The 47,586-nt window shown below is 34.6% G+C and carries 40 protein-coding genes and 1 pseudogene (1 of these 41 running past the window's edge); 22 read left to right on the top strand and 19 right to left on the bottom strand.

What is annotated here, in order from left to right:
- Positions 1–110: 110 nt before the first annotated feature.
- From CW751_RS05460 to CW751_RS05435, 6 genes and pseudogenes are all read right to left on the bottom strand, one after another.
- A complete protein-coding gene (locus tag CW751_RS05460; protein WP_101333979.1) occupies positions 111–599 on the bottom strand; it encodes a hypothetical protein in 489 nt (162 codons plus the stop codon).
- A gap of 151 nt (positions 600–750) precedes the next feature.
- Positions 751–1,353 carry a hypothetical protein gene (locus tag CW751_RS05455; RefSeq protein ID WP_101333978.1) on the bottom strand — a complete coding sequence of 201 codons (603 nt, stop codon included), beginning with the start codon at positions 1,351–1,353 and terminating at the stop codon, positions 751–753.
- Positions 1,354–1,712: 359 nt separating this feature from the next.
- Positions 1,713–2,863 (bottom strand): annotated as a pseudogene (locus CW751_RS15970) (IS91 family transposase).
- A 10-nt stretch (positions 2,864–2,873) separates the two neighbouring features.
- Complete coding sequence (locus CW751_RS05445; RefSeq protein ID WP_101333977.1) at positions 2,874–3,725, bottom strand: tyrosine-type recombinase/integrase; 852 nt, start codon at positions 3,723–3,725, stop codon at positions 2,874–2,876.
- A gap of 170 nt (positions 3,726–3,895) precedes the next feature.
- Entirely contained in the window at positions 3,896–4,561 is a 666-nt protein-coding gene (locus tag CW751_RS05440) for a hypothetical protein (RefSeq protein ID WP_101333976.1), read from the bottom strand.
- A gap of 112 nt (positions 4,562–4,673) precedes the next feature.
- Entirely contained in the window at positions 4,674–5,720 is a 1,047-nt protein-coding gene (locus CW751_RS05435; protein WP_101333975.1) for a tyrosine-type recombinase/integrase, read from the bottom strand.
- A 368-nt stretch (positions 5,721–6,088) separates the two neighbouring features.
- Here CW751_RS05435 and CW751_RS05430 point away from each other — a divergent pair, with 368 nt between their 5' ends.
- Genes CW751_RS05430 through nadD form a run of 3 tightly spaced genes read left to right on the top strand, consistent with a single transcriptional unit; the run spans position 6,089 to position 8,161 of the window.
- Positions 6,089–6,955: a YicC/YloC family endoribonuclease gene (locus tag CW751_RS05430; protein WP_101333974.1), complete on the top strand. Its 867-nt coding sequence runs from the start codon at positions 6,089–6,091 to the stop codon at positions 6,953–6,955.
- Positions 6,956–6,962: 7 nt separating this feature from the next.
- Positions 6,963–7,544, top strand: a complete 582-nt coding sequence (gene gmk / locus CW751_RS05425) for a guanylate kinase (protein ID WP_101333973.1) — start codon at positions 6,963–6,965, stop codon at positions 7,542–7,544.
- Positions 7,544–8,161: a nicotinate (nicotinamide) nucleotide adenylyltransferase gene (gene nadD / locus CW751_RS05420; RefSeq protein WP_101333972.1), complete on the top strand. Its 618-nt coding sequence runs from the start codon at positions 7,544–7,546 to the stop codon at positions 8,159–8,161. The genes gmk and nadD overlap by 1 nt, the downstream gene beginning before the upstream one ends.
- A gap of 182 nt (positions 8,162–8,343) precedes the next feature.
- On the opposite strand, the gene CW751_RS05415 is transcribed toward nadD, so the two are convergent.
- The 3 genes from CW751_RS05415 to nirK form a co-directional block, all read right to left on the bottom strand.
- Positions 8,344–8,982 carry an SCO family protein gene (locus CW751_RS05415; RefSeq protein ID WP_101333971.1) on the bottom strand — a complete coding sequence of 213 codons (639 nt, stop codon included), beginning with the start codon at positions 8,980–8,982 and terminating at the stop codon, positions 8,344–8,346.
- Between the two features lie 8 nt (positions 8,983–8,990).
- Positions 8,991–9,698, bottom strand: coding sequence for a formylglycine-generating enzyme family protein (locus CW751_RS05410; protein ID WP_101333995.1), 708 nt, complete (start codon positions 9,696–9,698; stop codon positions 8,991–8,993).
- 112 nt (positions 9,699–9,810) lie between these two features.
- Positions 9,811–11,178 (bottom strand): copper-containing nitrite reductase, encoded by a 1,368-nt coding sequence (gene nirK, locus CW751_RS05405; RefSeq protein ID WP_101333970.1) that lies wholly within the window; start codon positions 11,176–11,178, stop codon positions 9,811–9,813.
- Between the two features lie 436 nt (positions 11,179–11,614).
- On the opposite strand from nirK, the gene ahcY reads away from it, so the two are divergent.
- Positions 11,615–12,925 (top strand): adenosylhomocysteinase, encoded by a 1,311-nt coding sequence (gene ahcY / locus CW751_RS05400; protein WP_101333969.1) that lies wholly within the window; start codon positions 11,615–11,617, stop codon positions 12,923–12,925.
- A gap of 705 nt (positions 12,926–13,630) precedes the next feature.
- On the opposite strand, the gene CW751_RS05395 is transcribed toward ahcY, so the two are convergent.
- Both CW751_RS05395 and CW751_RS05390 read right to left on the bottom strand, forming a co-directional pair.
- Positions 13,631–14,251 (bottom strand): 50S ribosomal protein L25, encoded by a 621-nt coding sequence (locus tag CW751_RS05395; protein ID WP_101333968.1) that lies wholly within the window; start codon positions 14,249–14,251, stop codon positions 13,631–13,633.
- Between the two features lie 12 nt (positions 14,252–14,263).
- The gene (locus tag CW751_RS05390) at positions 14,264–15,202 is read right to left on the bottom strand and encodes a ribose-phosphate pyrophosphokinase (protein ID WP_101333967.1); all 939 of its coding nucleotides are present in this window, start codon (positions 15,200–15,202) and stop codon (positions 14,264–14,266) included.
- A 379-nt stretch (positions 15,203–15,581) separates the two neighbouring features.
- Here CW751_RS05390 and hutI point away from each other — a divergent pair, with 379 nt between their 5' ends.
- On the top strand, positions 15,582–16,841 hold the full coding sequence (hutI, locus tag CW751_RS05385; RefSeq protein ID WP_101333966.1) for an imidazolonepropionase: 1,260 nt from the start codon (positions 15,582–15,584) through the stop codon (positions 16,839–16,841).
- Between the two features lie 6 nt (positions 16,842–16,847).
- Entirely contained in the window at positions 16,848–20,147 is a 3,300-nt protein-coding gene (locus CW751_RS05380; protein WP_101333965.1) for a TraB/GumN family protein, read from the top strand.
- A gap of 122 nt (positions 20,148–20,269) precedes the next feature.
- On the opposite strand, the gene CW751_RS05375 is transcribed toward CW751_RS05380, so the two are convergent.
- Complete coding sequence (locus CW751_RS05375; protein WP_101333994.1) at positions 20,270–21,940, bottom strand: DUF6909 family protein; 1,671 nt, start codon at positions 21,938–21,940, stop codon at positions 20,270–20,272.
- Between the two features lie 303 nt (positions 21,941–22,243).
- On the opposite strand from CW751_RS05375, the gene asnS reads away from it, so the two are divergent.
- Positions 22,244–23,683 carry an asparagine--tRNA ligase gene (gene asnS, locus CW751_RS05370; protein WP_101333964.1) on the top strand — a complete coding sequence of 480 codons (1,440 nt, stop codon included), beginning with the start codon at positions 22,244–22,246 and terminating at the stop codon, positions 23,681–23,683.
- Positions 23,684–23,880: 197 nt separating this feature from the next.
- Here asnS and CW751_RS05365 read toward each other — a convergent pair whose 3' ends face one another.
- Complete coding sequence (locus CW751_RS05365; RefSeq protein WP_101333963.1) at positions 23,881–24,906, bottom strand: COX15/CtaA family protein; 1,026 nt, start codon at positions 24,904–24,906, stop codon at positions 23,881–23,883.
- Positions 24,907–25,234: 328 nt separating this feature from the next.
- On the opposite strand from CW751_RS05365, the gene CW751_RS05360 reads away from it, so the two are divergent.
- Together CW751_RS05360 and CW751_RS05355 are read left to right on the top strand one after the other, a co-directional pair.
- Positions 25,235–26,323: a tetratricopeptide repeat protein gene (locus CW751_RS05360; protein ID WP_101333962.1), complete on the top strand. Its 1,089-nt coding sequence runs from the start codon at positions 25,235–25,237 to the stop codon at positions 26,321–26,323.
- A 12-nt stretch (positions 26,324–26,335) separates the two neighbouring features.
- Positions 26,336–28,441, top strand: a complete 2,106-nt coding sequence (locus CW751_RS05355) for an OmpA family protein (RefSeq protein ID WP_101333961.1) — start codon at positions 26,336–26,338, stop codon at positions 28,439–28,441.
- 93 nt (positions 28,442–28,534) lie between these two features.
- Here the strand turns inward: CW751_RS05355 and CW751_RS05350 are convergent, their stop codons facing one another.
- Positions 28,535–28,900 (bottom strand): methionine-R-sulfoxide reductase, encoded by a 366-nt coding sequence (locus CW751_RS05350; RefSeq protein ID WP_101333960.1) that lies wholly within the window; start codon positions 28,898–28,900, stop codon positions 28,535–28,537.
- Between the two features lie 165 nt (positions 28,901–29,065).
- On the opposite strand from CW751_RS05350, the gene CW751_RS05345 reads away from it, so the two are divergent.
- Genes CW751_RS05345 through CW751_RS05330 form a run of 4 tightly spaced genes read left to right on the top strand, consistent with a single transcriptional unit; the run spans position 29,066 to position 35,121 of the window.
- Positions 29,066–30,214, top strand: a complete 1,149-nt coding sequence (locus CW751_RS05345) for a DUF4856 domain-containing protein (protein ID WP_101333959.1) — start codon at positions 29,066–29,068, stop codon at positions 30,212–30,214.
- Positions 30,215–30,232: 18 nt separating this feature from the next.
- Positions 30,233–31,315, top strand: a complete 1,083-nt coding sequence (locus CW751_RS05340) for an imelysin family protein (RefSeq protein ID WP_101333958.1) — start codon at positions 30,233–30,235, stop codon at positions 31,313–31,315.
- A gap of 9 nt (positions 31,316–31,324) precedes the next feature.
- The gene (locus CW751_RS05335; RefSeq protein WP_205677787.1) at positions 31,325–32,698 is read left to right on the top strand and encodes an HTTM domain-containing protein; all 1,374 of its coding nucleotides are present in this window, start codon (positions 31,325–31,327) and stop codon (positions 32,696–32,698) included.
- The gene (locus CW751_RS05330) at positions 32,695–35,121 is read left to right on the top strand and encodes a TonB-dependent receptor family protein (RefSeq protein WP_101333957.1); all 2,427 of its coding nucleotides are present in this window, start codon (positions 32,695–32,697) and stop codon (positions 35,119–35,121) included. The genes CW751_RS05335 and CW751_RS05330 overlap by 4 nt, the downstream gene beginning before the upstream one ends.
- 81 nt (positions 35,122–35,202) lie before the next feature.
- On the opposite strand, the gene CW751_RS05325 is transcribed toward CW751_RS05330, so the two are convergent.
- Positions 35,203–35,577: a hypothetical protein gene (locus tag CW751_RS05325; RefSeq protein ID WP_101333956.1), complete on the bottom strand. Its 375-nt coding sequence runs from the start codon at positions 35,575–35,577 to the stop codon at positions 35,203–35,205.
- 416 nt (positions 35,578–35,993) lie between these two features.
- Here CW751_RS05325 and rpoN point away from each other — a divergent pair, with 416 nt between their 5' ends.
- From rpoN to pyk, 7 genes are all read left to right on the top strand, one after another.
- Positions 35,994–37,442 carry an RNA polymerase factor sigma-54 gene (gene rpoN / locus CW751_RS05320; RefSeq protein WP_101333955.1) on the top strand — a complete coding sequence of 483 codons (1,449 nt, stop codon included), beginning with the start codon at positions 35,994–35,996 and terminating at the stop codon, positions 37,440–37,442.
- Entirely contained in the window at positions 37,442–38,089 is a 648-nt protein-coding gene (locus tag CW751_RS05315; RefSeq protein ID WP_101333954.1) for a hypothetical protein, read from the top strand. Before rpoN ends, CW751_RS05315 begins: the two co-directional genes overlap by 1 nt.
- Before the next feature lie 14 nt (positions 38,090–38,103).
- Complete coding sequence (locus CW751_RS05310; RefSeq protein WP_101333992.1) at positions 38,104–38,901, top strand: M48 family metalloprotease; 798 nt, start codon at positions 38,104–38,106, stop codon at positions 38,899–38,901.
- Positions 38,902–38,921: 20 nt separating this feature from the next.
- A complete protein-coding gene (locus tag CW751_RS05305; RefSeq protein WP_101333953.1) occupies positions 38,922–39,659 on the top strand; it encodes a cyclase family protein in 738 nt (245 codons plus the stop codon).
- Positions 39,660–39,686: 27 nt separating this feature from the next.
- Positions 39,687–41,828: a DUF5060 domain-containing protein gene (locus CW751_RS05300; RefSeq protein ID WP_101333952.1), complete on the top strand. Its 2,142-nt coding sequence runs from the start codon at positions 39,687–39,689 to the stop codon at positions 41,826–41,828.
- Positions 41,829–41,891: 63 nt separating this feature from the next.
- Positions 41,892–42,311, top strand: a complete 420-nt coding sequence (locus CW751_RS05295; RefSeq protein WP_101333951.1) for an IPExxxVDY family protein — start codon at positions 41,892–41,894, stop codon at positions 42,309–42,311.
- A 31-nt stretch (positions 42,312–42,342) separates the two neighbouring features.
- A complete protein-coding gene (gene pyk, locus CW751_RS05290) occupies positions 42,343–43,770 on the top strand; it encodes a pyruvate kinase (protein WP_165779224.1) in 1,428 nt (475 codons plus the stop codon).
- 140 nt (positions 43,771–43,910) lie between these two features.
- On the opposite strand, the gene CW751_RS05285 is transcribed toward pyk, so the two are convergent.
- On the bottom strand, positions 43,911–44,423 hold the full coding sequence (locus tag CW751_RS05285; protein ID WP_101333950.1) for a hypothetical protein: 513 nt from the start codon (positions 44,421–44,423) through the stop codon (positions 43,911–43,913).
- Positions 44,424–44,615: 192 nt separating this feature from the next.
- On the opposite strand from CW751_RS05285, the gene CW751_RS05280 reads away from it, so the two are divergent.
- On the top strand, positions 44,616–45,299 hold the full coding sequence (locus CW751_RS05280; RefSeq protein WP_101333949.1) for a response regulator transcription factor: 684 nt from the start codon (positions 44,616–44,618) through the stop codon (positions 45,297–45,299).
- A gap of 917 nt (positions 45,300–46,216) precedes the next feature.
- Positions 46,217–46,594 (top strand): hypothetical protein, encoded by a 378-nt coding sequence (locus CW751_RS05275; RefSeq protein ID WP_101333948.1) that lies wholly within the window; start codon positions 46,217–46,219, stop codon positions 46,592–46,594.
- On the opposite strand, the gene CW751_RS15320 is transcribed toward CW751_RS05275, so the two are convergent.
- The 3 genes in view from CW751_RS15320 to CW751_RS05265 are tightly spaced (at most 12 nt apart) and all read right to left on the bottom strand, a layout consistent with a single transcriptional unit that may run on beyond the window.
- Entirely contained in the window at positions 46,588–46,827 is a 240-nt protein-coding gene (locus CW751_RS15320; RefSeq protein WP_133122131.1) for a hypothetical protein, read from the bottom strand. The two genes, CW751_RS05275 and CW751_RS15320, sit on opposite strands and share 7 nt — an antisense overlap.
- Positions 46,828–46,835: 8 nt before the next feature.
- A complete protein-coding gene (locus CW751_RS05270) occupies positions 46,836–47,249 on the bottom strand; it encodes a SufE family protein (RefSeq protein ID WP_101333947.1) in 414 nt (137 codons plus the stop codon).
- A gap of 12 nt (positions 47,250–47,261) precedes the next feature.
- Positions 47,262–47,586, bottom strand: the 3' end of a protein-coding gene (locus tag CW751_RS05265; protein ID WP_101333990.1) for an aminotransferase class V-fold PLP-dependent enzyme. 893 nt of this gene lie beyond the right edge of the window; only the last 325 of its 1,218 coding nucleotides appear in the window; its start codon lies beyond the right edge, outside the window; its stop codon occupies positions 47,262–47,264.

Genomic DNA, 47,586 nt, shown 5'->3' with positions numbered 1-47,586 from the left:
ACGTACAGTGGTGTGAGAGGCGCACTGGCAGTCATTCGACTGTCAGCCGTCTACTCGATTAGCGGGTCGTTGTTTTATTTGTTAATTCTATCAGACAGAAAGTTTATTGGTCATTTATTATTAAGGTTTTTGTAGTAATAATATTCTTCAACAAAACTTTTGTCTTCTAATGGAGGGAGAATACAGTCTATCGCACCAGGATAATAAGAAGTTGAATAATGAATTTGGGTATCGTTTTTGAAATAAATCGAATAAGTTATGCTTGCTGGACGACTACTTCTAATATCAGGAGCAGATAGAGTGTATTCAACATAAACTAAAGAGTCATTTTTCATATGAAAGGTTACATTCTCAGAACAAATAAAACTTTCGTTAACATAAAAAATCGAAATTAATTTATTATTCTCAAATGATTTGACAACAGTTCTATTATATGAGGTATCTTTAAATTGCTTATGAATTAAAGAGTTATCCTGTTTTTTTATTTTCTTACGAATTGAATCAATACTGCTAATGTACAAACTGTCTGATGGATTTTGCGCAATCAATTCATTTGTAATAATGAAAAGGGTAAAAAAAATGCTTATGGATATTTTCATTAGTCTATGTCTTTTTATAATGCCCGCTAACGGTCTCGGCTATGATTTCGGCGTGGAATTGTCCGCAGGACTATTCCGCAGAGAAATCAGCTTGGTTAAAATTACAAATTTTCTAAAATAGCCCATAAGCCACGCTGAATTATAGCCGTTGTTAGCAGCTGTTTTTTAATCGTTTATATTCAGTTCCGCAATTTTCCTCAAAGTCTTTCAAGTTTTCAAAGATATTCAGTCCTGCCATTCCAGTTCCGTGAGGTGCGGTCAATGTTTCGGTTATTATATTTCCGTTTTCTAATTCTAAAAATCCAACAGAATCATAGTCCTCAAACATTATAAAATCCACGATTTTAAGATTCGCAAACTTTTTCATTTCGTTGTCAACAATCTTTGTTGATTTAGAAGTATATTTTTTTGGGATTCCGTTTTTAAATCCGAGTTTATATTTCAGTCGTCCGAAAAAAGTTGAGTTTTGGTTCCTTTTAACTTCTTCTCTCACGTCATTCCAAGTTTTACCTTCTGGGAAATTAAATTCTGTTGATTCAATCCTGATTTTATCGCTTGATTTTAGAACCAAACTTTTAGATTTAGCTTTGGGTTTGGTTTCAATATTTTCAGATTCAAAATCCCAAGGAATCGAAATGGTTTTTCCACTATTTAATTCAATGAAAACTTGTCCTTGGTCAAGTCCGCCAACTTCCATTTTTACCCAAATGAGAATATCTTTAATTCTTTCTCCAAGTAATTCTTTAGTATTCATTGTTCAAATTGCTGCTAACTTAATAGCGTTTTATCAGTTGTTTTCTTTCAATAGCTAAAGATAGTCGTAAAAAATTAATTGTCAACCCATCAGTCGATTAATTGACGAGTAGAAAATAGCTGATAAAACGGAGTTGGACTATGCCGCGCTATGGGTAAACTATAGTGCCGATTTAATTTGGATGGATATTTTCTTCATTTTTGGAGTGGTAAAATGAAGGAATAATATGATTTCGATTTGTAATAAAAAGTTCTTCATATAAATTCATTTGTAACAAGACATATTTATCCCATTACACTTTTTTTAGCGTTTGTAGATCATTACAATAAGTAAAAGAACGTTCAATGAAATCAAGTGCCTCATGTAGGTGAGGCAATGATTTTGTGTTTTGCCCTCATTCTTCCTTTTTTGCATTTTTTGCATGCAGTCATGTCCTTATTGAGAGTAAAACTGACAACTTCTAATGCGTTTAAGCCTTCCAACATAGGAAGAAACACCGCTTTGTTTAATATTTCAACACATTTATCTAAATTCTCTTTTAAGAACCGCAAGGACATAAACCCGAAGTAGCGTATTTTTCTAAAACCTGATGGAAGAATATGCTGTAGAAAACGCCTAATAAACTCTTCTTCTGGAAGAGACATTGTTTTTCTTAAACCAGCATTTTTATAATCCTTATAACCAAAGATAACTTTGCCATCAGTGTGCTTTAAAATACGTTGATTAGAGATCGCCACCCTGTGTGTGTAATTGCCTAAATAATTAATCAAATTGTCAGGCTTTGCAAAAGGTTTTTTGGCATAAACTACCCATTTTTTCTTGTACCATATTCCTTTCAATGTTTCTACATCTTTTAGGTCATTGGTTAATTTAATCTCACCTTTTTGAATGGCTTTCTCGAAGAGTTTAAAAAGAATACCTCTAAAAATGGCACTTAAAACTTTAACAGGGAGAAAAAACTTTTTGTGAGCAGGTATCCATTCTCTACCATCTTCAGAAAGTCCGCCCCTGGAACGATCATGTGAATATGTGGATGGTAAACTAATGTTTGCCCCCAAGTATGGAGTATTGCAACACCTCCTGCTTTTGCTCCAAGATACTTGATGTTTTCGGCAGTTTGCATTATTGTTTCATTGGCAGCCTTAAAAAGTAAATCATAAGCATCTCTTTGATTAAGATAAAACAAAGTATTTAGGCTATCTGGAACAGTGAACACAAGATGAAAATACTTTACTGGAGGAAGATTTGAAGCTAGTTTATCTACCCATTTAGCCTTTTTTGTAAACTGACATTTTGGACAATGCCTATTTCTGCATGAGTTGTAGGCTTGTTCTTTTGTTTCACAGTTATTACACTCTCTCACATGTCCACCTAGTTTTTCTGTCCTACAACTTAGAATATCTCTAAAGGCTTTTCTTTGGGTGCTTACCAATTTCGGTGAAGAAAGAAATAGCTCTTTATTCTTCTCAAAAATGTCAGAAAGTTCGATTGTTTGTCTTTTATTTTCCATAGCTAAGATTTTAAACATTCATATTTTCTAATGGTGACTTCACTTTTGTAAGGTCGATATTTGTTAGATGCAAATAAACTGAGGTTGTTTTTAGTGTAGTGTGCCCTAAAAACCGTTGGATGAGTTTAATATTCACACCTTGCTCTAGCATGTGAGTGGCAAAAGAGTGTCGTAGCGTATGGGGTGATACTTCCTTTTTAATATTGGCTTTCAGAGCATTTTTCTTTAGAATATTTGCTAAAGAAGTAGGGGCTATTGTACTTCCTTGGTTTCCTTGAGGTTCAAAAAGGTAGGTTTTAGGTTGATTTAGTTTGTAGTGCAACCTCAATAAGTCAAGACATTTCGGAGATAAAATAGTAAATCGATCTTTCTTTCCTTTTCCCTGTCTAACATGTATTTTCATATTTTCTGAATCAATATCAGAAGGCTTAATTTGAAGAAGTTCAGATCTTCTCAGGCCAGCCGAGTAAAGTAACATTACCATGGCTCTATGCTTAATATTAATGATTACAGAAATAAGACGTTCGACTTCGTCCATTGATAAAACCACAGGAAGCTTTTGAACTTTTTTAGGTCGTTTAATTTTAATTCTTTCCCAATCATTTTTTAAAATATCTGAATAGAAGATTTTAAAAGCACTGATGTGCTGATTGATAAATGAAGTTGACCGTTTTTGGTTAAAAATTAAGTCATGGAGATAGACTTTAAACTCCTCTGTAGTGATCGAAGAAAGCGCTTTATTTAAACGCTTTTCCATTGCTGACATTGTCGTGCAATAACTTTTAACACTACTTGAACTGTAGTTTCTGTACTCCAATTCGAGTTGGAGTTTTTCGATGTCTTTTGAAAATTGCTTTCCCATTTTGATAAATTTTATGGATTAATACTTCCATAAATTTATGTCAATGAGGTGAGTATGGGAAATTACCGATTTTCAAATCGGTTTAGTTCAACGTTTTTCAAATAGGCACATGCGGCTACCACGTATGAACGTTCGCCGCTTGTGATTATTTGATGTTACCAACAGTAATTTCAAACTTTAATAGTTACTGGAATTACTAATTCATTATTATCATAGTTCTTGATTTTTATAACAGGTAATCTCCAAATTGTTTTTATCAAGTCTCTTTCAAAATATTTACATGTCGTTTCTGTGTCATACTTATACCTTGGCGTTCCATTTTGTAGAATCCCATTATCTGTAATTTCAAAATGAATTTCCATTTCGATATGTAATTGAATATAACCACAATAAACACCACTCGCAAAGGATACATCTGTTCTTTTATATAACCAGTTCTTAAATTCTGTTTGATTTTGAAAAATCAAAGTATCACTTTTACTTAGTTGCCCTGAATCTTTTTGAATTAGCTTCCATCTATTCTCAATAGTTTCTTTATTAGGCACTAGAAAGATCGTTGTTGTATCATTTTTCTTTGGGAAATCAAACTGATTAAGATTCCTTTCTAGATAATTATCGCCCAGCACAGGAAAAGTATGTTTTCTTTTAAATTTTGAAAAGGCATAAACTTTTTCTTCTTGTGAAACCTCAACTTTGGAGTCTTTTGGGAGTTTGATTGAAACTTTAGTTAATGTATCATTTGTGTCTCCATCAACGAATACAAAGAAATATTTACCCTGACCTAAGATAAAGCCTGGAAGAATTACTAATATTAACAATACAAGTATTTTAATCATCTCTTATTGTTGGTAACTCGTTTATATATACATATAAACTGCACAATATATGCTAAAAATGGAAATATTGTACAGTTTTATTGTTCTTGTTTCAGTAAATATAATTAGTTTTTTATAAATCATCATAAGGACTTCTGATGTTTTGTATACTTTTATTACTAACGTGGGTATAGATCTCTGTTGTTTTAGAACTCTTATGTCCAAGCAGTTCTTGAATGAAACGAATATCAGTTCCACTTTCGTGTAAATGGGTAGCATAGCTATGGCGCAACCAATGAAGCGTAACGGGTTTCTTTATTCCTGCCTTTTTTACTGCTTTTTTTAATACTGCTTGAATGCTGGTAGGACTGTATTGTTTTCCTGGGGTTTGCCCTTCAAACAACCAGGTCTTAGGCTTGAAAGCTTTGTAATAATCACGTAGCAATTCAATTATATCATCGCTAATGGAAACTATTCTGTCTTTTTTTCCTTTGGATTGCTCAATATAAAGTACTTTCCGATCTGAAAGTACATCAGTTGGTTTTAAACTTAATATTTCTGCTCTACGCAGACCACAGGCGTATATTAAGGTGAGTATTGTTCTGTGTTTAAGATTGATGGGAGCATCTAGAATTGCCTTTACTTCCTTTTTGCTGATTACTTTTGGCAATCGTTTTTCTTTTCTCGGTCGTTGTATCAATTCAACATCTATCCTTCTATTTTCTACTGTTTTAAAAAATAATTTTATGGCGTTTATAAATTGGTTTTGATAAGAATTGGATAGCTTTTTCTTTAAAATATAATCATTGTTGAAAAGAATAATATCTTCGTTTTCGATATCAGCGAGTGATTTGTGATTGAAAAACATTAAAAAAACCCGCAAAACATTCAAATAAGCATTTTCAGTGCTTTCGGAATATCGCTGAGCAGTAAGCCAGTTATTAAAATATTCTAACTGATTAATCTTTTCTTCCGAAAGTAAATTGTGGTTGTAAATGGGTAAGCCAAATTGCTTCCGATAAGTTTTGTTATCGGGCAAGTGCCATACTCTTTTTGAGGCACTCCATTTAGCGCCGCGAAGCTTTTTAAATCTTTGTCGTAACGTGGGCTTGTTTTCAAATTCAACAGCAATTCTACGCTGGTCTTTGTGGTTGATTAATCGTGCTTTAAAATTTTTCATAAATGATGATTTAGGTGTGTTTTATAATTCTAAATTAAGATAGTGAAATATATTCAATCAACAACTTTAATTAGCATTTTATCTTTCGCATTAGGGATTACTCGTGACTTTCTATAAATGGAACTCGTGAATCTCTCGCATTAGGGATAGCAGCGGCATCCTCTGACGTTTGGGTCAGAGATATAGCGGATAGCCCGACCCAGACGTTTTTAAAAGCGAAGTGGAGAAAAACCGTCTGGGGAATGTCCAAATAAACAACTTTGAAAAACGCTTAAAGATTGTGTCCTATCCTCACCTCAAAAACTTTATTTCCCTACAAATCACCGCTAATTCCCTTCAAATTCCTACTTTTGTCAAAAGATTAAGCTATGTTGCAGTCAATGACAGGTTACGGTAAGGCGTTTGGAACTTTTTTCAACAAAAAGATTACCGTAGAAATGCGCGCCCTTAATAGTAAAGGGACAGATGTTTACCTAAAACTTCCAGGTACTTATAAATCTTACGAGTTGCCGATTCGAAAGATGATTGGTAAGGCGCTTGAACGCGGAAAAGTGGAGTGTTTGATTACCGAGGAAAGTATTGATGGAAATGCAAAAGTGAGCATTAATCAAGAGTTGGCTTCTGCTTATTATCAGCAAATGAAAACGCTTGCAGTTAAGGTTGGAGAGGAGCCTTCTGACTTTGTTACCGCAATTATGCGTATGCCAGATGTACTTCAAACTAAAGAGTCTGAAGTTTCGGAAGAAGAATGGCAAGAGGTTGAAAAATTGATTCAAGAAGCTTTGAAGAACATTACCCAATTTAGACAAGAAGAAGGAAAGTCTTTAGTTGCTGATTTCACAACTTCAATTGGAGAAATAGAAAGACTTTTACAGGAAGTGCCTAAGTTTGAGGAGGTGCGAATTGATGTTATTCGTGAACGCATGCGTAAGGGGCTAGAAAAGCTACAGGAGAAAGTTGATGAAAATCGTTTCGAACAAGAATTGATTTATTACATCGAAAAAATGGATGTTTCTGAGGAAAAGACTCGTTTGCAACATCATTTGGATTATTTCAGAACAACGATGGAAAATGATGGTGCAATGGGAAAAAAACTTGGATTTATTGGACAAGAAATTGGTAGAGAAATCAATACTTTGGGAAGTAAAGCTTATCATGCCGACTTACAGAAAATAGTGGTTGAAATGAAGGATAATCTTGAAAAGATAAAAGAACAAGTTTTAAATACACTGTAAACGAATAATGAAAAACGGTCAAAAACAAAGCGGTAAATGTGTGATTTTTTCGGCACCTTCTGGAGCTGGGAAGACTACAATTGTGCGTGCTTTATTGGATAGAAGAGAAGATTTGGCTTTTTCTATTTCAGCGTGTTCTCGTGAGCCCAGAGTTAATGAAATTCATGGTAAAGATTACTATTTTTTGGGAATTGAAGGTTTTAAAGAAAAAATTGAAGCCAACGCATTTATAGAGTGGGAGGAAGTTTACAAGGATCATTTTTACGGAACTTTAAAAGCTGAAGTTGATCGTTTGTGGGCGGAGAACAAAGTGGTGGTCTTTGATGTTGATGTTTACGGTGGAATAAATTTGAAGAAATATTTTGGCGATGATGCTTTGAGTATTTTTATTCAGCCACCGTCGATTGAGGTGCTGGAGCAACGTTTACGAGACAGAAAAACGGAAACAGAAGATAAAATCAAAACCCGCATGAAGAAAGCAGGGGAGGAGTTATCTAAACTTCAAAATTTTGATACTTCGGTAGTCAATAAGGATTTAGAATTGACGATTCAGGAAGTGGAGAATCTGGTAAAAGAATATATAAAGTAATGAAAGTAGGATTATATTTCGGAACGTTTAACCCTATCCACATTGGACATTTAATTATTTCCAATTATATGGCAGATTATACCGATTTAGATGAGGTTTGGTTGGTAGTTTCGCCACAAAATCCACTAAAAAAGAAGAAATCGCTGCTGGAAGATTATCACCGCTTGGCGATTGTTAGGGTAGCCATAGAAGACAATGAGAACTTACGAGAAAGTGACATTGAATTTAAAATGCCACGTCCTTCCTACACTTCAGATACTTTAGCTTATTTGAAAGATAAACATCCTAAAAATGAGTTCCATCTCATTATGGGAGAAGATAATTTAAGAACGCTCCACAAATGGAAAAACTTCGAAAATATCTTAGAAAACCATAAATTGTATGTTTACCCACGTGTTTTAACTATTCAAGAAGAACAAGAGGTAGAACAAATTGGTTATTTGCCAGAAAATGAATTGCAAAACCACAAAAACATCATTATGTGCGACGATGCTCCAGTAATGAAAGTGAGTTCTAGTTTTATTCGTCAAGCCATAAAAGACAAAAAAGATGTCCGTTATTTATTGACCGAGCCGGTGCATCATTACATTGACCAAATGAACTTCTACAAAAAGTAGGAGGTAAACTGTTAATATTCCCAGTATTGAGATAGACACTTTAACAAAACTTTTCTTCAGTTTCATTTATCTTTTTTCTCACAAATAATTTTGAAAATATGGAGTTCTTAAAAAGATTACAAAATGTAAGTGTTTGACTGTTTGGTGCAAAAACTTAAAGTTAGCGTTTTATAAATCACTTTTTACAGCGCTAATTCCTCAATTGCTTCAATAGTAGCAGAATCATCAACCCCTAAACCTTCTTTCTGATGCACTAAAACTCCTTGTTGATCAAAAACACTGATGATGTTTGAATGCGAGAAGTCCATTGGAGAAATACGTTTGTAACTTACTGCTAAAACTGCAGCAAACTCCCGTGTGTCTTCAATACTTCCACGTAAGAAAACCCATTGGTCATTGTCCATTTCGTTGTCTTTGGCAAACTGCTTCATTTGTTCGGGTGTATCTGTTTCAGGATCAATACTCACAAACACATATTTCACCTGTTTGTTAGCTTTATCGCTTACTTTTTCGTGAATTCTTCGTATGTCGGCTACCAATCTTGGACAAGCTGCCTTACATGTTGTGTAAATCATAACAGCTACCACGATGTCACCTTTAAAGTCTTCTAACTTAACTTCTTCACCATTTTGGTTGGTCCAATCTGAAGGTAAATGATAGACCGAAAGCTCTGGCAATTCTCCAGTAAAGTCTTTTTTTACTGTTTCTTGTTCGGCTACATTCTCCTCTTTTTCAGTGTTTGTTTCCTCATTGTTGTTACAACTCCAAAATATTCCAAGTGATAAAACAAGAATCAAACTATATATACTCTCTCTTTTCATTTTCTTAATTATTGATTGGGTTTATTTATTGACTTTGCACATCTAAATCCTAAATTTCTGACGGAGTAATTCGCTTTGATACTCCCTCTAAAAGCATACCTCATAAATGCTGCATAGTTCATTAAATCTGATGATCCAACAGCAGCTCCACCACAAAAAAGATCATTACTTCCATCAACATCTTTTCGCGATTCTCCAGAAATTAACACAGAGTTAAAGTCTTGTGTCCATTCCCAAACTAGACCATGCATATCATAAACACCCCAATAGTTTTTAAATGTGCTTCCTATTTCTTGGTTGTATGAATTTGGTTTTTCATACCAACTCAGGATAAATTTATTGTATTCATCTTTTGTTCTCGCATCTGCTCTTTTTTCGCTTGCCATCCCTACATATTCCCATTCATCCAATGTAGGCAAACGTTTTCCTTGACATTCGCAGTACTTTTTAGCAGCAAACCAAGATACGTTTGTCATGGGTGCATTCTGTAATTCTCCCTCTTTTAATTCTGTATCATTTTTAAAATGTCGCATGTAATTTCCATCTGCGAAAAGGGCTATTACATTAGATTTTCTCCATTTAGGATTTTCTTCAAGAAACTCCTTGAATTCAGCGTTGGTAACAGGGTATTTATCAATTTTAAAATCTACAACATTTACTGGCATGGAATCCGATCCATATAAAGGAATATAAGTCCCACCTTCTATTAAAGCCATGCTTTCCTTTTGCCCAAAGCTAATGAGAGAGAAAAACATAATTACAACTATCGACAAAATCTTGGAAAACATGACTTTTAATTTTTATTGTTTATAAATTCTAAATTGGTTTTTATTTTTTTCTAACCTTACGTACCATTTCTTCAGTTACTTCAGTTCCGTTATTATCCCAGCTATTGTAGATATACGTCATCACAGCAGCAACTTCTTTGTCTGTAAGGTTTTGGGCAGTCATTACACTGTTGTATGTCTTACCATTTACAGTAATTTCACCAGACTTACCTCTTAAAACGATATCAATCGCACGATTAACATCATCATTTAAGTAATCTGCGTTAGCCAATGGTGGGAAAGCATTTTCAATTCCTTGTCCATCTGCTTGGTGACAAGCAAAACAAGTTGAGCCGTATACTTTTTTACCTAGTTCCATTTTTTCTGCTTTGCTTAATTCAACAGCAGCAGTTTCTTCTTTTGCGTCATCTTCATCATCTGATGGCATAGACTGAATAGTTCCTCCTTCTGGTAAGTAAATACCTTCTTGAATAGTTCCTGCAAAAACATCTTTATCCTCTTCACCTGTAACGTTAATCATAGCTAAAGCACCTTTGTTGAACGCTCTAAAGATTGAGTGGTCAACCAATACTAACTCGCCAGGTACGTCAACTTCGAATTCAACAATTGCTGCACCACCTGCAGGAATTAATGTTGTTTGTACATTTTCGTTGATTAAATCTCCACCTTCAACGTGAACCCTGTCAAAAATCTCTCCAATTGCATGGAAAGAAGAAACCAAGTTTGGCCCACCATTTCCTACGAATAAACGAATTGTTTCACCAACTTTTGCTTGAAGTGCGCCATCCCCTGTGAGTGCACCTACGCTACCGTTAAATACAACATAGTCAGCGTCTTCATCAATGGCTTTCTGCATGTCGAAAGGTTGTTCACCCTGTTCACCAAATTCACCTTTTGTATAGAAATCTCCCTGCATAACATAATATTCTCGATCAACAGGAGCTAATCCTTCTTCAGGTTCAACTAAGATTAGACCGTACATTCCATTTGCAATGTGCATACCTACAGGTGCAGTTGCACAATGGTAAACATACAAACCTGGATTTAAAGTCTTAAATGAGAAAGTAATCTCATGTCCTGGTGCTACGAAAGATGAAGCTGCTCCACCTCCCGGTCCGTTCACAGCGTGAAGGTCAATGTTATGAGGTAACTTATTATCAGGATGGTTTTTTAGGGTGAATTCCACTTCATCTCCCACTTTTGTTCTGATAAAACTACCAGGTACTGAACCTCCAAATGTCCAATAAACATACTCAACACCATCAGCCATTTCGCCTGTTTCTTCCAAAATCTCCATATCAACCTTTAGCTTTGTAGCTTCACGGTCAGCAGTAGATTTTGGTACAAATGGTGGCGCTGTTAACTCCGCTTTCATTTCAGACACTGCTTTAATGTCCTTTGCATTCATTTTTTTGTTTCATGCACTTGGTCTGAACCACCAGAGCAAGAATACAAAGAGGCCGCTCCTAATAAGAGAGATAAGGATGCGAACCTCTTTAAACTAGATTTAATTTGTGAATCAATCATTTTGTTTGTTTTTAAATTTCGATATAAACATAATAATACTGTTTGTTTTGACAATAGAGATATTCACAGAATACAGCAAAATCTGTTATTTATCATGTTTCTAAATGACGCAAGGCAGTAAATAAGATATAAAACTCTTTTTATCGTTTGTTTTTTTAAAGCACAAGTGTTGACATTAAATAAACAATAAACAAACTGGATTCATTTTAAGGTTTTGTTGAACAATTGACAATCATTAACTTTAAATGACAGTTGTTTTTTGATAATAACTTTATTATTACTTACTTTTGTACTTTATTTTAAGAAAAATAGTACAGATGAGCGAAACAAAAGAACAATTAAAATACAAGGTAAAGGATATAAGCCTTGCAGATTGGGGAAGAAAAGAAATTAGATTGGCAGAAGCAGACATGCCAGGATTAATGTCTCTTAGAAAAGAGTTTGGTGCTGAAAAACCATTAAAAGGTGCAAGAATTGCGGGATGTTTACACATGACCATCCAAACTGCAGTTTTAATTGAAACTTTGGTTGAGTTAGGAGCAGATGTAACTTGGTCTTCTTGTAATATTTTCTCTACACAGGACCATGCAGCAGCAGCAATCGCAGCAGCCGGAATTCCAGTTTTTGCATGGAAGGGAATGAATGAAGAAGAGTTCGACTGGTGTATTGAGCAAACTTTACATGCGTTTGAAGGAGGTAAATCTTTAAACATGATCCTTGATGATGGTGGAGACTTAACCAACATGGTTTTTGATCAATATCCAGAATTAACAAAAGACATTAAAGGTCTTTCTGAAGAAACGACAACTGGGGTTCACCGTTTATATGAAAGAAAGAAAAACGGTACGTTAGTTATGCCTGCGATTAACGTAAACGATTCTGTAACTAAATCTAAATTTGATAACAAATACGGATGTAAAGAGTCATTAGTTGATGCAATTCGTCGTGCTACAGATACCATGATGGCTGGAAAAGTTGCTGTTGTTTGTGGTTATGGTGACGTTGGAAAAGGTTCTGCTGCTTCGTTGAGAGGTGCTGGAGCACGTGTTATCGTTACTGAAATCGATCCAATTTGTGCTTTACAGGCTGCAATGGACGGCTTTGAAGTTAAGAAATTAGATAGTGTTGTTGACAATGTTGATATCGTGGTTACAACTACTGGTAACAAAGATATCGTTGTAGGGAAACACTTTAAAGCGATGAAAGACAAGACGATCGTTTGTAATATTGGACATTTCGATAACGAAATTGATGTTGCTTGGTTAAATGAAAACGCAACATCAAAAGATGAAATTAAACCGCAAGTAGATTTATATGATTTAGGTGGTAAAGACATTATCTTATTAGCTGAAGGTCGTTTGGTTAATTTAGGTTGTGCAACAGGTCATCCATCTTTCGTAATGTCTAACTCTTTTGCTAACCAAACTTTGGCGCAGATGGAGTTGTGGAATAACACAGACAAATATGAAAATGATGTCTATATGCTTCCAAAACATTTGGATGAAAAAGTAGCTGAATTACACCTTAAGAAAATTGGCGTTGAATTAGAAGAACTTTCTAAAGAGCAAGCTGATTATATTGGTGTTGATGTTAAGGGGCCATATAAGCCAGAACATTATAGATATTAATAGAAGAAATATCTTCTTTATATTGAAAGAGTCCAAACTTAATTGTTTGGACTCTTTTTTGTTTGAAATGCGTACTGGGAATTTTACCAATAAATATATCTAAGCCGTCAATCATGCGAATAAACGGTTAACTGACAAGATCCTTCGCAAATTTTCCTTTCCAACCCGTTGAAAAGAAAATTCTCTTCTCTCGATTGCTTTTCCAACACCCGCAACTGTCATCCTGATCATATTTAAAAATCTTAATAACAAAAGGGAGGATTCTCTTTTCGGTGTTGCAACCTTTTTTTAAACAGTCATTGACAGATTTTAACTCTCTTAGGGTCTTAACCCGGATTATTCATGCATTTAATTTTAAATCTATTCTAGGCACAAGACCTAAAGTAATATATGTATATTTCGCGGGGCTTGTAACGACGAATAGATCAAAATTAAATCAAAATCTTACAAATACACAAATACCCAAAAATGGGTTTCTCAAATTTTACAGGAAATACAGTTAAAATACTGACTTACAGATGTTAATATTCATAAACTTTAAGATTGGTGAATAATTCGGGTTAACAGGATTAGCAATTTGCTAATAAGATCTTGAGCTATTTAGAGTAAGGTTTGAAAAACATATACGCTAAATTCAAGATGAAAATTACGAATAAAAAAACCCTGACATAAATGCCAGGGTTTATAAAATATTTGGATTTCGATTTATTCTTCTGAACCTTCAGCGGCTTCTTCACCACCTTCAGCTTCTTCATCTTCTTCGTCTTCCTCTTCATCAACAGCACCACGTGCCATTTTCACAGAAACAACAACAGCGTTTTCGTCTTCTAACGTTTTAACACCTGGCATTTCAATATCTCTTACACGAATTGACTGACCAATTCTTAATGGAGTAATATCAATTTCTGCTTCTTCAGGTAAGTCTTTCGGCAAACCTTCAACATTTAAAGTACGGAATACAGTTAGTAAACGTCCTCCATTTAAAACACCCTTAGATCTACCTACCACACGGATTGGAATTCCAACACGGATTGGTTTGCCTTCAACAACTTCAAGGAAATCAACGTGCAATGGTTTATCCGTTAAAGGATGCATTTGCTTATCTTGAATTATTCCTGTTCTTTTCTTTCCGTCGATATCTAATTCAATTAGATATACATTTGGAGAGAAAATTAATTTTTCGATGTCTACTGAACGAACAGAGAAACAAACTTGTTCTCCTGTTCCATAAAGTACACAAGGTACACCGCCATTTTTACGAACAGCTTTTGTGTCCTTCTTCCCTACGTTCGCTCTAAGCGAACCGCTCAATTGTACTGTTTTCATTGTTTATTATATTTATGAAATTATAAAATGTTTACTTATTGATTCGTTGTGCACCATTTTTTGAATAATATCTCCAAATAAAGCAGCAACAGAAACTACACGAATTTTATCGCTTTGTTTCGATAAAGGTATTGTATCGGTAACGATTAACTCTGTGATTTTAGATTCGGCCAACCTTTCATAAGCAGGGCCCGAAAGAACGGCATGTGTACAATATGCACGAACGCTTTTAGCACCTCGTTCTATTAATAAATCAGCTGCTCTTGTTAAGGTACCTGCTGTATCAATCATATCATCTACAATAACTACATCTTTATCTGCAACGTCACCAATAACAGTCATTTCGGAAATGACATTTGCTTTCTTTCTTTGCTTGTGACAAATTGCTAGTCCTAGATTCAGTTTTTTAGCATACGAGTTTGCTCTTTTTGCTCCGCCAACATCTGGTGCAGCCATTACGACATTACCTTCTTTTGACATTTCTTGAATCTCAGGGAAAAATACCGTAGAAGCGTAGAGGTGATCTACAGGAACTTCAAAAAAGCCTTGAATTTGATCTGCATGTAAATCCATTGTCATTAATCGATCGACACCTGCTGCCATTAGCATGTTAGCAACTAATTTAGCACCAATTGCAACACGCGGCTTGTCTTTCCTGTCCTGACGAGCATATCCAAAATAAGGAATAACCGCAACGATTTTTCTTGCAGAAGCTCTTTTTGCTGCATCAACCATAAGTAAAAGTTCCATCAAATTTTCTGATGGAGGTGTTGTTGATTGAACAATAAAAACATCCTTACCGCGTACCGTTTCTTCAAATGAAGGTTGAAATTCTCCGTCACTAAATTCAGAAACAATGACATTCCCTAAGGAAATACCAAATTCTTTAGCTATTTGTTCCCCCAGGTGTTGGGTTGCTCTTCCAGCGAAAATCTTAACTTCTTTTGACATTACTTGATAGTTTTCAAGGCAACAAAGTTACACAAATTAATTCGCTAAGTGCCAAAACAATTCAAAGGAATTTATTTTTTTATTTTGGCTAAGCTGAATAATTCAAAATTAAATCAAAACCTTGCCAAATGATTAGTGCCCAAACTTGGGATTTTTAAAAACTAATGAAAACACGTTTCAATATTAGAATGTAATGTGTTTACAACTTATAAAAAAATAAGAGTGATAAATAAAAGACTTAAAATGAATGGTTTATGTTGTTGATAAATAGGATTGTTTCACAATAAGAACTGTGTTTAAGCAGATAAAGCACGAAACATTTGGAAAAAGTTTTCATTCGCTTAATTTTGAAGTATATTCAAAAAAGATTTATGTGATTATGTCAAAAATTTTAATAAAAAATATCAAAGGATTATTCCAAACAGGGGAACACCTAACGCATTTCAAGAAAGGAAAAGAAATGGACAATGGTGATTTAATTAATAATGCATTTCTTGCGATTGAAGATGATGAAATCATTGCCTTTGGTAAAATGGAAGACTGGGGAGGAATTACAGACTGGAGAGATTTGGAGGTAATAGATGCAGAAGGGAAATATGTCCTACCAACTTTTTGTGATTCACATACGCATGCTGTTTTTGCAGCTACAAGAGAAGAGGAGTTTGAAGACCGAATTAAAGGTTTGTCTTACGAAGAGATCGCTTTAAAAGGTGGTGGAATTCTAAATTCAGCAGCTCGACTCCAAGAAATGGATGAAGATACTCTATTTGAGGAAGCCTTAAAAAGAATTCATAACCTCGTTGAATATGGTACAGGTGCGATAGAAATAAAATCAGGTTATGGTTTAACCGTAGCTGCAGAATTGAAAATGTTACGTGTTATAAAACGCTTAAAAGCAGCCTCGCCTATGAAAATTAAAGCTACTTTCTTAGGAGCGCATGCTTTTCCAAAAGAATATAAAGACAATCATGAGGGATATATGGATCTCATGATTAACGAAATGTTACCAAAAATAGCAGAAGAGAACTTAGCCGACTATATTGATTGTTTTTGTGAACGTAATTATTTCACGTTAGAACAAATGAATAGACTCCTTGAGGCTGGAGCTAAATACAACTTAAAACCAAAAGTTCATGTCAATCAATTCTCAATTATGGGTGGGGTTGAAGCGGCTGTTAAATATGGTGCGTTATCTGTGGATCACCTCGAAGAATTAGATGAAAATGATATCGAAGCACTAAAAGGAAGTAAAACAATGCCGACATTTTTACCAGGCTGTTCTTTTTTTCTTTCTATTCCGTATGGAAAAGCAAGACAAGCATTAGCAGCAGACTTGCCGATTGCTTTAGCTTCAGATTTTAATCCAGGTTCAACTCCGAATGGAAATATGCAATTAATTACTTCAATAGCATGTGTAAAAATGAATATGACCCCCACAGAAGCACTTAATGCAACAACTTTGAATAGTGCATACGCCATGGGGATTAATGAAACGCACGGTTCAATATCGATTGGTAAGAAAGCAAATATTATGATTACCAAACCTATATCTTCTTTGGCTAGGATACCATACTCCTACGGTGAAAATAATGTAGAAGAGGTAATTCTAAACGGGAAAATCATAAAAAAAGAATCATAATTAACGATGAATAATAATATGCGTCATTTTCACTTAATTATAGTTTTGCTTATTTCCAATCTATTGCTTGGACAAAGAGACGCTATTGACCGTTCGAATTATGAATTGTTGTGGGAGATTTCCAGAGATGATATGTCAGAAAGTGCTTATCTATTTGGTACATATCACAGTAATGACAAAGATATTTTTGATTTTCCCAATGCAGTTTATCAAGCATTAGACGAGGCAGAGGCGGTTATTTTAGAAACCGATATTTCTGAAATTATCCTAAATGATGATTATAATCATTACTTCAATGGTTATCAAAAAACAAATTTGTTAGATTGGATTATTCCCGCTCGTCAGGTAGATAAAACAACACATACTGCTTACGGCTCTGATGATGGTCGTCCACAGTTTATTGACATGTTATTTAAGCAAATTGCTGATAATTGCGGAAAAAAGTTTTATGCATTAGAAACCATTGAGGATCAGTTGAAAATTGGTTTTGACAATGAGTTAGATCCCAATAGACCAGTGAAGTCAGTTGATTTAAGTCAGAAACAACTAAAAAAACTTTACCGTGAAGGCAATGCCAGAGCGCTTCATCAATACACAAAAGACGCTGCACTTATGTATGTTGATTTATATGAAAGTTTGATTGTTAATCGCAATTTGAAAATGACTGATGGCATTGATACCTTAATACACAATAATAATAGCTCTTTCATTGCTGTTGGTGCTGCACATCTACTCGGCAAATACGGTATAGTTCATTTGTTAAGGGAAAAAGGTTATACCGTAAAGTCTCCTCTAATTGCATTTGATAAACAAGATCATTTAGAAAAAGAGTTGCTTAATAAATGTAGAGCTTATCAATACATAGATGAAACTTTTGGAGCTTCCATCGTGTTTGGAGGTAAGCCTACTTTAGTTGATCGTAAAAAGGGTGAACTCAAGTATGCAAAATATATAGAGTTTGGGCAAGGAAATATCTATCGTTTGGATATGAAGTATTTTAATTTTAATACAGATTTAGATTCCGTTGTTCGTAAATATTTTGATCCCGAAATGTATAAAATAGTTCACTTTGATAGTGTGATTATCGATGAAGGAGTGAAAGCGCTTCAAGGGAAGCTTATTCATGAGAATAATGAACAATGGCTTAGAGTTTTTCATAGGAACAACATTATATATGCAATAACTGCAGTAGGAGGGCATCGTTTTGCTCATTCAAATCGTGCTATTTCTTTCTTCAATACATTTAAGTTTTCTGATACAAAAAAAGATGTTCATTTAAATCAATTGGTTTCTTCCCCATCTCGCACTTTAAATCTTATGTTTCCAGCGGATGTTCATGAAAACAAAATTCAAGAAGCGTATGATGATGTTTGGACTGCTTTGTGGTTCAATCCATCAACAAATGAAAAGTTATTTGCTGCTGAGAGCATAATGTCAAACCAATCAATTGTAACTAAAAACGAAGATTTTGGTCGGTATTTATTGAGTGATTATGATTCAGATGAAATCACCTTTTATGATGAAGTCCACAAAGAAGGAGCGTACTTTCAAAAATCTTTCCGTATTAACAAGGGATCAACTTCCATTTTCGGAAAGATGCGTTTGATGGGAAATGTTATTCAAATTATAAAGTATGAAGGAAGTGATGAACATAAAAAAGATAAGTTTCTTTCACACTTTGATAAAATGCCTGTTTTTCCAGTTGTACAAAAGCAAATTGCTATTGAGAATGATGTCTTTTCAACCAAAGTTACACGTTCAGGATTTAAACAGTATGATGTATCGAATGAAAAAGAATATCTCAACAAGAGCGAGTACCGATTAAATGATCATGAGCATAGTCTTTCATATAGAATTATCACTAAAAAATATAAAAAATGGGCGTTTTCAAACCGTTCGATTAAAGAAGTTTTAGGCGCACAAATTCAATGGCCAGCAGAAGATATTCAAGTTGAAATTGACACCACTTATGACTTTACAGATACTTTTCCTACATTATATTTTGATATATACTACCCATTAGCTGAAAATCGATTTTCAGGAAAAGTATTTATCCAAGGGAAAAACATCATACTTGCAAGTGTAATATACCCTAATCAAGCACAAAAACGGGTAGAACATTTATCATTTCTTGATGATTTAAAAATTAAAAATAAAGACACATCAAATCTTGATGATATTAATTTTGGATTGTTAAAAAATGAGGTGATGATCAACGGACAAAAATCCTTAATCCAACTCATTGAAGATTACCAAATAAATGATAGCACCTTAAAAATAATTTTGGCCTGGCCGAATTCATTTTGGAAACAGTACGATAGAGATGGTAATATTCGCGGAACTATACTCGTGAATTTAGAAAACTCTAATCAACTCACTGATGTTTTCGAGTTTTGGAAGGTCAATATGACACCCGAGAATCATTACCTCTCTCTTGCTACTTTATTCACACTCCAAAAGCAAAACAAACCAAAGGAATTTATTACCGTTGCCCACGCGATTAAAAAACAAAAAAATCAACATGTTAATTTCTATGCATATTTAGATATAAATAAAGAAAAAACTAAATTCCTAGCATCTGTTTGGCCTGTTTTTAGTGAAATTTTGTCAGATAGTTTAGCATGGGAAACAAGTTTTATTTTACCGGATTTAATGGAAGAACCATTTTTAAAAAACTACTTCACAAGCGATACTTATATAAAAGCCGTAACGAGTAAACGACAACCAGAATGGGCAGCGTTTCGTTACCTAGAAATTTTACATAAACAAAATGTATCTCCTGCAATAATGCATAGGGTTTTGAAAAGTTGGAAGGAAAATAATCAATCCATAAACAAACATGTGCTGGGTAGTCGCATAGCATGGGAAACAATTCTAGGTGAAAAACCTTCTTTTAAAGAAAAAAGATTGCTCCGGAAAAATACTGCTATAGCTATAGCTTACGCAAAAGTTATGGCTGTTTCTGGTACACCTATCTATGAAATTTATTCATACGAAGACATGATTGGTTACATTGCTTTTGATCACTATAAAGATGCTTACCAAGATGAGAACAAAACTTTATCTCACCTAGAAAATAGAACCATCCAACTTGAAGAAAAAACGTTTGAATTTGCGTTTTATGAAGTAACTGAAAATAAGAAGACTTATCTTATGTCAAGATTGATTCCAAAAGATCGAAATTTGCCATCTTATGGTGGTTTTGGAGCAAATACACATTTTTTCTATCGAAACGGTAAGTATAATCTTGAGGAAATCGAAAATGAATTAAAAATGAAAATACAAGAAGAAAGAGATAGAGAATGAAAGAGGTAGATTCTATAATTGCCTATCTTGGAAAGGTTGAACCATATTTTGATAAAGTTCTTCATTTTTTAACCTTTCTTCTGTTAACTAAATTCCTAGTATTAATTCTTGTTTTTATTTAATTAACTCACGATCTGCTTCAAAAACTTCTCGGTTATCAAATACGTAGGTTTTACACCTGTCAAACCTAGTCCGCCAGAGGCTAAAGTGCTTCCCGTTTCGAGAGGATTATCAGAAGCGTAATATGCATACCTAACCTTTAAATCAGGACTCACACTCTTTCTTATGAGTGATGCCGCTTGAATGGCTTTTTGATAGTGTGCACCTTCCATTTCTAATCCAACGACTTTCCACGTTGATTTCTTGAAATATTTCAGCATTTCTTTGTTTTGCAGCGAAGTACCTAAAACAGTGATCATGTGCCCATCGCTCGCTTCGATGTCTTCGTTTTCGAAATCAGCAAGGGTGAGTTCATTGTCAAAAGGATAATTATCTGTTGTTCCTTCAAAAACATGTGCTTGAGGAATCATAATATCTCCTTTGTTTCCTTTTAGAATTCCCGCCTTCCCCATGATGGAAACAGAATCTACATTGAGTTTTACAGGTCCATTTTTGCCTTTCTTGTAGGGTTTCAGTAATTCATCCATGGTTTCAAAAGCTTGCTCTCCAAAGGCATAGTCCATAACAATTATTACATCTTTACTTTCTTTAGTAACTTCTGAGAGGTAACTGTTTTCGAAATTCATTTTAGATAAATCAAAAATCTGTACATCAATGTTGGTACCTGATTCATCTTTCAAATAAGTCATTCCTTGCTCTAAAGCTAAATCACTTATTTGTTTTCTGTCTTCATGGTTCTCGGGCTGGCTCAATCTTTCAAAGACTTCTCTTTTATTTAGCTTTTCAGTTTCTTTGGTGATGGTTTGTTTACTGAATAGATAATTCATCACACTGTGCATATTGGCACTAATGATATGAACAGGTCTGTCAATAATGTTTTGATCTTCTAATTCCTTTTTGATTCGATTAGCCCAACGCTCTCCATGCATGTGATGCCCTGTTCTTTCACGTAAAACTGGACTAAACAAGATGATTCTTTTGTTGATTTCTAAAACTTCATCAATGGCCAATTTTCCTAACCAATAAATCACTTTTAGCAAACGATTAGGCCGCGTTTTTGTAGAACAAGCATTAAAAACATGCAAAACTTCTTCGAAGGTTCTTCCTAAAATATTCGCCGAATGAAACAGAGCAATTTCTAAATCATCATCTGAAATTTCTTCTTTCAAAACAATCTTTTCAAATTTCTGCCATTCTAAAGTTAAAGCACCTTTATCGTTAATGATTACCCGATTGGCAATTTTATGCGATTCAATAAAGAGGAAAGTCAGGTGAGTAAGAATATCATAAATGTCCGATCTTCCACGTGTAATTTCAACGTTCATTTGATCCTTGTCTATTCGATAGCAATTTCTTCTTCTTTTCGGTGGAATAATTGATTTTAGATTAGACAATTGATAACCTTCATCTCCTGTTAAATTAATAATCGGACATTCTTCAATTCCATGTGGCAAACGATCCAAGACGTAAAGTAAACCATTCAGTTCTACTTTTTCTTCACCAATAGAACCATAAATTTCAGGTTGTAAAGCCAATAATCCTTCCCGAAGCGTAGTCCCCGAAACGCCCATAGGCTTGTAAAATCCTCTATTAAATAAATGACGCATGGCAATGTAGATACGTTCTATTGCTTGGGTTGCCTCTTGTGCTTTGGTTCGTTTTTTTTCGCTCATAAATTGTTTCATTTGATGTATTGGTGATTTTTGATGTGAACGAATATAGTAAAAACTATTGATAATGTGAGGGGTGAGAATTTAAATGTGCTATCCATAAATCAAGCTAAATCTAAAACTAACAAGACAGATATAAACAATAACTGCAAACTTAACAGGTGTTAAATCCAAATCTATTCTATCACGATTTTTCAAAACCCTTCAAAAACTACCAAATTCTAAAATTTTCAACTATCCATTTTCAATTAAATAAGCGCTATCTTCACGTAATTTTCTATTTTTGCACGAGTCAAAATAAAAGTAATGAAACATACGAAAATTAAAGCGTTATTGGAATCGTCTGAAGTAGGCGAAAAAGTTATTGTTAAAGGTTGGGTGAGGGCTTTTCGAAGCAATCGTTTTATCCAGATTAATGACGGGTCAACGATCAATAATATCCAAGCGGTAATTGAATATGAAAATTTTGATGAAGCCATTCTAAAAAAGATTGGAACCGCAACTGCCGTTGAAGTACATGGAACTTTAATTGAATCTCAAGGAAAAGGACAAGCAGTAGAAATCGCTGTTGAGGATGTTAAAATTCTTGGAGAAGCAAATCCAGATGAGGTTCAAAAAACAGTAATGCAGCCAAAAAAGCACAGTCTTGAATTCTTGCGTGAACAAGCGCACTTGCGTTTCAGAACGAATACTTTTGGAGCGGTGTTTAGAATTCGACATGGCTTAACATTTGCGATTCATAAGTTCTTTAATGACAAAGGATTTTACAATTTACATACGCCAATTCTAACATCTTCTGATGCGGAAGGAGCGGGTGAAATGTTTCATGTTACAAATTTCGATTTGAATAATGTTCCGAAAACCGAAGACGGAAAAGTGGACTATTCACAAGATTTTTTCGATAAACCTGTTAATCTAACGGTTTCTGGTCAATTAGAAGCTGAACTTGGAGCTTTAGCTTTAGGTCAAGTGTATACATTTGGACCAACTTTTAGAGCAGAAAATTCAAATACTTCTCGTCACTTGGCAGAATTTTGGATGATAGAACCAGAAGTTGCTTTTAATGACTTGAAAGACAACATGGATCTGACCGAAGAGTTTTTGAAGTACTTGTCAAACTATGTTCTTGAAAATTACGCAGATGATCTGAAATTTTTAAACGATCGTGATGTAAAAGAGCAAAGCGCAAAACCGGCCAAAGACAGAAATCCATTAACTCTAATTGAAAGATTGGAGTTTGTGGCCAACAATGAATTCAAGAGAATTACATATACAGAAGCAATTGAGATTTTAAGAAATTCTAAACCTTTCAAGAAAAAGAAATTCAAATATGATGTGGAGTGGGGTGTAGATTTACACTCAGAACACGAACGTTATTTGGTAGAAAAGGAATTCAATTGTCCAGTTATTATCACAGATTATCCTGCTGATATTAAGGCATTCTACATGCGTCAAAACGACGATGGAAAAACAGTTGCAGCAATGGATGTTTTATTCCCTGGAATTGGAGAAATTGTTGGAGGTTCGCAACGTGAGGAGCGTATGGATGTTTTGAAGAAGAAATGTGCTGATTTTAATATTGATGAGAAAGAAGTGTGGTGGTATTTAGACTCACGTAAATTTGGATCAGTTCCTCATTCTGGATTTGGTTTAGGGTTTGAAAGAATGGTGATGTTTGCCACTGGAATGACCAATATTAGAGATGTAATTCCTTTCCCAAGAACACCGGGTAATGCTGATTTTTGATAAATAAAATTGAATTGATTATTAAATTGTGATTTTACCACTTTAAACTGTTATAAAGTGGTAAAATCAATCTATTTTCTGCTGAATATCCTTTATGAATAGCATGATAAAAGTTGATTGAACACTGATTCAAATAATTGATTCTTAGAAGGGGGAATTAAAAATAAATCGAAAAGTATGAATTGGTTTATAAACCTTTAAACAGTATTTAGATTTTTTGTTCCTGTTTTTAATCTGAAAATTGCCATCATTAGGATACCAAACAAAATACAAGCAAACAATAAATGAGCGGTTTGTACCAAGCCTGGAACATTAAAATGGTTTAAAATTACGCCGCTTAGGAGTTCTATGACTAACATAGCGAAAGCCCAATGCAGAATACGTAAATCTTTTCGTTTTCTTGCAATCCAGAACATTCCAACAATCAATGCTAGTACTAACCAAGAAAAACTTCTGTGAATGAAGAAAATCAATCCGAGATTTTCCGACCAGCCTTCTCGACCAATTCCTGCTTTGGTTAAATGATCAATCTCTTCACGAACTTGCGTTCCTAAGAACATTTGGGCAAACGTAATGAAGAAAATTAAGAACAAAAGTCCATAAAATTGCTTGCTGACCTTGATGTTTCGTTGTTGTGAGGGAGAAACCATTCTCAAAAGATAGATTTGTAAGCCAATAATTACCAATGCTAGAAAGAGGTGAACGGTTATCGTCCAAGGAACTAAATTTGTTGCCACTACAATAGAACCAAACCATGCCTGAAACGCAAGAAGAACCAAGTTAATTCCTCCAACAAAAATTAAGCGTTTTTCTCGGTATTTTATCATAATCCATAGAAAAACGAGGAGTACTCCATTACCTGCCAAAAAACCAAATAAACGATTGACATATTCTGTCCATGTTTTTCTGGCATTAAAATCTTGTTCAATTAAAATAGATTTGTCGTTGCGAATTTTGTCTGCTGTTGTTTCCATCCCAATTGCTGCTAGAAAGTTGCTAAATTTTTCAACTTTTTTAGCTCGCTTATCACTATAAATATCTTTATAGTCTTCTGGAAGTGCTGATTTTTCAGTTGGAGGCACCCATTGTCCAAAACACTTTGGCCAGTCTGGACAGCCCATTCCGCTACCAGTGATTCTCACGAAACTTCCCGCTATTACTACGAGAAATATAAAGACCAAGGTGATCCAATTGACACGAACAAACCACTTTCCGTATTTCATTATGACTAAAATTGAAATTAGATTACAAATTTAAAATACAAAGCCACATCAAAAGGAATTAATCATAAATATTTATCGAATATGTGTTCTGCAAAAAAAAGCAATTGTCACCTGTAGGACTGTAAATTATTACTTCGTAATTGGTAACAGATGTTTCATAATCTAAAGTTTTGTGTTATCTATAATTATTTTTAAAACCTGTTTAGGTTAAGATATTCTGATTGAGACTAAAAAAATAATTTGATTTTTTAAAATACTTTTGATGAAGTAAAATCAGAAATTATAAGATAAAAAACTGTATATTTATTTTTTAAAAAAATAACTAGTTATGAAAACTCTAAAACCATTTTTGCTGCTGTTTAGCTGCTTTCTCACGCTGACGATTAATAGTCAGGAAGATAGTATAAAGATAGTCGTTGCAAAAAACGTAGCAATAGACTCTTCTGGTATTGAGCCAGCCGCTCAAAAAGCATATAATGAAGGGACCACAGCTTTTGAGAATAAAGATTACACTTCTGCAATACTGAAATTTAAACAAGCATTGGAGATTTCGCCTTCGTTTTCTCAAGCCCGAAGTAATTTAGCGTATACTTATTTGGCTAATAAAGAAGTTGATTTAGCAAAGGAGCAATTTTTAGCGTTAGCCGAAGCGGATCAAAAAGCTGACGGACCCTATTATGAATTAGGAACAATTGCCGCTCAAAAAGATAGTTTTGCTTTAGCAGTAAACTTTTTCACCAAAGCAATTGAAAGAAAAGCTAATCAAGCCGATTATTTTTATCAACGTGGAATTCAATATTTTAAATTGAAGAACTATGAGGCGGCAATAACAGATTTTTCAAAAGTTATTTTGATTAATCCCAAGCATGCAGATGCTTATAATGATAGGGGAAGTGCATACAAACTAAGTGAGAATTATAAAAAAGCTATCGAAGATTACAACAAAGCAGCAACACTGAATAAAAAATCGGGTAATGCCTATAATAATTTGGGAAGTTTGTATCGTGAACAAAAGAAATATGACAGGGCTATTTCTGCTTACGACAAAGCGCTCATGATTGAGAAAGATAATTTTATGGCGTTAAATAATAGAGGTTTTGCCAAATTTGAAAAAGGTGATTATAAAAATGCTTTAGGAGATTTTAAAAAAGTTATTCTTCTTAAGCCAGATTATACAATTGCATATAATAATATTGCTGGTGTGTATATGGAAATGGAAGAGTATGAAAATGTAGTGAAATATGCAAGTCAGGCAATTGAAAGAGACGATCAAATTGGAGCGGCTTTTTATAATAGGGCCATAGCGAATGAAATGTTAAGAAATGAAGAACAAGCTTGCCAGGATTGGAACAGAGCTGCAGATTTAGGAGTAAGAATTGCTGAAGAATATTATACCACGAACAACTGTGGAAACTAAAAAGAAAAAATAATGAAAACAATAATATTAACAATACTTGTTGCTTTGATAGGTAGTTCGATTGTCGCACAAGAGGTGACTTTTGATAAAAAGAATTTCAAAGACGATAAAAAAGCATTTAAAGAGGCTGAAAATCATTTTAAAACGGCAGACGAACTAATGCTGCCATATCCTTTTCCAAGATATGGACAAGCGTTAAAACATTATCTTAAAGCACAAGCGTTTAACCCCAAAAGTGCTCATGTAAATTATCAAATTGGAATCTGTTATCTTAATGCTCCAGAGAAATTCAAAGCGTTAGAGTTTTTTCAACAGTCTTTTCAATTAAATCCAAGCGCAAAACCAGATATTCATTATTTTTTGGGTAGAGGTTTTCACCTGAAAATGGATTGGGATAAAGCTATTCAACATTATCAAACTCATAAAAGTCGCATAGATGCAAAAAAAGACTTAGAAGCATATATGGATGTGAATAAAAGAATCTTTGAATGCCAATCAGGGAAGAAATTGGTCGCTAATCCTGTACGTGTTTGGATTGATAATTTAGGGAAAAACGTAAACTCTAAATATCCTGATTATGGAATGGTAATGACCGCAGATGCATCTGAAATATTTTTCACCAGCCGTCGACCTGGAACAACAGGCGAGGAAAAAGATGAATTTATAGATGCTTATTTTGAAGATGTTTATACGTCAAACCGATATGAAAGTGAAAACTGGACAGTAGCAAAGAATATTGGTGCCCCAATTAACACTAAAGGTCATGATGCAGCTGTTGCTTTAAGTCCTGATGGAAGTAAAATGATTGTGTATATCGACGACAAAGGAGATGGAAATTTATACGAAAGTAAAAGAGAAGGTGATGAATGGAGTAAGCCTAAAATATTTAATGATGCTGTGAGTGGGCCTTACCATGAAGCGTCTGCTTGGTATACACCTGATGGAAAGGAGCTTTATTTTATAAGTGAACGGCCTTTGGAAAAAAGAGGAGATCCGAAAGATCGTGATATTTATGTTGCAACATGGAATGCAGACAAAGAAAGATGGGGGAATGTTCAACGATTACCAGAGACAATCAATTCCAAATATAATGAAGATGGGATTTATGTGCATCCGGATGGAAAAACAATCTACTTTTCTTCTAAAGGACACAATTCTATGGGAGGTTACGATGTGTTTAAAGCTGTGAAAAATGAAGACGGAACATGGACAGAACCAGAAAATATGGGGTATCCGATTAATACACCGGATGACGATGTGTTTTTTACTGTTGCTGCTAATGGAAGAGATGCGTACATGACTTCTTTTAGAGAGGATGGTTTGGGTGATAAAGATCTGTATAAAGTTACTTTACTTGGGGCTAAGAAAGATCCAATTTTAAGTGGTGAAGACATGCTTTTAGCAAATGCTGATGTGGCAATTCGAGCAGTTCAAATCGAACCAAAAGTAGAGGTGTCAGGAAGTAAGCTAATGATCTTGAAAGGAAAAGTTAGAGACGACGAAACGAAAAACCCTTTGCAAGCAGAAATTGAATTAGTTGATAATGAAACTAATGAGGTGATTGCGGAGTTCACATCTGATAGTAAGACAGGGAGATACTTAGTCTCTTTACCGGGTGGTAAAAACTATGGAATTGCAGTAAAGGCAAAAGATTATTTGTTCCACTCAGAAAACTTTGATGTAAAACAAGATGCAAGCTATAAAGAAGTCGAGGTAAATATTGATTTGAAAAAAGTAAATGTGGGGAAATCCATCGTTTTAAAGAATATTTTCTTTGATTTAAGTAAATACTCGTTAAGACCTGAGTCTGAAATAGAATTAAATCGTTTGACACAATTATTGATTGAAAATCCAAATTTAAAAATAGAGATTAGTGGGCATACGGATTCACGAGGATCTGCAGCTTTCAATAAAGAATTGTCGAAGAATCGTGCTCAAGCGGTTGTAACCTACCTAGTTGAAAAAGGTATTGATAAAGGACGACTTGTGTCAGCAGGATATGGTCCTGAACAGCCAATTGTAACTGATGCTGAAATTGCTAAGATGAGCAGAAGGACAGAAAAAGAAGCAGCTCATCAAAAAAATAGAAGAACCGAATTTAAGGTACTTTCCAAATAGTTTTTTGAAAGTATTAAATGTTGAAAAGCCAGACTATAAGCAGTCTGGCTTTTTTATGTATTTTTATTTATTTCTATATAAAATGTTGATGCTTTATAATGGTTTAAAGTTCATAGAGACTGAATTCACACAATGACGCGTATTCTTATCCGTCAATCGCTCTCCTTCAAAAACATGACCTAAATGCCCTTTGCAGTTCGCACAAACAATTTCAGTTCTTCTTCCATCTGCATCAGGAACGCGCTCTACCGCACCTTCGATTTCATCATCAAAAGATGGCCAACCACACATTGCATCAAATTTGTCGTCTGATCTATACAAGGGTGCATCGCATTGCTTACAAGTGTACACGCCATTAGCTTTTTCGTCTAACAATTCACCCGTAAAAGGCCTTTCTGTTCCTTTATTAATGATTACTCTTTTTTCCTCGTCTGTTAATTCGTTATATTGATTACTCATGTTCTAGTTTTTTATTGTTGTTCAAACGTTTTTACTTTCTCTTTGTTCTTGCAAATGTAAAAAACATTACAACTATTTAAAATCATTCTAAATACCTAATTTGTGGTATTGTCGTTTTTGAATGTCCTACTTAAATTTGCATCAAAATAAAAATTTAACACAAAGATGATAAGAAAAATATTTGTTTTAACAGCAGCCGCAGCAATGTTAGTCGCATGTAAGAAAGAAGGTTGTACAGATGAAACAGCAATTAACTATAGTTCGGAAGCTAAAAAAGACGATGGTTCTTGTAAATACGAAACATCTGGTGGAGAAAGTTATAATATCCCAACTACCTACGTTTTTAAAGATGCTAATGGAAATTCAACAGTAAGTTACGGTGGACAAATTGACCGATTAAATCAATTGGAAGAAATGGTAGCCGTAATGAAATCAGGAACTGAGGGAGTTGTTGCCGAACAAAATTTACTTGACATGTATGCAAATACTGGAGACAACGGAGGAGGAAACTTTTCTTTTAGTTCTGGTAAACAGTTAGAGAACAAAACTTTCACAAACGATGTACAAATGTTCAAAGATTGGATGGCTGATTTAGCAAATGCAAGTACTGATTTTGCTGAAACTGCAGCAAGCGGTCAGGCAGGAGTTTTGACTTCAGGATCTAGCAAATATTTATTTGATGCAAATGGTTACGAACCTGTTCAATTGATTGAAAAAGGACTGATGGGTGCAGTTTTTATGCACCAAGCGGTAAATGGATATTTTGGAGAGACAAAAATGAATGTTGATAATTCAAATGCTGTTGATCCAACAAACGGAAAGTATTATACGGAAATGGAACACCATTTTGATGAAGCATTTGGATATTTCGGTGTACCAACTGATTTCCCAACAAATGTTCCGGGTAGTTTTTGGGGTAAATATTGTGATAAAAGAGATGCTGAGTTAAATTCTAATTCAGTAATGATGGACAATTTCCTAAAAGGTCGTGCTGCAATTTCAAACAATGATTTAACATCAAGAGATGCTGCAATTACAGAAATTCGCCAGATGTGGGAATTAATTACAGCCAAACAAGCAGTATATTACTTAAACTCAGCAAAAGCACAATTGGGAAGCGATAACGCAAAAGCATTCCACGCACTTTCTGAAGCGTATGCATTTGCATGGAATATTCGTTATGCGCCATTGGAAACAAGAAAAATGTCACAAGCTGAACACGGAACTTTAATGAATATGTTCCCAGAAAACATGTGGAATATTTCGATTGCTGATATCAATTCAATTGTTGCAGAAATTGAAGCAAAATATTAATCTTAATTAAAGAGAGAAATGTTAAAAAAATCGATAGGATTAGTTTTAATTTTAAGTGCCGGACTTCTTTTTTCTTGTAAAGACAAAAAGGACAAAGACGATGATGTTGCCGATTTCAATAAAGCTGAAATGTTGGAAAACGTTTCTGCAAATATCATTCTGCCAGCATTGAATAAATTCGATGTTGAAGTAACAGCAATGAAATCGAGTTATGCCACTTTTAAGGCAGACCAAAATGTAGCCAACCTTGAAGAGGTAAAAGCACATTGGAAGTCGGCTTACATGACTTGGCAAACATTAAAAATCTTTGATTTTGGTCCAATTCGTACCATCGGATTTAAAAGCGCTACAGGAACTTATCCTATCGATACAGCAAAAATTCACTCAAATATCGACAATGGAGGATATAATCTTTCAGCGGTTGTGAATTTAGATGCTGTAGGATTGAATGCTTTGGATTACTTGCTTTACAATGACAATGCGATGAATCAGTTGCAAAATGATGCTGATTACGCTAATTATGCAGAAGAAGTAATTCAAAAACTGTACGATGAAACACAAAGCGTTGTGTCCGGTTGGTCTTCTTACGAGTCAACTTTTAATGCTTCTACAGGAACTTCTTCAACGTCGGCCTTCTCTGAATTTGTAAATGAATTCAATAGAGATTACGAATTGGCAAAAACTGCAAAAGTGGGTATTCCAATTGGAAAAGCAAACTTAGGATTGGCGAATCCAGAATATGTTGAAGCAAGATACAGCGGAATTTCTTTTGAACTTTTAGACGAAAGCATCAAAGCATTAAAAGCAACCTACAACGGGAATAGTTTTGATTCAAATGCTGAAGGTATTGGATTTAGCAATTACTTGGTTCACCTCGAAAAATCAAGTTTAGACAATACCATTAATGATAAGTTTGGCATTATTCAAAATCACATTGATGGATTTTCAATGACTTTAGAAGAAGCAATTAACGATCCGTCGAAAACTGATCAATTAGATGATTTGTATTTGCATTTGCAACAGCAAGTAGTGAATATCAAAACAGATATGACAGCAGCGTTTGGTGTTTTAATAACCTATCAAGATAATGATGGGGACTAATTTTTAGAAATGATAAATCAGCGCTACAAGTTAGATTTTTTTAAGCAAAAAGCTATAGCTCCATTGGTAATGTTCCGCATTATCTTTGGGGCTATGCTGCTTTTCAGTAGTGTAAGATTTATAGCTAAAGGTTGGGTGAATACGCAATACATTGAACCGCAGTTTTATTTCGGATATTTAGGATTTGAATGGATTAAGCCTCTGCCAGGAAACCTGATGTATATCCCATTTGTTTTGATGGTCCTTGCGGCCTTATTTATCCTGCTTGGTTTCATGTACAGATATAGCGCTTTTGTGTTCTTTATCTGCTTTACTTATGTTGAACTCATAGATAAATCAAATTATCTCAATCATTATTATTTCTTGAGTTTGATGAGTTTTTTAATGGTTTTAGTACCTGCCAATAGAGATTTTTCCATCGATGCTAAACTCTTTCCTAAAATCAGGAGAGAAGTTACTTATGCTTGGCATACAGGCATTCTTAAATTTCAATTGGCAGTAGTCTATATCTTTGCTGGAATTGCAAAAATTAATTCCGATTGGCTTTTTGAGGCTCAACCCTTAAAAATTTGGTTGCAAGCGCATCACAATGTTCCTTTTGTAGGAAGCTTGTTGCAAGAAGAATGGACCGCCTACTTTTTCTCTTGGATGGGCTGTGTTTACGATTTGTTTATCGTTTTCTTTTTGTTGAATAAAAAAACACGACCCATTGCTTATTTAGCTGTTATTTTCTTCCATGTAATAACCTGGTTGCTATTCCCAATAGGCGTTTTTCCGTGGGTGATGATTTTCTCAACAACGATTTTCTTTGGAACAAAATTTCATCAACAGCTTTTAAACGGACTTAAATCACTGTTTAAATGGTCGAAAAAGATTCCAGAGAAAGTCAAAAATATGCCTTCTCCTAAACCATATGTGCGCTATGGATTAATTATCTACATCGCTTTTCAAATCCTTGTTCCTTTGAGATTTTTAGCTTATCCAGGAAACTTGTATTGGAACGAAGAAGGTTTCCGCTTTTCTTGGCGTGTAATGCTTATGCACAAAGAAGGAAATGCCACTTTTTATGTTACTGATAAATCAACGGGAAGAACCATAGAAGTTGATAACACCGACTTTTTAACTGTTCGTCAAGAAGATCAAATGGCAACTCAGCCTGACATGATTTTGCAATTTGCAAAGATGTTAAAAGAAGAATATGATGGAAAAACATTTTCTAATCATAAACAATCGATAACTTTGCACGATCCTGCGGTGCATGCAGAGGTCTTTGTGACCTTAAACGGAAGGTCTTCACAATTATTTATTGATAAAAAACATGATTTGACGACTTTGCCCTATAATTTGAAACACCGTGAATGGATAGTACCTTTTGAAAAATGAAATTTTTGATTCTAGGCATATCACTTTTTTTGGTGTCCATTTTATTTGGACAGGAAACATACAATGGAGTTATTGTTGACCAAGAAAACGACGAATTACCAGGCGTGAAAATTCATAACTTAAATTCAAATGATAAGTCACGCTCTTCGATTGATGGTCAATTTGTAGTTAAAGCGCAACAATTTGATACCATCGAAATCACTTATAATTCTTACGATACTTTACAAGTTGTTGCAGGGTTAGATTGGAAAACGGATCAATCAAATCGCGTGCTTTTAAAATATGCGACCCAAGAAATTGGCGAAGTGATGATTGTGAAAAAGCGGATGGCCGATTTCAATGTTGGATTTATGCCGCCAATAAAAGGCGTGCGATTAAACACAGGAACAAACTCCATTATAGAATTAGAAAATTTAAGCGGTGCAAAATCTACAGGGAATGCCAGAGAAATGTACGCCAAAGTTCCAGGATTAAACATCTGGGAAAATGATGGAGCTGGAATTCAAATCGGAATTGGAGGAAGAGGATTGAGTCCAAAAAGAACAGCCAATTTTAATACCCGACAAAATGGTTACGACATTAGTGCCGATGCTTTGGGGTATCCAGAAAGTTATTATACACCGCCAATTGAGGCCTTGAAAAGTATTGAGATTATTCGCGGTTCGGCGGCGTTGCAATTTGGAACACAATTCGGTGGGTTATTAAATTTTGAAATTCAAGATCCTATAAAACATTCACCCTTTGAATTTACAACAAGAAATACAGTTGGTGGATATGGTTATTTCAGTACGTTTAATCGTGTTTCTGGAACCCATAAAAGAATGTTCTATCAAGCTTATCATCAATATAAAAGAGGAGATGGATACAGAGAAAATAGTCAGTTTTATCAACATCAAGCTTATGCAGAATTCGGCTATTATTTGAATGAAGATTGGACAATTAGCACAGAGTTCACCCACATGAATTACCTCACTCAACAAGCGGGTGGACTCACCGATTTAGGATTTGAAGAAGATCCACAACAAAGTATCAGAGATAGGAATTGGTTTGCCGTAGATTGGAATTTATTAGCCCTGAAATCAAAATATGAATTCAATAAAACCACCACTTTCGATATTCGTGCATTCGGTATGATTTCCAGTCGTAAGACAATTGGGTTTCTCGGTAAAATTACACAAACCGATTTGGGCGGAAACCGAGAAATGATCTATTCTGATTTTATGAACGGTGGAGTAGAAGCCCGATTCATGAAGAAATACAGTTGGCTTGAAGCCGATGGGAAAGCATCAAAAGTAAGGGGCGCTTTATTGGTGGGAGGAAGATTTTATCGTGGAGAAACACAAACCAAACAAGGAACAGCTGCCGCAGGAAATAAAGCAGATTTTACGTTTATAAACCCTAGAGATGTGGAAGGTTCATCGTTTATTTATCCGTCTAATAATCAAGCTTTATTTGCCGAGAATATGTTCTTCTTTGGAGAAAAATGGAGAATGAACTTAGGGCTTCGCATAGAAAATATTTCCACCCGTTCGGAAGGTTTTTACAAAGAATATGTCGTTCATCCGCTCAACTACGATACGCTAGCCATCAATCGACAAAGAGATTCTAATTCTGTAGCCCGAACTGTGCCATTATTTGGAGCAGGTGTTTCTTATAAAGTAGGTAGTAACGCCAATTTATACACGAATTTTACACAGAATTATCGCGCCATTAACTTTACGGATATTCGTGTTACTAATCCCAATGTCTTAGTCGATCCAGATATCAAGGACGAATACGGATTTACTTCGGAACTTGGGTTTAGAGGTCTTTTAAATGATGTTTTGATCTATGATTTATCGGCATTCTACATTTTTTATGGTGACAAAATTGGACTTGCTCCAAAACCGAAAACGGTTAAGAAAGAACGTACTAACATTGGGGATGCCCAAAACTACGGAGTAGAAACCTTCGCCGAAATAGATTGGCTCAAACTAGGCGGACACAAAAGGGATTGGTCACTTAAAACTTTTGTCAACGCGTCTTATATCAATGCCAACTACATTAACTCTAAAGAACCAAATTACGTGGGCAACAAAGTAGAATACGTAAGTTCTTATATGGTAAAATCTGGGATTAGTTCTTCCTTCAAAAACTGGACATTCAAAGTACAATACACCTTCAACTCTGCCCAATTCTCCGACGCTTCCAACGCCATCGAACCATCAGGAGACGCCCTGCTTGGAGAAGTTCCCGCCTATTCTGTTTTCGATTTTAGCGGAAAATACAAATTCAAAAAGTGGTTCCAAGTGGAGTTCGGCGTAAACAACATTACGAATACGAGTTATTTCACAAGAAGAGCCACAGGATATCCAGGGCCTGGGATTCTGCCTTCTGAGGGGGTGAATGGATATTTGACATTGCAGTTTAAGATTGGGAAGTAATTTACAATTGATAATTGATAATTACCCCAACCCCTACAACCACCAATCTCGCATTATCAATTGTCAATTTTTAATTATCAATTATTTAACATAATCCTGCTTATGCACCAACATATACTGGTTGTTATCAATTTTTAAATAGCCCTGATCATAGCAAAAAACATATTTGCTTCCTTTTTTGGTTGTGTAAATATTGGTGTAATAATGAAAATTAAATCCCTCTTCCGCTAGGTTGATTCCGTCTACGGTTTTCTTGCCATTTGGATTAAGTTTAGATAATATTCTACGGTTTTTACGCAAGATATTGTTGATTCTTCGCATGTAGTTATTGCTGTCTTCATTCAATCTATTGTTGTAGGTATTGCGACAATAATCTCCACAAAACTTTTGATCGCGTCGTCCATGTAGTGGTGTTTCACATTCTAAGCAAGTTCTTTTATTCTCGGTTGTTGACATGAGTAGATTTTTAGTAATGACTTGAAAACAATAGTTGTAGGCTAAGTTAGTTATTTTTGGTAAAAACTGCTATAATAAGGTGTTTAAGTTATAGGTGAAAACAATCTAAAGTGAATAGAAAATATAATGTTTAAAACAATACCTTTATTAATAAATGTTTGTAGGGGTGTTAGTGATTTAATAAACTCTCTTGAAAAGAGAAATTTTCGAAGGATCTTGCAAATTAACCGTTTGTTCACTTGATTGACAGCTTAGATATATTTTCTGGTAGCTTATCGGATAGGCATTTATTTTAATAACCTTTATATTCTCTTAGATTTACGGAAATCTATTTTTCAACGGGAAAAACATATTTTTAAAATTTTTGATATTGAAATAACAGAATTATATTTATCTTGACCCTAGAATTAATAACTATGGCACTCAAACAAACATTTTCTCAAAAGATGGAGCAAAAGCTCTCACCTCAACAAATTCAATTAATGAAATTGTTGCAGGTGCCAACCATGGAATTGGATCAGCGAATTAAACAAGAATTAGAGGTCAATCCTGCCCTGGAAGAAGGAAAGGAAGAGACTGAAGATGATTTCGAACAAGAAGAATATGAAGAGGAGTTAGGTGAGGATGAAAGAGAATTCGATCTTGATGAGTATATGAGTGATGATGATGAACCGGCTTACAAAACAAATATTTCCAACAAGAGTAAAGATGATGAAGAGAAATCAATGCCTTTATCTGGTGGGAAGTCGTTTCAAGAATTATTAATTAGTCAGCTTAATTTAAAAAGGCTGAACGAAGAGGAAGTTGTTATTGCTACTTATTTGATAGGTAGTCTTGATGATGCTGGTTATTTAGAACGAGATTTAGAGGCAATTGTTGATGATTTAGCATTTTCCCAAAACATAATTACAACAGAAGCTGATTTGGAAGATATTCTTCATTACGTGCAAGAGTTAGATCCTCCTGGGGTAGGAGCGAGAGACCTTCAAGAATGCTTGATTTTGCAGATGGATAGAAAGCAAAATGGCGACATTACGCGTTACACTGCTCTGAAAATTTTAGAGGATTATTTCGATGAATTTACCAAGAAGCATTACAAGAAAATTCTTCAACGGATGGAAATTTCTGAAGAGGATTTAAAAGATGCCATTCATGAAATCATTCGATTAAATCCAAAACCAGGCGGTTCGCTTAAAAGCTCATCTAAATCCTTACAGCAAGTTGTTCCAGACTTTCAGGTAGTAGAGGAAGATGGAAAATTGACATTGACATTAAATGGTAGGAATGCACCGGAGTTAAAGATCAACAAAGGATATAAGAAAATGTTGAAAAATTATGCCGAAGGTGCAAAATTAAAGAAAACAGATAAAGAAGCACTAACATTTGTGAAAAGTAAATTAGAAGCTGCAAAATGGTTCATAGATGCTATCCAACAGCGTCAACATACTTTGTTTTCTACTATGACGGCAATCATGAATTATCAAAAAGAGTATTTCCTAACAGGTGATGATACTACACTTCGTCCTATGATATTAAAAGATATCGCAGAGATTGTAGACTTAGATATATCAACGATATCTAGGGTTGCGAATTCAAAATATGTTCAGACACAATATGGTACTTTTTCATTAAAGCATTTCTTTTCAGAGTCCTTGTCGACTGATTCAGGAGAGGAGGTTTCAACACGTGAGGTAAAACAAATTTTATTGGAAGCGGTTGATGATGAGAATAAAAGAAAGCCATTGACGGATGAGAAGTTGGCTAAATTACTTAAAGAAAAAGGTTATAATATCGCAAGAAGAACAGTTGCGAAATATAGAGAGCAATTAAATATTCCAGTTGCAAGACTTAGAAAAGAATTGTAATGAAGAATTTAGCCTCACTTATTTCATGGATATTTTTACCGCTTTTTGCCCCAATATATGGGTTAATATTGGTGTTGTATTTACCTGTCAATTCTAATTCTTTTGTGGCAAGTGAATCGCTTTATTTGTTATATCCAGAAGTTAAAATGCTTTTTTTGTTGCTTTTTTTAGTTTTTACTGTTTTTGCACCTGGCTTATCTTTATTGATTTTAAGGCTAAATAAAACCATCACCTCACTCCAGTTAGAAAGTAAGGAAGAGCGTTTGACTCCTATCGCGATCATGACTTTTTATTTTTGTGTTCTCTATCTTTTTTTGCTTTTTCAAGCTGAAAGTGCGCTCATCCCTGCTATCATAAAAGCAATGGCGTTAGGAGGTGCATTGGCTTCTTTACTGTCTTATTTTATCACAAAAAAGATTAAAATTAGTCTACACGCTATTGCAATGGGTTCTCTTTTTGGCTTTGTTTATATGTTTGCAGTTCCATTAAGTGAAAGCCCTATATTTACTTTGTCTGCGTTAGTTTTAGCAAGTGGTATAGTGCTATCTGCACGGTTGATTTTAAAAGCACATACCTTAAAGGAAGTGAGTTGGGGATATTTGCTTGGGTTTGCATCACAAGTTTTTTGTATTTATTTTTACCCATAAATTATTTTGTAATCATGAGAAAAGTATTCAGTATAAGTGTTTTAATCTGTTCTATTGCTTTGCTTACAAGCTGTGGATCGGCTAATGGTGGAGGAGGATTTAATTTGTTTTCTATTCAAGAAGACAAGGATTTAGGAAAACAAGTCGCAGCAGAAATTGACGGTAATCCACAGGAGTATCCCGTTTTGGATAGTGCTAGAAACCCTGTTCCCTACAGGTATTTATACGATATGCGAAACACTATTTTAAACTCAGGTAACGTAAAACATAAAGATGATTTCGTTTGGAGATTGAGAATTATTAATGATGATAAAACAAAAAATGCTTTCTGTACACCAGGTGGTTATATTTATGTTTATACCGGGTTAATTAAATACTTAGATTCTGAAGAACAATTAGCTGGAGTACTAGCACATGAGATTGGACATGCTGATTTACGTCACTCTACGCGCCAAATGACGAAATTATACGGTGTTGATGTTTTACTCAGTATAATTGCTGGAGACCGCGCTTTAATTAAGGATTTGACCGCAAGTATTATCGGATTGAAGTTTTCTAGAACACACGAAGAAGAAGCAGACGAAGCATCAGTGAAGTATCTATGTCCTACAGATTATATTGCAGCTGGAGGAGCAAAGTTTTTTGAGAAAATTGAAGCAGAAGGAGGAGCGGGAGTACCCGAATGGTTAAGCACTCACCCAAGTCCAGAAAACAGAATAGAAAATTTTTATAATACATCATTAGAGTTAGGATGTGGTGGTGAAGCGACGTATAAAGATCGTTATGACCAATTAAAACGTTCTTTGCCATAATTTTAATCGTTAATAATGAAATGATTTTAACAACCCAAGAAGGAAAAAAGATTGATACTAATAAGGGGATAGACCTATCTATTCCATTGTCGAATGATGATGAAAATCCTTTAGCTTGGTACGTAAAACCTCCTAGTTTCGAACCTGTAATGGATGATGGTTGGGTCGGATCTGTAAAAAAAGGTGGGCCGGTTAATTTTCGAAACATTTCTTTTAATCCACATGGACACGGTACGCATACCGAATGTTTGGGGCATATTACACCTACAGTTTATTCTATTAATGAACATCTCAATCAGTATTTTTTTAAAGCTGTATTAATCAGTGTTAAACCAGATAAAATTGGAGGTGATGAGGTGATTACGCCAAGGTTGTTGACGGAGTTGGAGAAGTACAGCGAAGTTGAGGCTTTAGTGATTAGGACTTTGCCGAATGATGTTGATAAGAAGTCAAAAAACTATTCTTCAACTAATCCACCATATATCAGTGAAGAATGCTTGTCAATCGTGAATGCAATTAACGTAAAGCATTTGTTGATTGATTTACCTAGCGTAGATAAAGAGTCTGACGGGGGGCAATTGACCTTTCATCATGGCTTTTGGGATGTTCCAAGCAGTCCAAGATTTGATCGTACAATTACAGAGTTAATATTTGTGCCCAATGAAGTTGAAGATGGAACATACCTGTTAAATTTACATGTTGCTCCTTTTGAAAATGATGCAGCTCCAAGTAGACCTGTTTTGTATAGGTATATATAGGTGATTAATCAATAAAATAATTTCGAGATGAGGTTTTTACTTTTTGTTTTACCATTTATAACTGTTTTTACTTTTGCTCAAAATGTTCAAGAGCTGAATTTTATTTTTATTAACCAAAATACTCAGCATGTTGGTAAAAACGAAAAGCTAGAATTGGGCTTGTCGCTTCCTGATTCTATATTGAGACAAATAACGCAGTATCTAAGATCTCGTCCTCATCAAAGAACAGGTTTAAATCCATTTGTTGAATGGGATGTAAACATTAAAGCTAATTTTACTCATATTAATAGTGGTGAAAAGTATACAGCTTATGGTTTTTGGTATACTGAAATGGAGAGGGATATGAACCTCAACCGTTGGAAGGATTTAGATACAGACCTGCCATTTCGCGTTAGATTTGCTCCAACTGAAACAGGAAAATGGAATGTTGAGTTAGAAGTTTTTATCAAACAAGAATTATTTTACAGTACACCAAGTAAGGAATTTGAGGTTGTTAATTCAGATGCAAAAGGATACGTCACATTAAATAAAGAAACCCAATATCTTGAAAGAGACGGAAAAACAATTATCCCTACAGGGGTTAATATTCCAATGCCTTCCAACAAAAATAATTTAGATTATAGCCTAACTCCTGAAGAGACATTAGATGTGGCAGCTTGGGAAGAGTATCGAAATATGATAACAAAATATATTGATCAGGGTGGGGAGTACTTCCGGTTTTTTCTTCATCCCAGCTCAACAGATATTGAATTTGAAGAAGTTGGGAATTACCAGAACAGACAAAATCATGCTTGGGAATTAGATCAATTGTTGGCATTATGTGAAAAGAATAATACGTTAATTCATTTTAATTTAATGTATCATACATTTTTCATGAAATTAGGTGATTACCATCAGTTTAGATATGATTTTACCAATAATTGGCCAGACGAAAACCTTTGGCCCTACAAAGATCCAAATAAAATATCTGGTTACGCTAAAATTTTAAATAGTGATACGCCTTCAGATATGTTTTTGACCAAAACAGGGATGCGTTATTTAAAACAAAGGGTAAGGTATATTCTTTCAAGATGGGGGTATTCAACAAGTTTACTAAATATAGAATTACTTTGTGAGCCTTGGCACGTTAACGAAAATCCACATGAAAATGATAGGCCATACGATGATTTAACACCTGCGGGAGACACAGCAAGAAAGGCGATTTACGAATACCATAAACAAATGTCGAGTTATATACTTGATTCTTTGGAGCACCGCCAACACTTACTTAGCGCAGTAGGACGTTTTCCAGTAGGTAAAACACATATTTATTCACACCTAACAGAAAAAGACCCAAATGTAATTGATAGCACTTGGTATTTAGACAATATAGATCTAATTATCATTTCCTATTATTCAGATAGTCCAGAAAAATTGATTTTCTCTAAGCCAAATAAGAATAATGAATGCGATCCTGATGAGAATTCAATGGCGTGCACCGTTAAACGATTGAAAGACACGTATGGTAAGCCGGTTTTAATGGGAGAGTCAGATCATGGTGATGGGACTCACATGTGCTCAGATTATCAAGGGCATTACATCGATATAATGCGTTATCCTTATACGGGTGTTATCGGGCATTTAATTTGGGCTGCGTTTATCGTAAATGAAGAAAAAAACAGAAACGAAATGGAGTCATGGCCACGAATAATTGCGGCTAAGGATTATTATAATTCAAAGTTTTTTATAAATCTGATTAATAAGAAAACTGAACTTGGAAGAGAAAAGTCAAAGTTTAAAGGCTCAAAAAAAGATATTGTTGAAACACAATATATTATTGGTCAGCAAAAAGAAATTGCAGCTGGTTATGTGTATAATCGTACTTTTAATGTGAATACAGCGAATAGAGAAGAAATAAAAAACATTGATAGTACCCGATGTGCAATGTATGATGAAACATATACGCAACCAATTGATGTAACATGGAAGCCGCAAAGACTTCATGTCGAAGGATTGAAAGCTTTTAGTAAATACAGAATAATATTTTACGATTTTGTAAACCAATCCTTTATTTTTCAGGCAGAGTTAAGAACTACTTTGTTTGGAAAGTTAAAAATTGTACATCCAAAACTTGTTCCTGCTAAAAGTGAAAATCCACTATTGTGGTATCGAATAGAAAAGATTAATTAATGTCTACACTTAATTGAAATCGGCTAATTTTTCTTAAATTTGAACGATTGAAGGTTGGGATAAATGGCAAAATATACACTAAGTTTAGAGGATGATTTTAATTTTGATTTGATTGGGATTTGTAGTCATCAAGGAGATTATCGTGTATGTTGGTCTATTAATGATAGCATTGGATTGAAGCTTAAAAAATCGGATGAACCTTTTATGGTTTCTGGTAAGAAAGGACAAGTAATTTCATCACACTCTTTATATGAATGGGAAGATGAAGAAGCGTATGTGAATTATTACCTGATTCAAAATAAAAATAGTGGAAAATTTTTAGTGCCTGAAAAATCCCAAATTGATTATTTTTTGGTTATTAAAGAGAATAATGTAATTGATATCAATACCTTATTAAATAATATAAAAGATATTTCAAGTATTTTAACTGCTTTTATTTTCGATCCAAATGAGTTGAAATCGGCAAATAAGTTTATCTTTTGATGAAACAGCCGTTAACATAAGATAGTATAGAATGAAAAATATGAAAAGAACAAAAATAGTAGCGACATTAGGTCCAGCGTCATCTTCTAAGGATGTTTTAAAACAAATGATGGAAGAGGGGATGAATGTAGCTCGAATTAATTTCTCTCATGGCAGTTATGAAGATCATGAGAAAGTAATTAAAACCATTCGTGAACTCAATGACGAAACAGGTTTGAATGTTGCTATTCTTGCTGATTTACAAGGTCCGAAAATCCGTACACGCGAAATGGAAAACAACGGCGTAGATTTAGTCCCTGGAGCTGCGGTAGAAATTGTTACTGATGAAGATGTAGTAGGAACGAGTAAAAAGTTTTCGATTAATTACCCACAATTGGCGCAAGATATAAATGCAGGAGAACGCATTCGCCTAGATGATGGAAAGTTAGAGCTTGAGGTCAAAGAAACTGATGGAAAAACCATTAAAGCTGTAGTTAATCATGGTGGTGTTTTGTCTTCAAATAAAGGTGTGAATTTACCAAATACAGTGATTTCACTTCCGTCTTTGACAGAGAAAGATCGGGAAGACTTGGCTTTTGCTATGGAACATAATGTGGATTGGATTGGGTTGTCGTTTGTACGATCTGCTCGAGATATAATTGAACTTAAACACATTATTCTAAAAAATCACAACAAAGCAAAAATCGTAGCCAAAATTGAAAAACCAGAAGCGATTAAAGATATTGATGGAATTATTCGTGAAACGGATGCTATAATGGTTGCTCGTGGTGATTTAGGTGTTGAAATCCCAATGGAAGACGTGCCTTTGGTTCAAAAGATGTTGATCAAAAAATGCTATTTACATGCCAAGCCAATTATTGTAGCAACACAAATGATGGAGAGTATGATTGAAGATTATACACCTACTAGAGCAGAGGTAAATGATGTAGCAAATGCAGTGTTGGATGGCGCAGATGCTGTAATGTTATCAGGAGAAACCTCCGTGGGAAATCATCCTGTGGTAGTTATCGAAGCTATGAATCGTATCGTTTCTAAGGTGGAAGCTTCAGATTTAATCTACTATAAAGAAGAAGTGCCCGAGAAAAACCAAGAACGTTTTATTTCTGACTCGATTTGCTTTAACGCCACACGTTTGGGTAATCGTGTAAATGCCCAAGCTATTGTTACGATGTCCTTCTCAGGATATACTGCTTATAAAATTGCTTCTCAACGACCTAAATCTCAAATATTTGTGTTTACAAGTAATAGAGAGATCTTAACACAATTAAATTTGGTTTGGGGAGTAAGAGCAATATTTTATGATAAAATGGTAAGTACTGACCACACAATTGCAGATATTAAATATATTTTGAAAGAAAAAGGTTTCATCAAAGAAGGTGAACTTGTTATCAATATCGCATCAATGCCTATTGAAGCTAAAGGTAAATCTAATATGTTGAGGCTGAGTTACGTTGAGTAGTACTCCTTTTAAAGTTCACGATAAGCATTTAAAGTTTATATGATATAACCGCTGTTCATGGGCATAAAATTAAAAAGCCCATAAAGTTTACTTTATGGGCTTTTTAAGACTCATTCTTTAATCAAAATTTATTGTAAGAATTAGTCAATGATATATCGCACCGCTAGCGCTCCTCCCCAACCAAATCCACGAGAGTTAATTATTCCTACACTAGGTCCAGTTTCTAGAGAAATACCTATAGGAATTCCTGTGTTAGGATTCAAATTGAAGTCCAACCCGACAACTGCTGTGGCGTTTAAATAAAAACCACTGGTATAGTAACCACCATAATAGTCATCATCCCAATCGTAACGACTACTCCAAATTCCTAAACCTCCACCTGCACCAATGTACCAGTCTAAACCATCGGTTACACTTGTTGGTCTTTGCCATTCATAGAGAATTTGAGCAGATAAATGTCGAGCACCTCCACCTAATGTCATGTCCAGGGCGTTACTCCCTCCAATAAAAGTTTTGTAGTTAATTCCAGCACCTCCTAGCACGCCGCCACCAAAGTTCATTCCTTTCACACCGATTCCAGAGTTGTAACTCTGTCCATACGAGTAGGTTGTAAACATAGCTAAAGCGGTTAAAAATAATAATGTCTTTTTCATAATGTCTTTTTAATAATCTATTGTTTAGTACAATTTTAAAGATAGGATTTTAAATAGTTTTACAAATGATCTTTTTGTGTGAAATTTATAAAAAAATATAAATTGTAGTCTCTGCTATTGTATTGAAAAGCAATTTTAATTTTACGGGTCTTACCAATTCTAATTTTATATCTTTGTTTAAAGCATATTACAATGAGTGGAGTTCTAATCATAGATGATGAAATCGAAATACGTGAATTGGTAGCGTATAATTTGAACAAAAATGGATTTACAACCTTCTTAGCCGCTGATGGAGAAGAGGGGTTAGCGATTTTGGAAAAGGCCAATTCAAAGATACATTTAATCTTATTGGATGTTATGATGCCCAAAATGGACGGAATTGAAGTTTGTGAACGCATTCGTGCAAACCCTGAGTACGACAGTATTTTAATATCTTTTCTAACCGCTCGCAATGAAGATTATAGTCAAGTGGCAGGCTTGGATGCTGGAGCAGACGATTATATTGCAAAGCCGCTAAAACCAAAAGTTCTCATTAGTAGGATAAATGCATTATTAAGAAGAAATAAAGCTAAAGAAAATAAATCATCGGAACAGTTAGGATTAGTCATTGATCGAGATGCCTACCAAGTTAAGCTGAATGGAGAAGCAATACATTTACCACGAAAGGAGTTCGAATTGCTTGCACTCCTAAATACCCAGCCAGGTGTTGTTTTTGAACGTGACGCAATTCTTTCTTCAGTTTGGGGCAATGGAATTGTAGTAGGAGATAGAACTATCGATGTTCATGTGCGGAAATTAAGAGAGAAAATTGGAGCACATTTTATTCAAACAGTAAAAGGCGTAGGTTATCGTTTTGTGGAATCAAAATTATCTTAAATAGACGTTTATTAATTGATTCAACAATAATTTTGTTATATGCCTATCCGCATGTTTACCTCAAGTAATTAGAAGAAGAGCAATTCGAAATATATAAGAGATCCTTCAATCAAAAAATTGAAAATTTTATTGATTATCAGGATGACAGTCTAGTGGTGGTGTACAATCAAAAAGTGGGGGGATGATGGTGCAAAGCGCCATCATTTTCCCCCCACTTTTTGACACCATCTACACCAACTATTGTCATCCTGATGAAAAACACAAAAACTTGTTTTGTTGTTTTTCGAAGGATCTATTTTATGTAAATAATGATATTTTACTCACTGGCGTCCGATAAAAATTTTTCGATTATACTTCAGCCTTTATCTATTCTGTACTATGGCTTGTTTTGCGATTTTAAGGGCTTAGATTTGAGGAAAAGTATGTTCGTGGCGTTTGGGATTCCACAGCGAAAATGAGTTTTCAAGTGGAATTGCATTTCTTTGAAAAAGAACCGAAGCGCAGCGAGCTCATGACTTCCTTTGAAAAGAAAATATTTGAATAAATATAGCATGGAACTTAAGAAAATCTCATGTTGCGAAGCATTCGCCTTGGAATTCCAATGATTTTTTTGTTTCGTTTTTTTATCAAGAAAAAAATGAAAAAGACATAGGAGATAGAGCGAAACTTTTGTTTTTGCGGTAAAGCCTTTTTAATCGGACGATAGTGATATTTTACTAATGGCTTTAGCTTTCAATACCATATTCAGATTGTCGTACTGTGGTATAATGAGCATGTCGAATTACAACCAAATATTTTTTTAGGGGTAAACAATCGGATAAGCATTTTTTTTAATGTCGGTTTTTAGTTTGAAATTAAATAGAAGTCATTATTTTTGTGCCGCATTTAAACAACCATGGTTTTTTAATTGAGTAAAAATGAAAATAGACAACATATACGTTATCGAAAATAATAAGTTCGGAAAGGCTATAGCAGCTTGGGCCGAGGATAAACGTATTCAAGTAACTTTTACCATTCAGAAAAAAAATGATTTAAGTGAAATAGTCGACGGTGTTGTCTTGTTTCATGAGAATCATGATTTTTCAAAAGAAGACCTTGAAATTGAACAATCCTTAGACAAGAAGAATATTGCTATTCATAAGGTAGATATCAACGGAACCCTCGTAGCCACAAATTCTAACTTTAATATGTGGTTGGATAGAAATCGGCCTTCAAACCTATTGATTTTAGGCGATGATAATATCTCCGAGAATGTGAACTTAGATAAGTTCCTAAAAGGCATTGATGGTCAATAACATTCATTTGTTTTTTCTAAAACAACCTTTATCTTTCTAGGCTGACCTTCATATTTAGCTTTAATAGAATCCATCTTTTCTATACATTCCATTTGTTTACTATCGTCATATCGGGAAGCGCTAATGCAATCACAATAATCAGACATTAATGCGTCAAGCTCAGGATCCTCGCAGCTTGAAAATGTCAATCCAAGTGTTACGATAAATATATTCAATATACGGTTCTGAAACATGAGGGTCATTATTTCGCTGCTTTTAATGCGTTTAATTTCATTTCCTTAACCATACTCACCAATCCATTAGATCGCGTAGGAGATAAATGTTCTTGAAGTCCAATTTCACTGATAAACTTAAATTCTGATTTAGCAACATCAGCTGGTGATTCGTCATTAACCACACGAATCAATAAAGCGATGATTCCCTTGGTAATGATTGCATCAGAATCAGCTGTAAACTTCATTTTATTATTTTCACACTCAGCATTTAGCCAAACTTGAGATTGACAACCTTTTATTAATCGATCATCCGTTTTGAGTTGTTCCTTTATCAGAGGTAAATCTTTACCTAATTCAATAATGTATTCATATTTGTCCATCCAATCATCATAAATGGCAAATTCATCAATTATTTCTTGTTCTTTCTCTTGTATTGTCATTTGCGTTTCGTTTTAATTTTTTAAAATAGGGATAATTCTTTCAAGCGCTTTTATAAAAATATCAACCTCTTCTTTTGTGTTGTAAATGGCAAAAGAAGCTCTTATTGTTCCTGGAATTTTAAATTGATCCATTACTGGCTGTGTACAATGATGTCCAGTTCTTACAGCAATCCCCATTTTATCCAACAAAGTACCTACATCATAAGGATGAAGCCCTTCGATTAAGAAAGAAATTACACTTGTTTTATTTGCTGCTTCACCATAAAACTGTATGCCTTCTATTTTTGTTAAGGCTTGAGTTGCATAATTGAGTAATTCTTGTTCATGTGCTACTACA

The organism is Brumimicrobium salinarum (assembly GCF_002844555.1).
In the GTDB taxonomy this organism is placed as follows: Bacteria; Bacteroidota; Bacteroidia; order Flavobacteriales_D; family Crocinitomicaceae; genus Brumimicrobium; species Brumimicrobium salinarum.
Note: the sequence above shows the minus strand (reverse complement) of the source record. Positions and strands in the feature narration are given on the sequence as shown.

Bases quoted from the DNA above. Each gene is read 5' to 3' on its own strand.
- CW751_RS05295 (WP_101333951.1), top strand. From the start codon at position 41,892: ATGGCAAAATATACACTAAGTTTAGAGGATGATTTTAATTTTGATTTG.
- CW751_RS05395 (WP_101333968.1), bottom strand. From the start codon at position 14,251: ATGAAAACAGTACAATTGAGCGGTTCGCTTAGAGCGAACGTAGGGAAG.
- nadD (WP_101333972.1), top strand. From the start codon at position 7,544: ATGAAAGTAGGATTATATTTCGGAACGTTTAACCCTATCCACATTGGA.
- CW751_RS05330 (WP_101333957.1), top strand. From the start codon at position 32,695: ATGAAATTTTTGATTCTAGGCATATCACTTTTTTTGGTGTCCATTTTA.
- ahcY (WP_101333969.1), top strand. From the start codon at position 11,615: ATGAGCGAAACAAAAGAACAATTAAAATACAAGGTAAAGGATATAAGC.
- CW751_RS05345 (WP_101333959.1), top strand. From the start codon at position 29,066: ATGATAAGAAAAATATTTGTTTTAACAGCAGCCGCAGCAATGTTAGTC.
- CW751_RS05440 (WP_101333976.1), bottom strand. From the start codon at position 4,561: ATGATTAAAATACTTGTATTGTTAATATTAGTAATTCTTCCAGGCTTT.
- asnS (WP_101333964.1), top strand. From the start codon at position 22,244: ATGAAACATACGAAAATTAAAGCGTTATTGGAATCGTCTGAAGTAGGC.
- hutI (WP_101333966.1), top strand. From the start codon at position 15,582: ATGTCAAAAATTTTAATAAAAAATATCAAAGGATTATTCCAAACAGGG.
- CW751_RS05355 (WP_101333961.1), top strand. From the start codon at position 26,336: ATGAAAACAATAATATTAACAATACTTGTTGCTTTGATAGGTAGTTCG.
- CW751_RS05415 (WP_101333971.1), bottom strand. From the start codon at position 8,982: ATGAAAAGAGAGAGTATATATAGTTTGATTCTTGTTTTATCACTTGGA.
- CW751_RS05315 (WP_101333954.1), top strand. From the start codon at position 37,442: ATGAAGAATTTAGCCTCACTTATTTCATGGATATTTTTACCGCTTTTT.
- pyk (WP_165779224.1), top strand. From the start codon at position 42,343: ATGAAAAATATGAAAAGAACAAAAATAGTAGCGACATTAGGTCCAGCG.
- CW751_RS05390 (WP_101333967.1), bottom strand. From the start codon at position 15,202: ATGTCAAAAGAAGTTAAGATTTTCGCTGGAAGAGCAACCCAACACCTG.
- CW751_RS05270 (WP_101333947.1), bottom strand. From the start codon at position 47,249: ATGACAATACAAGAGAAAGAACAAGAAATAATTGATGAATTTGCCATT.
- CW751_RS05435 (WP_101333975.1), bottom strand. From the start codon at position 5,720: ATGAAAAATTTTAAAGCACGATTAATCAACCACAAAGACCAGCGTAGA.
- CW751_RS05410 (WP_101333995.1), bottom strand. From the start codon at position 9,698: ATGGCTTTAATAGAAGGTGGGACTTATATTCCTTTATATGGATCGGAT.
- CW751_RS05305 (WP_101333953.1), top strand. From the start codon at position 38,922: ATGATTTTAACAACCCAAGAAGGAAAAAAGATTGATACTAATAAGGGG.
- CW751_RS05310 (WP_101333992.1), top strand. From the start codon at position 38,104: ATGAGAAAAGTATTCAGTATAAGTGTTTTAATCTGTTCTATTGCTTTG.
- CW751_RS05365 (WP_101333963.1), bottom strand. From the start codon at position 24,906: ATGAAATACGGAAAGTGGTTTGTTCGTGTCAATTGGATCACCTTGGTC.
- CW751_RS15320 (WP_133122131.1), bottom strand. From the start codon at position 46,827: ATGTTTCAGAACCGTATATTGAATATATTTATCGTAACACTTGGATTG.
- CW751_RS05275 (WP_101333948.1), top strand. From the start codon at position 46,217: ATGAAAATAGACAACATATACGTTATCGAAAATAATAAGTTCGGAAAG.
- rpoN (WP_101333955.1), top strand. From the start codon at position 35,994: ATGGCACTCAAACAAACATTTTCTCAAAAGATGGAGCAAAAGCTCTCA.
- CW751_RS05380 (WP_101333965.1), top strand. From the start codon at position 16,848: ATGAATAATAATATGCGTCATTTTCACTTAATTATAGTTTTGCTTATT.
- CW751_RS05300 (WP_101333952.1), top strand. From the start codon at position 39,687: ATGAGGTTTTTACTTTTTGTTTTACCATTTATAACTGTTTTTACTTTT.
- CW751_RS05285 (WP_101333950.1), bottom strand. From the start codon at position 44,423: ATGAAAAAGACATTATTATTTTTAACCGCTTTAGCTATGTTTACAACC.
- CW751_RS05325 (WP_101333956.1), bottom strand. From the start codon at position 35,577: ATGTCAACAACCGAGAATAAAAGAACTTGCTTAGAATGTGAAACACCA.
- CW751_RS05340 (WP_101333958.1), top strand. From the start codon at position 30,233: ATGTTAAAAAAATCGATAGGATTAGTTTTAATTTTAAGTGCCGGACTT.
- CW751_RS05455 (WP_101333978.1), bottom strand. From the start codon at position 1,353: ATGAATACTAAAGAATTACTTGGAGAAAGAATTAAAGATATTCTCATT.
- CW751_RS05360 (WP_101333962.1), top strand. From the start codon at position 25,235: ATGAAAACTCTAAAACCATTTTTGCTGCTGTTTAGCTGCTTTCTCACG.
- CW751_RS05460 (WP_101333979.1), bottom strand. From the start codon at position 599: ATGAAAATATCCATAAGCATTTTTTTTACCCTTTTCATTATTACAAAT.
- CW751_RS05350 (WP_101333960.1), bottom strand. From the start codon at position 28,900: ATGAGTAATCAATATAACGAATTAACAGACGAGGAAAAAAGAGTAATC.
- CW751_RS05335 (WP_205677787.1), top strand. From the start codon at position 31,325: ATGATAAATCAGCGCTACAAGTTAGATTTTTTTAAGCAAAAAGCTATA.
- CW751_RS05280 (WP_101333949.1), top strand. From the start codon at position 44,616: ATGAGTGGAGTTCTAATCATAGATGATGAAATCGAAATACGTGAATTG.
- gmk (WP_101333973.1), top strand. From the start codon at position 6,963: ATGAAAAACGGTCAAAAACAAAGCGGTAAATGTGTGATTTTTTCGGCA.
- nirK (WP_101333970.1), bottom strand. From the start codon at position 11,178: ATGAATGCAAAGGACATTAAAGCAGTGTCTGAAATGAAAGCGGAGTTA.
- CW751_RS05375 (WP_101333994.1), bottom strand. From the start codon at position 21,940: ATGAGCGAAAAAAAACGAACCAAAGCACAAGAGGCAACCCAAGCAATA.
- CW751_RS05430 (WP_101333974.1), top strand. From the start codon at position 6,089: ATGTTGCAGTCAATGACAGGTTACGGTAAGGCGTTTGGAACTTTTTTC.
- CW751_RS05445 (WP_101333977.1), bottom strand. From the start codon at position 3,725: ATGGGAAAGCAATTTTCAAAAGACATCGAAAAACTCCAACTCGAATTG.